The sequence below is a fragment of the Streptomyces sp. NPDC107559 genome, assembly GCF_055657365.1.
Map to the genome: position 1 here is coordinate 341120 of NZ_JBVKBD010000008.1, position 57155 is coordinate 398274.

Genomic DNA, 57155 nt, shown 5'->3' on the forward strand with positions numbered 1-57155 from the left:
GACCACGTTACGGGCGATGGAGACCGCGTGGCCGGCGAAGCGTTCGTAGTATCGGCCGACCAGTGCGACGTGGACGGCCGTTTCCACGCCGTGCTGCCACTGCTCGTCCAGCAGGTGCTGGAACAGCAGGCGGTGCAGTTCGTCCATCCGGTCGTCGTCCCGCTGCAGCCGCAGTGCGGCTTGCACGTCGTTGGTGATGAGTGCCTCGGCGGCCTGGGACACCAGCCGCTGAGCGAGCAGGCCCATCTCCTGCACCGTCCGGCGCAGGTCCTGCGGTACCGCGTGCTCGGGATACCGCCGACGGGCCACGGTGGCGACATCCTTGGCCAGCACGCCGCATCGCTCCAGATCCGCGCTCATGCGCAGGGAGGTGACCACCGTCCGCAGGTCGGTGGCGACGGGCTGCTGGCGGGCGAGCACCGCGATGGCCCTGTCCTCCAGGTCGCGGTGCATGTCCTTGACGTGCGCCTCGGCGGAGATCACGCTTTCGGCTGTTTGCAGGTCGCTGTCCAGCAGAGCGCTCGTGGCTCGGCCCATAGCGGAACCGACCAGATCGGCCATCGCCTTCAGCGCTTCGCCGATCGACTCCAGCTCCTGCTGGTAGGCCTTGCGCATCCGTCGCTCACCTCCATCGCCGGGCTGCTCCCACCGCAGCCGGGTTCCCGGCAGGCTCCAGCCGGGATCGGCTGACGGATTCCGGCGCGACCGCCCCGCTCAGGGCTTCCGCGCATGCCGTCCTGCGCCGATCCCCTCAAACCGATCATAGGTTGCGAGCTCGTTCCATCCAGGGTCCTCGTGATCCTGCGCGGTCACCGTCGCCAGGCGCTAGGTCGACAGTCCCCGGCCCGGTGGTCCGGCGACGCACGGGCCGCTGCCGCCGCCCGGCCCGGCCGGTGTCTCGGCCAGGCGCCGACACGTTCAGCCAACGGGTGGGCGGGGGCGTGCCGCGCGGCAGTCAGGATGCGTTCAGGCTCTTCGCGGCACGGTCGGCCGCCATGACCCTTGAACCCTGTGAGACGCCCGACTTTCCGGTAGCGGGTGGGCGGGCGGCCCCGTCGCCCGGTCGTCGGCCGGGCTGGAACAAAGTTCCCGAAGCCACCGTGCACTTCTGGATCACCAAGATCCTGTGCACGACGGTCGGCGGGACCGCGGCCGATCTGCTGAACGACAAGGCCGGTCTCGGCGTGACCGGGGTGTCGGTGCTGATGAGTGCGCTGCTGGCCGTGGTGCTGGCCGTGGTGCTGGTCGTCCAGTTCCGCACCACTGCGTACCGGGCCGGTGTGTACTGGCCGGCCGTCGCCCTGATCGGCGTCGTCGGCACCCTGATCAGCGACAGTCTCACCGACACCATGGGCATACCGCTCGGGACGACCACCACGGCCTTCGTGATCGCCCTCGCAGTCGTGTTCGTGGTCTGGTACCGGCGCGAGCGCACGCTGTCGATCCAGAGCATCGACACGACCGCCCGCGAGTCCTTCCACTGGCTGGCCGTGCTGCTCACCTTCGCCCTCGGCACTGCAGCCGGCGACCTCGTGTCGGAGCGGCTGAGCCTGGGCTACTGGCTGTCCGCGGTGCTGTTCGGCCTGGCCATCGCCGCACTGGGCATCGCGCACTTCCAGCTCGGCATGGACGCGGTGTGGAGCTTCTGGATCGCCTGCATCCTCACCCGCCCGCTCGGCGCCTGCATCGGCGACTACCTCTCCCGGCCGACCGGCGACGGCGGTCTGGAACTCGGCACGCTCGTGACCAGCGCATTGTTTTTGACGGTGATACTTGGACTGGTCGTGTACCTGGCTGCGACCCGCGCGGACGTCACCGAACAGCGCGCCGCAGACGGCACGCGGCCTGCCGGTCACACCGGGAGCCGGGATGCCGCCTGATCCGCCACCCAGCCGCCCGTACGCGACGTGAGGGAACGCATAGCCCGGACGAGCGTCTGATGTCTCAAAATATGTCTACAAGACTGTAGTCTCGCGGACCGCCAGTGCGCCGACCTGGGAGAGCGGGAGAACTCTGGCTGTGGAGTACCTAGGGGCAGGCTGTGGCTTTGATTATGGTGTGTGAGGACGACGCGGCGGTCCGTGACGTGCTCAAGCGCGCACTTGAGCACGACGGTCATACGATCGCAGTCGCCGCCACGGCGGACGGCCTGCTGCGGCACCTTGAGCCGGCCCCTCACCTGATCGTCCTGGATCTGGGGCTCCCCGACGCCGATGGCCGCGATGTCTGCTTGGCACTGCGGGCACGTGGCATCGACGTCCCGGTGCTGATGCTCACCGCCCTGGACGGCATGCATCACAAAGTGGGCGGCTTCGAGGCGGGAGCCGACGACTACATGACGAAACCGTTCGACATTCCGGAGCTGCTGGTGAGGGTCCGCGCCCTGCTGCGCAGAACAACCGCGACGACGTCGGCAAGGGGCGTCGTTCTCGATCCGGCGAAACATGTCGTGACCTATGGTTCGACGAGCGAGAGCCTGACTCCGACCGAGTTCCGCCTGCTGGGCAGGCTCATCGCCTCGCGGGGCGACGCTGTACGCCGCCACGCCCTCGTCGCCGCGGGTTGGCCGCATGGCGCGCACGTCAGCGACAACACCCTCGACTCCTTCGTTCGCCGGCTGCGGACCAAACTCGGTGCGCTGGGCGTGGCCGATCGCCTGGCGACGGTCCGCGGGGTGGGCTATCGATGGGAGTGACAGGCTTCCGCGGGAGGGTCGTCGCGCTCGCGGTTCTGATCGCGACAGCGGTGGTCGCGGTGCTGGTGGTGGTCTCGCACGTGCTGCTGAGCCAGGTGACCGCCGCCGACGCGAACGCTCTGGCGCACAGCCGTGCAGAGGCGGTGGCGGCGAACGTGGCCGTACGCGGTGGCCACGTCGTGCTGATCGAGAGCGGCAACGAAGCGCTGGACACGGTCTCATGGGTGTATGCCGATGGGCACCTCATCGACGGAATCGTGCCGGACAGCGTCCTCCACCGCGTCGATGCGCTCGTCGGCTCCGGGCAGTCCCAGACCACCACGGTCGGCAACCATCTTCTGTATGCCGAACCGATACGGCTCGAAGGCCACCACGTCATGGCGGTCGTACGGGTGGATCTGACGCCGTACGAGACGTCGGAGCAGCGCAGCCTGACGATGTCCCTCATGCTGGGCGGTATCGCGATCCTGCTCGCAGGCGTCGTCGCACACCTCGTGGTGGGCCGTGCGTTGCGAGTGGTCCACGAAATGGCCGCCCTCGCCGACGACTGGGGCCATCACGAACCCGGGCGCCGATTCGACCTCGGCGTTCCGCGCGATGAATTCGGGGAACTCGGGCGAACTCTGGACCGCCTGCTCGACCGTGTGGACAACGCGCTCGCGGACGAGCGCCGGCTCACCGACGAGATCGCCCACGAGTTGCGAACGCCCCTGACGGTTCTGCGAGGCGAGGCGCAGTTGGCGCAGCTCTCCGGTCATCACCTGCCACCGGGGTCCGTTCTGACCGAGGCCGACCGTCTGAACACGGCGATCACGACGATACTGAGTTCTGCCCGGACCCGGATCGACGGCGGTACCCGTTGCGACCTCAGGGCGGCGGCCCGACAGGCCATCGCCGGTCGCTCCATCGAACTCGCCGTCCCGGCCGACGTCGACGTCGCCGTGGCGACGGAACTCGTCGTGGCGGTGTTGTCACCCCTGCTGGAGAACGGCCTGCGGCATGCGCGTTCGCGCGTCTGGGTCACGGCGCGCATCGAGCCGCAGGGGGTCGTGATCGATGTCCTCGACGATGGCCCGGGCTTCGATCCCGCGGAGGTCGACCGGGTCTTCGAAGCGGGTGTGACCAGCGGCGACGGGCACGGGCTGGGGCTGGCCGTGGTAAGGCGTCTCGCCGCGTCCGCAGGAGTGGCAGTCCGTGCGATCGCGGATGGTCACGGTCGCGTCGAGGTGACCTTCCCCGCGCCGGAGGCGATCGCGTAGTCAGGTTGTGTGCAGGTTGGCCGAGCCAGCCTTGCCGCATGACAACGACGAGCGAAGCCCGCACGGACCGCAGCGGGCGGCTGATGCTGAACAAGGTTCCCGAGGTCACCGTCTGGTTCTGGGTGATCAAGATCCTGTGTACGACCGTCGGTGAGAGCTTCGCCGACTGGATCAACATGAAGCTGGGCGTCGGCCTGGTGAACACGGCATGGATCTTCACCGCGGTATTCGTGGTGGTCCTGGCCGTCCAGCTGCGGCTGAAGCGGTACGTTCCGTTCCCGTACTGGCTGACCGTGGTCGTTGTCAGCGTCACGGGCACGCTGTACACCGACATCCTGACCGACCAGCTCAACGTGCCGCTGTGGATCAGCTCAGCAGTGTTCTCGGTGCTGCTCGCCGTGGTCTTCGGCGTGTGGTGGCTGCGCGAGCGCACCCTGTCGATCCACTCGGTCACGACGCTGCCGCGTGAGTCGTTCTACTGGCTCGCTGTTCTCGTCACCTTCGCTCTCGGCACCGCGACCGGCGACTGGACCCTTGAGCTCACCGGCTGGAGCCCGGGAGTCTCGGTCCTGCTGCCGCTCGGCCTCATCGCGGCGATCACGCTGATGTGGAAGTTCGGCGCCAACCCGGTGCTGTCCTTCTGGCTCGCCTACATCCTGACCCGCCCGCTGGGCGCCAACATCGGCGACTGGCTCGCCTCCCCGAAGGTCGCCCAGCCGGGCGAGCCGACCGGCCTTGCGCTGGGTACCTTCACCACCAGCCTGATCTTCCTGGGCCTGATCCTGGCGACCGTCGTCTACCTGACGGTGACACGCTCCGACGTGACCGAGACCTACGACGCCACGCACACCCCGCAGCTCACCGGCAACCCGCAGAGGGAGCGCGCCGCACTGGCGGGCTTCGCCCTCCTCGCCGTGTTCACGGGGTCCCTGCTGGTCTGGGCGCACAGCCAGCCGCACGTCGGCCCGGCGCCGGAGGAGGACGCCACCTCCACCGTTCACCTCGCACCCGGCCAGGCCGTGAAGAACTTCCCGTCCACGAAGGTCGACGCTCTGAGGACACTGGCATCGACCTCGCTCAAGGACGCACAGTCGGGGAACGCGACCGGGGCCCACGCAGCTGCCCAGTCGCTGCGAGACCTCTGGGACGCCGACGAAGCCTCGCTGCATCCGCTGGACAACACCGGCTGGACGTTCCTCGACGCCCAGATGGACCAGGTCCTGAAGACCTTCGGCATCGACCACTCGAACCCGCCGATGCCGCCGGCACAGCAGGAGGCTGAACTCAACACTCTCCTCACAGACATGCGCTGACGGGCCCGATCGGCGGCGACTTCCTTGAAGCCGCCGCCGATCACGCGAGTTCCTCGGCCACTTCGAACGGCGCGGGGCCTCCGTCTGCACCTGCGGCCGCTCGTTCAGCACCGCCTGCATCCACGAACACGCCCCGTTGACTGAACGAAGCACGGAGATGGCGCAGTTCAGGGCACGTGTGCCGTTTTCGCGCTGTACGGTCTGCGATCGTGATGGAGGATCGTGTTCCCGGGCGGGAGCTATCGAGGCTGGCGGTTCCACGGCTGGGTCGACTCGTGGAGACCGGCGAGCGGTATGAGCCCTACCGGCTTGTTGACGGCGACGGTGTTGTGGTGGAGCCGGTCGCTGTCTTCTTCCAGGAGTTGCTGGCGGCTGGGAAGGCGGCGGCGACGGTTCGCTCCTACGGCATGGACCTGCTGCGGTGGTGGCGGTTCCTGCTGGCCGTCGACGTGCCGTGGGATCGGGCAACGCGGGTGGACGCGCGGGATTTCAGCTGCTGGATTCAGCTGACGGCCAAGCCGAGGGCGGCCTCGGCCAAGCGTCGGACGAGTCGGCCCGTGGGCGCTCTGAATCCGGTGACGGGGAAGCCGACTCCGGGACCGGGCTATGCCCCGTCTACCGTCGTCCACAGCGAGACGGTGTTGCGCCGGTTCTACGACATGCACCGCGACGCCGGAACTGGACCGCTGCTCAACCCATTCCCGCTGGACCTGGCGCGACGCTCCGGACGCGTGCACGCGCACCACAATCCCTTGGACACTTGGGCTCCGGAGCGGGTGGGCCGCTACCGGCCCAGCGTTCCGCGCCGGATCCCGCGCTCGATCCCGGACGAGTGGTTCAACACGCTGTTTGCCGCGCTGCCGTCGAACCGGGACCGGGCGCTGGTCGCGTTCTGGATCTCCAGCGGAGTCCGTGCATCGGAGCTGATCGGCATCCGCCAGTGCGACGTCGACCCAGGACAGCAGCTCATCAGCGTCGTGCGGAAGGGCTCTCGGGCACGACAGCAGGTGCCGGCCTCGTCGGACGCGTTCGTATGGCTTCGGCTCTACCAGCAGGAACTGCACGGGCTGGTGCCGCGTGGACGTGCACAGCCGGTGTGGTGGACGCTGCGACGTCCGTTCCGGCCGCTGACCTACCACGGCGCCCATCGCATGTTCGAGCGGATCAACGCCAACTTCGGCGCGGACTGGACGCTTCACGACCTTCGGCACAGCGCGGCCGCCCGCATGGTGCGCGATCCGCATCTGACGTTGACCGACGTGCAGTGGGTCCTGGGCCACGCGCATCTGACCACCACCGAGATCTACCTCGCCCCGCGCCAGGACGAGGTCGTCGCCCAGGTGCTGGCCCATCACGCGCGGCGGACCGACCAGCGCACCGAGCCGGTGCCCCCGCCTCCGGCCCCGGGTTACGACCCCGAGACCCTGGACGTCCTGTTCGGGCGGTCATCATGACTATCACCAAGAAGCACTCGACGCGCCCACCGCTGCAGGCCGCGAACGCGACCGCTGAGCAGGCACGAGCGCGGAACAGCGTGCTTCGGGAACGATTCCCACCGCGAGCCGCCGAAGTCCACTGGCCGACGACCGGCCGATCAGCCGAGGAGGTTGTGCGGCGGCTGACCGCGCCACCGTTCCTGCCAGCGGCCAAGGCGACCAGAGCAGGCCGTCGGCGCGGGGTGGCGAAGATGTTGGACTGGCTCTCAAGCCTCCCTGGAGATTCCTGGCAAGAGAGGTGGGCACGCAGCGGTGCCGAGGATTTCCCCGGCGCGGACTGGACAGAGCTCCCTCTGCGTTTCCTGAGCCAGCAGGCTGGGTCGCCGTCGTCGTACGTCCGCGCGGACCTGTCCACCGGGTTGCTGCTGCTGATCGCCGGTGATGTGCTCCGTCCCAGCCTGCCCTGGATGCTCACCCGCACCCACCGATACTTGGCCACCATCATGGCCGAGGTCCGTGACCCCGACGGGTTCGAGCAGTTGGTGCAGATGGCCGCCGCACAACCACACTCCAGCAAAGACGCCCAGATTGCGGCGACCCGGATCTCTGTCCTCCTGGCTTGCAAAGGCGGGCTCATCCGGGACATCACCGTCGGGGACTGCGTGGAGCTGTTCGACACCCAACGCCTGGTCCATGTCCGCGGCGGACAGCACAAGGTCGACTTCTACCTGCGGCTGCGGACCATGGGCGTCTTCCCTGAAGATGCCCCGGCAACGATCCGGGCGTTCGGCCAGGCCCTCGGCCAGCTGAGTATCGAGGAGCTTGTGGACCGCTACCCGATCCGGTGCCGCCCGATCCGGGATCTGCTCGTGGACTACCTTCGCGAACGGCAGCCGTCATTGGACTTCGCCAGCTTGGACGCGATTTCACGATCGTTGGCGGGGCTGTTCTGGACGCGGATCGAAGCACTGTCACCGGGCATCGACACTCTCTTGCTGCCGCCGATGCTGGCCCGTGCCTGGAAGGAAGACCTGAGCACCAAGCGGCGCACCATCACCGGCCCCGACGGGGCGCCGGTCGAGATCACCAGCCCCCGGCTCAACGCCAAGGACGAGCTGATGCGGGTCCGAGCCTTCTATCTCGACCTCGCCCACTGGGCCACGGAGGAACCGGCTCGCTGGGGACCGTGGGTCGTCCGCTGCCCGATCAGCGATGACGAGATCCGCAAGGCCAAGGAGCGCAAGCATCGCAAGGCACGGATGGATCAACGCACCCGCGAGCGCCTCCCCGTGCTCCCCGTCCTGGTCAGCACCGTCAACCGCCGCAGGCTCGCGGCCGTCGAGTTGCTCCGGACTGCGCGGGCCACCGAGCCCGGGACGGTGATCCCCGGCACCGAAGGATTGCTTCGCCGAGCCGTCACATCCAAGGCCGCGGGACACCTCACCTGGGCCGAGGAAGCCTCCACCGGGCGACGCCGGAACCTCTCCTTCGAGGAGGAGGAAGCATTCTGGGCGTTCGCTGCCGTCGAGGTCCTCCGCCTGACGGGCATCCGCAACGAAGAGCTCTTGGAGCTGACCCACCACAGCATCACCCAATACCGGCTCCCGGCCACGGGCGAGATCGTTCCGTTGCTCCAGATCGCCCCGTCCAAGACCGACAGCGAGCGCCTCCTGCTGGTCAGCCCGGAACTGGCGGACGTCCTGTCAGCCATCGTCCGCCGGCTACGCGGTCCCGCCGGGGCGATCCCGCTGGCGCCGTTCTACGACGTCCGTGAGAAGGTCTGGAACCCGGCAATGCCGCTGCTGTTCCAACGGCAGATCGGAACCGAGCATCGAGCCTTCACCCCCACGTTCCTGCGCACGTTGCTGATCGGCGCGATCGCGACCACCGGGCTCACCGACTCCGCCGGCGCACCGCTCACGATCTCCCCGCACGACTTCAGGAGGATCTTCGTCACCGACGCCATCATGAACGGCCTCCCACCGCACATCGCCCAAGTGATCTGCGGGCACAAGAACATCGATACAACGATGGGCTACAAGGCCGTCTACCCGGCCGAGACGATCGAGGCGCACAGGGCGTTCATCGCCCGCCGCCGGTCCACCCGGCCCAGCGAAGAATACCGAACTCCTACCGAGGAGGAGTGGGATGCCTTCCTCGCGCACTTCGAGAAGCGCAAGGTGTCCATTGGCACTTGCGGCCGCGCATTTTCCACCCCGTGTGTTCATGAGCACGCTTGTGGTCAGATGTGCACTCCTCAGGCCGGACCCGGCCCAACGCGCCCGCATCGAGGAGATTCGCGACAACCTCATCGCCCGCATCGCCGAAGCCGAACGCGAAGGCTGGCTCGGCGAGGTCGAAGGACTCAAGGTCAGCCTTGCCGGCGCCGAGGACAAGCTCGCCCAGGTCACCAGACGCACAGCCAGTGTGTTGGTCGCCCTCCCGACGCCGACTCTCCGAAAGGAGCCGTGAGCATGGCCGGGATGACCGCGTCTGCGCTAACGGGGCGAAGCGTTGGTGTTTCGCTATGCGCCGGAGGACAGTCGGCTTGCGGCCTGGTCCCATGGCTGAGGCTCGACCAGGTCGTCCCTGTCGCAGGCGTCCTCCTCGAACCAGCCCGTCCCCGCGAGCCATGTCTCCAGCCACGCTGCGAGGCTGGCGGTGTCGAGGAACCAACACTGATCCCACGATCCGCCGCAATACGGGTTCGGCTCGAAGAGTAGGACCTGACCGTCCTCACTGAGACAATCAACGCCTGCGTACATGGCGCAGCCCCAGGTCAGGATCGGTACGACGCCTTCGGGCCACTCTGGATGCTCCGCGCCAACGGATGCCTCACGACGCGTCAGGTATTCGCCAGCGACGCTGGAGCCCGGACCGAGCAGCGGCAGCAGTCGGTAGTCAGGGCCGAAGCCGCCGTCAGCAACTTCGCGATACAGGCGCGCAAGGAGGGGATGAAGCGCGAAGCCCAGTTGCCCCTCGGCCTCCGCAATCTGGGCATAGCCGACAGGCGCGGGAAGATCCTCGCTATCCGATGCGGCCCGGGAGGCGACGCGTTGCACGAGGTCATCAATCTCGGTCATGGCCGTGATGCTGTCAGAGCCCGCCGACATGTCGACGGCCAGGGCCGCTGGGCGGACGGGTGGGCGACAGAAGGTTCAGAGAAGCGGGCGAATCAAGCCTCGATCTACGGCTCAGTCCTCGCCAACTTGAAGCAAGATCGCGAAGTGCTCACCATTGCTTCCGGCAATCACACCATCGAACGTGCAGGCAGTCACGGGATCCCAGGCGCTGCCCTGTCGGTTCGTCCACCACGTCGCTCCGGGCCCGAGGCACTTCACGATGCGCGTGACAGTGTGGTGCGCGATCTCACGATTCATGAGCACATGGTGGGACCACACGAGGTCTTCGGCGGCGAGCGCGGTCATCACTTCGATGGCAGCCTCGGGGCTGAGCGATTCCAGGGAAGCTTCAATCTGCGAAACGCTTGGCGGAGCATCCCCGGCCTGGAGGTATTGCGCCCACAATGGATGGATTTCGGCGACGAGCTCGTGCACCTGACCAGCAAGGCCAATTGCCTCCTGGCCAGGAGCGACGCCATCCGGCAACTGGCCGTATCGCACGGACACAACGGGCCGGCTCGACAGCGACTTCAGCAGCTCGCCGAGTTCAGACAAGCTCTCTGCACGGTCTCTCTTGTTCACCCCCGCATCCTGGCAGCCCAGGAGCGAGACCAGACATGGCGGCCCCCTGTTCTGCTCGCGCCCGTCAGGCCTCCCCCAGCGGGAGCCCCCTGGCCCGGGGCTCAGGGATCTGCATGGACAGGTCATCAACCCGAGTAGTTCAGAGAAGCCTGTGCCCGTTGCCTTGTGCTCTGGCCCGACCCCGCCCAGCGCGACCGCCTCGTCGAGATCCGCGACAACCTCCGCCACCGCATCGCCGAAGCCGAGCGTGAGGGCTGGCTCGGCGAGGTCGAAGGACTCGATGTCAGCCTCGCAGGCACCGAGGATAAGCTCGCCCATATCGACCGGCGTTCCCGGCAACGAACCGTCGTCGGTCTCTGCATGCCCACGACCAGGATCGAAGGCCAGTGAGCACCGGTTCGGATCGAAGGGCACCAGAGCGTGATCTGAGTACTTGGCCGATCGAACGTCTCCAGGCGTTCACTGCGGACGCTCGCAACTGGGCGCAGCTCGAATCGGTCCGCGTTGTTTCCCAACAGCACGCCTACGACTCCGACCCGCCCCGCGAAGTGCGTCGACGCTGGGCTGAGTTGTCGCTGCTGGCGAACCGGCGCATGCTCGGCGACGGCGCAGAGCGATCAGAGCGCGAAGTCCAACAGGACTTCATGCTGCGAACGTGGGTGATCGAACACCTCGGTCCCGAGGACGAGAAATCCGACTGGAGTCCAGAGGCGTTGGGCGCCGAGACGCTCGCCGCCCTGGCGATGTCGCAATCGGAAGCGGCGACCCTCGCCGCCAACTGGCGCGAGCTTCCCGTCGCACAGATCCGCGAGCTGCGGCGGCACAAGAACCTGACAGCCCACCTGGAGTGGCTCATCGGCCACCTGCAGCCCGGCCCGACGCGCGACGGGCTTCTCCCCTGGATCGAGACACGCCGACTGCTGCCCTGACCCCCATCAAGCTGAACTTCGGCACGCCGAATCGGCGGAGTCGAGGGCCCGGTCGGCTAGTGGCGCGGCTACACCGGCGGCTACGGAGCCGTCCGCGCCTACCTTCAGCCGTTCCGTACATCCCCGACCGCACCAGCAGCCCGCCCGCCGTCCCCACGCACGGTCACCAGCTGGATCCTGACCCACCCCGATATCCTGCCGGAGAGCGAGCGCGTGAAGCCCAAGTCCGTCCTCGCTGGCTGCCCCGAACTGGATGCGCTCACCGGGCATGTCCGTGCGTTCGGGAAGATGCTCACCCAGCTCCAGGGCGACCAGCTCCCACAATGGATCAAGGCGGTCCGCGCCGACGACCTGCCCAGCCTCCACACCTTCGTCAATGGCATCGAACGCGATCTCGTAGCCGTCACCGCCGGCCTCACACTGCCGTGGAGCTCCGGCATCGTCGAAGGCCACGTCAACCGCATCAAAATGATCAAACGCCAGATGTACGGCCGGGCCGGCTTCGGCATCCTGACGGGCCCGTCACGACCTCTGCTGGAGTCGCTCCGCAGCCTGAGCAGGGGTGTCGTAGTAGCCAGGCCGGGCCAGCAGGACCGAGCTGAAGAAGTAGCCCTGCTCTTCCGCCGGATCATCGTCCGCTGCGAACGGACGCCAGAAGCTCAGCAGCAAGTCCGGGGCAATGAATGAAGCATCATCGTCAGGATCTACCTCGATCGAGGTGAACTCACCCATGCGCTGGACAACCTCGCAGGCCGGAAGCGCGAACACGTCCACGCCCTGAAACAACACTCGGTCCGTCTGGGACGACGGCCTTCCCAGCTCGATGGATTCAAGCATGTCTCGCATGCAGTGGATGCTGATCATCAGCCCGCTGGGACGGAACACGTGCTGCCCCGGCCGATCAGAATCCGAGATCGCAGAGAGAACACGGAGCGAGTCCAGCGCCGTGTTGGCCGCGTGCCGAGTCATACCGATCCGCAACGGGCCAACGCCGGTCGGCGGGGCGAGGTCGAAGTCCATGTGGGCATGATCCCAAATAGGTCTGTCAACGAGTCACGAAGGGCCATCCAGTCCCGGCAGGTTACAGAGCGTGAGAGTTCCACGGAAGTTGGACCAGAACCAACTCAGGCTCTGGCACGACTTGTGTGAAGTGGCTGCTCAGGGCCACGCATGCGCCTGCCCCCTACCAAGACCTGCGATCCCGCTGCGTGGTCAGGACACGACGTTGTCCCGCAGGAATCGGGGAGCCTCGGTGACGTTGGCCATGGGCAGGTCTTCGGCAGCGATCAGGCCGACCTGGGCTAGCAGAGCCGCTTGGTCCCAGTAGATCCGCTCGCTCGCCATCAGGTCGTCCCGGAATTTCACGACCACCACCAGCGGCAGTTCAACGCTACGGCCGGTCGCAGCCAGCCCAGGCAGCAGGAACGGGATCTCCTGGTCGTGAGACATCCGCATGATGATCTCCTCGACGATGAAGTCGCTTCCGACTGACCGGTCCGCTGTCTCCATGGTGGTGTTCTGCGGAATGCCGGGGATGAAGACGTCGCGGTAGTAGCCCCGTAGGTAGTTCTTGCCGAAACCACCGCTCATCGTCGGCAGATGCATCACACTGGCGTCCTCCGCCATGGTGGACACTGCCAGGTCGGCATCCTTGATGACGAACTCGTACGCCGTGTGATGCTCCCACAGCGTGACCATTTCCTCTTGGTTCACGATGTCTCCTCCGGAGATCCGGCCCGTCGGCCGGGGCTCCTCGTTGGTCACTCCCAGCAGATCAACGAGGACCGACATGGACGGGATGCGGCCAGACGTCCCCCGAACTACGCGAGCCGTCCTGGTGGATCGGGCTCCGCCCGCCTGCGCTTCTTCGAGTCCAGGGTCGACTGCGACTGCCAACCTGTCATCTCGTCATTCGCATCTCGGAGGTTGACCAGGACGGCGGTGGACCACTCAGTGTCACGGCACCACAGAAGTTGAGTCAGAATCGCTTGAAGTGAACGAAGCCAATCCGTGCGACGTGGAGCAGTTCACGAGCTCTCGGAGGACAGCCGGACCATCGACCGTGATCGCCGCGAGGAAGTCCAGGGCGGCGCCCTGATCCCATGCCACCGATCCTCCGGCCAGCGCGGCTCTGAGGGTCTCGGGCCGGTCCTGAGCGTGTTGGTAGAACTCGGCCTGGCGGCGGTGCATTTCCCGTTTGGCCTCGACGAACGCCTGCCAGAGGTCGTCATCGGTCGGCGGGATGTTCATCAGCTGAGTCTCCATCAGGTCTTCGAAGGCTGAGGCAATCGCTGCCCGTCGACGCGGTCGGCGAGGTAGATCATGACGCCCTCGGGGTCCGTCCCGACGGCTGCCCCGGGGGCGTGGGGGAGGGGGCAGTGGCGAAGGCATCCGGGGGATACTGCACGCTCTGCCGGCACATCCGGCGCAACCCCGGTACGAGGGTGAAGACGCCGAGCGGCTTCGACGACCGGCGCGCTGGCTGATCGCAGCGGTGTGGTGAGGGAAGCGGGGCCACCGGTTTCGGCGAGGCTGCTCCTGCGACGACCTGCACCCCTCGGCCCGCCGTGTCCGCGGGCACGGCTCCCGGTGGCGGCAGGCCGCGCATTGAGGCTGCGCACCTTCTCGCGGCGGGACCGGGCAGGTCGCTGCTGCCCGTCGAGGGGGCCTCACTTCCGAGTCCTGGAGCACTTTGTCCTAGATCGGGTATCGCTTCGCAGTACGCCATCGAATGAGTGGCTGTTGCCGCTCGTGGAGTCCGCAATGGCCCGCTCTGGCCGGTGGCAGGCACACCATGGTTGCAGGACGAGGAGGCGGTCATGCCGGTGTGGCGGTTGAGGGATTTCCATGATGACGACCTGGACCAGGCGATCCGGTTGTGGGACCAGGGCCGACAGGCTGATCTGTCCTTGGCCGTGTTCCCGGTGTCCGAGGTCGTGGCGGCCGCCCGTGCGGGCCAGGCGGCTGTGGTCGCGGTGGTGGAGGGAGAGCTGGTCGGGATGGCTGTGGCCCGCGCCGAGGGCGAGCGCGGGTGGATCTTGAGCACGGCACTGTCGGGTGCGTGGCGAAACCGCGGACTGGGCAGTGCGCTGATCGCCCAGGTCGAGCAGCGGCTGCGCGAGCGCGGGGTGCGCCGGATCAGTGCGGTCCTGCCCCCCGGTTCGACCGGGACCGCTGCATTGGAGAACTCCGGTTACCGCCGCCTGGACAATCTGGTCTACTACGAGAAGCTGGAGCATGCCGGGGCGCAGGATGCGGGACTGCTGGCCCAGCTCGGCGGACGGGTCCTGCCACGCGGCCTGTGGGAGCAGCTGGCGGGCATGTTCGAGGCCAAGGACACCATCGACAAGCGCATCGTTCTGCCACTCGCCGAGCCGGAGGTCGCCGAGCGTTACGGGGTCCATCCCCCGAAAGCCGTCATCTTGTTCGGGCCGCCCGGCACCGGCAAGACCACCTTCGCCAAGGCGATCGCCTCCCGCCTGGGCTGGCCGTTCGTGGAACTCTTCCCCTCACGCCTGGCCGCCGACTCCGACGCAGGACTGGCCGCCTCGCTGCGCGACGCGTTCGCGGACCTGGCCGAGCTGGACAGCGTCCTGTTGTTCATCGACGAGGTCGAGGAGATCGCAGCCGCACGCTCCGGTCACGCCGTCGACCCCGGACACGGTGTCACCAACGAGCTCCTCAAGCTCATCCCCGCGTTCCGCGACCACGACAACCGGCTGCTCGTCTGCGCCACCAACTCCCTGCGCACCCTGGACCCGGCATTCCTGCGCCCCGGCAGGTTCGACTACATCATCCCGGTCGGCCCGCCCGATGCCGCCGCCCGCGAGGCGATCTGGCGCCGCTACCTCGGCCCCGCCGCCCCGGTGATCGAGATCGACCAACTGGTCACCGCCAGCGAGATGTTCACCCCCGCCGACATCGAATACGCCGCGCGCAAGGGCGCCCAACACGCCTTCGAACACGAGATCAGCCACCGCACCGGAACCCCGGCCGCCACCGCCGACTTCCTCGCCGCGATCGCCGATACCCGTCCCACCCTCACCGAGCAGGCCCTGCACGACTTCCACGAGGACATCGAGCACCACACCCGGACCTGACACCCACCCAACCTGTCCCGCCGTCCCCTCTCCGCACTCGCCGACGAAAGGGCACGGTCAGCGCATGAGCGCGCAGCCGAGGGTCAGGAAGGCGTCGTGGACGTCGTCGCGGATACCCAGGGGATCCGCAGTTGACGCAACCGGTGCGGGTGGGCGAGGGCACGCGCTGAGTGACGGCGAGTCGGTACCGGCTGTAGGGCTGGCGGCCCCCGCAGGAAGGCCCACCACCCATCGATGACTTGAGAGCGCGGGCCCGCCGCACCTGGCGTCCGCCCCGGCGGAGGCATGCGCCAGGCCGCCGACCGGGATGCCCCACAGGCCCGTTGCTCCGTCCCTCGACACGCCGAATTCATGGGGCGGTTCGCCGCCGTCCCCCCGGACGCGCGGTGGCCGACGACCCCGTCTGCTCGCGGCGTAACAGTGACATGGCGCAAGAGCGACATGTGCGACCCCTTGAACGACGGCGGGGGAGGCCAGAGGATCCAGTGATCTTTCGCTCTTCGCCGCGTCTCAGGAGTCTTCCTTGCCCAAGGTTCCCATCCCCCGGCCCGGGCCGATCGCCCTCGCCGTGGCGGCCGCGCTCACACTCGGCGTCATACCCGCGACTGCCGCTGTGTCCGCGCACTCCGCCGGTGAGGTGTCGCACAACGACGCCGGACACCAAACCCCCGGCGATGCCGGCACGCACACCGTCACCCTGATCACGGGTGACAAGGTCACCATCGGGACCGCCGCCGACGGCACCGTCGTGCGCTCATTCCAGGCCGCGAGCGGAGCCACCACCGGCTTCCACCGCGTTGTCGTGGACGGCGCCACCTATGTCTACCCCGACGCCGCCCTGCCGTACGTGAGCGCCGGCAAACTCGACAAGCAGCTCTTCAACGTGACGCGGCTGATCACCGAGGGCTATGACGACGCGCACAGCTCCCGGCTTCCGCTGATCGTGCGCTACACCGGAGCCGCCGCCAAGGCCCGCACCCGGACGAAGATGGCCGGCTCGACCGACATCCGCCGCCTGGACAGCATCCAGGGCGCGGCCCTCGCGCAGAACCACAAGCAGGCGCCGGAGTTCTGGTCATCGCTCACCGGGGGTTCCGGCGCGGCGGCCCGGTCTGCGAAGCCGTCCTTCGCGGGCGGCGTCGCCAAGGTGTGGCTCGACGGCAAGGTGAAGGCCGACCTGGCCGACTCCACTGCCCAGATCGGCGCGCAGAAGGTATGGGCGGAGGGCGACACCGGCCAGGGCGTGAAGGTCGCGATGCTCGACAGCGGCGCGGACACCGAACACCCGGACCTGGCCGGGCAGGTGTCCGACAGCTCCAGCTTCGTCCCCGGCGAGGACGACATCGCCGACTACAACGGCCACGGCACGCACGTCGCCTCGACCATCGTCGGCACGGGCAGTGCCTCCGACGGCAAGGAGCGGGGTGTCGCCTCCGGCGCCCGGCTGGCCGTCGGCAAGGTGCTCAACTCCGAGGGCAGCGGCCAGGAATCCTGGATCATCGCGGGCATGGAGTGGGCCGCCCGCGACCAGAAGGCCAGGATCATCAGCATGAGTCTGGGCGGCGGCGGTGACAAGACCGACCCGATGAGCCAGGCCGTCGACGAACTCAGCCACGACACGGGCGCGTTGTTCGTGATCGCGGCGGGCAACGGCGGCCCGCACTCCATCAGCAGCCCCGGCGCCGCGGACTCCGCGCTGACCGTCGGCGCCGTCGACTCCACCGACACGCTCGCCGACTTCTCCAGCCAGGGCCCGCGTGACGGCGACGGCGGACTGAAGCCGGAGATCACCGCGCCCGGCGTCGACATCGTCGCGGCGCGCTCGCACTACAGGCGCGGCTCCGGCTACTACACGACGATGAGCGGCACGTCGATGGCGACGCCGCACGTCGCCGGTGCCGCCGCGCTCCTCGCCTCGGAGCACCCCGACTGGACGGGCACCCAGCTCAAGGAGGCGCTGGTCAGCAGCGCCAAGGCAACCCCGGCGTACACCCCGTACCAGGCGGGCGCCGGCCGGCTCGACGCGCTGGCGGCCGTGCACACCACGGTCTTCGCCACCACGAGCGCCTACTCCGGCTTCCACACGTGGCCCCCGAAGCCGGGGGAGACCGACGTACAGACGGTGACGTACTCCAACGTCGGCGACGCCCCGGTCAGCCTCGACCTGGCGGTCAACGGCACCGTCCCGGCCGGGTTGTTCAGCCTCTCCGAGGACCATGTCACCGTGCCCGCGCACGGCACCGCCACGGTCACGCTGACCACGGCTCTGGACAAGCTGGCGGGCGACCAGTCGGTCAGCGCCATGATCACCGGTACGGACGGCGCCGGGACGGTCCGCGCCCGGACCCTGATCGGCGCGGCCCGCGAGGGCCAGCGGCAGAACCTGACCGTGGTCGCCAAGGACCGTTCGGGCAAGCCGCTGGAGGGCCGGGTCGTCCTGACCGCCGACCACCTCTTCACGGTGATGGACCTCGACGCGTCCGGCACCGGCACGGCGCGGCTGCCCGTCGGCAGCTACAGCGGCTGGCTCACCGGTGACGTGCAGGGCGCCGAAGGCCCGCACTCGCGCGGCATGGTGCTGCTCGCCTTCAACGACGTGAAGCTGGACCAGGACCGTACCGTCACCCTGGACGGCCGCAACGCACGCCGGATCCTGGCGCGCGTGCCGCAGCAGACCACCGCCGTCGCGCCGCGCCTGGACGCCCACCGGTCCTTCACCGACAGCCTGGTGGAGACGTCGATGCTGCCGGACCCGTCGTACGACAGCATCTGGGCGCTCCCGACCGGCAAGAAGGTCACCGACGGCGAGTTCGAGACCGGCGCCCGCTTCCGCCTCGAGCAGCCCGCGCTGACCGTGAGCACGAAGTCGACGACCTTCAACGACCCGCTGGTCAAGCGCGCTGCCACGCCGCTGCCCGCCGGTACCCGGAACCTGACGGCGGTCTTCGCCGGCACCGGCACGGCCGAGGAGCTCGCGCGGCAGAACGTGCGCGGCAAGGCCGTCGTGGTGCGCGGCGCAGGCACGGCAGGGATCAAGGCCCAGGCGGAGGCCGCCGCGGCCGCCGGCGCCCGGCTGCTGCTGGTCGTCAACGACGGCGCCGGCCGCCTGCAGCCCTGGGACGAGAACCCCTGGAGCCCGCAGAGCCCGGCCCCGGTGACGGTGGCGACGCTCAACGCCGACCAGGGCGCCGACCTGCTCGGCCAGCTTCGGCACGGGGCGGTCACGTTGAAGGTCACCTCGCACCCCACGACCGACTACGTCTACGACGTCGTGCACCACTGGACGGGCGCCGTTCCGGCGGACCCGACCTGGCGTGAGGAGTCCAAGGACCTCGCCCGAGTGAACGTCTCCTTCCGGAACTACCGGCAAGGCAAGGCGATGGAGTTCCGTCCGGACGTCTGGCGCGGCTGGGCCGTCGGCAACCAGCTCACCGCGCCCGCCCAGGGCGAGCGCACCGACTGGGTCACCGCCGGCACCACGTGGCTTGACGACGCCTTCATCCAGGGCGAGACCGGGCAGCACTCGATCGACCCGCTGAACTACCCGGCGCGCAAGACCGGCAAGGTCAGCTGGTTCGGCCCGATCCAGCGGCCCCGCATGGGCCCGTTCAACTACCAGCCGGTGCGCTACCTCGACACGATGGACATCATCGCGCCCGGCTGGGGTGACTCGGGGTCCGGCCACGTCGGCGAGGCCGGCGCGAACTTCGACGTCAAGGACTGGATGTCGCTCTACCAGGGCGACCAGCAGCTCGACTGGGGCAACGCCGAGTACCTGCAGGTTCCCGGCCTCGGCGCCGAGCGCCTGCCCTACCGGCTGGTCCTCGACAACGACCGCGGCACCTGGGCGAACCCGTACTCGACGCACACGCTGACCGAGTGGGACTTCACCTCCGCGGTCACCGGCAGCGATGCGGTGGTGTCCCTGCCGCTCATCCAGCTCGACTACGGCGTGGACACCGACAAGTCCGGCCGTGCCGACCGGCACGCCGGCTTGACGGTGACCGCCTCGCACCTGCCGGGCACCACCGCCACCATCGGGAAGCCGACCGTCGAGGTGTCGTACGACGACGGTGCGACCTGGCAGCGGACCGACCTGAGCCGGTGCGACGACGGATGGCGGACGAACCTGCGCGCGCCGCGGTCCGCCGACTTCGTCACCCTCCGGGTCGGCGCACGGGACAGCGCGGGCAACACCGTCTCGCAGACGATCAACCGGGCCTTCGGCCTGCGCTGACGTCACACCCCGGGAGGTCACCCGGGACAGCACCGCGTGGGTGGGACCGCAGCCGGCGGCCCCGCCCACGCGGCGTTCCCAGGTGTCAGAGGCACGACCCGTCGTTACGCACCAGGAGCTTGCGCACGCCCTGGACCATGTACGTCATAGGGAACCGCCGGCCGATCACCGCCTTGATCCGGCCCAGCGTCCATCGCTGCACCGACCGGACGCTGACCCGCAACTCCTCGGCGACCACCGCGTTCGTCTCACCACGCGCGAACCGCTCAGCCGCTTCCAGTCGTCACCGTTCCCGGAACTCCCGGCACTGGGCGGTCAGTCCGCCCCCTTGCGGACACCGCATCCCACGGTGCTACCGCACAGAGCCAGCCCCGGTCAGCCACGCACGACATCACGAATTCAGCAGTGGGGGCTGGGCCGGCGCAGTGTTCCGCTGGGCCGTTCGCAGACACGGGCGTCTCGGCCGGCCTCACGGCTGGGTCAGCCAGGCTTGATGGCCAGCGTCGCGAAATAGTGCGACATGTAGGTGGCGGATGCGTTGGATTGGTGCGGTGCTTCCGTGAAGCCGGTGAGGGCGAATCCCGCGGCGAGTTGCCCGCCGATCTGGCCGGTGAGGGTGTGGCTGTATTCGAGAGCGGCGTCCGCGCCGAACTTCGTGGCGCGTTCTTCGGCGGAGTACTGCGTGAGATCGCTGTAGGGCAGCTGGTGCACGACGGTCAGCTCGCCGCGCTCGTCGAGCGCCTCGTGGTCGAACAAGTACACATCAGGGTTGAGGAAGCCCGCGAGCAGGGTTCCGCCCGGTCGCAGGACGCGGAAGCACTCACGCCACACCGGTGCCAGGTCTGGTACGAACAGGTTGGAGACCGGGTGGAATACGACGTCGAATGCTGCGTCGCCGAAGGCACTGAGGTCGCGCATGTCGCCCAGGACGGTGCGCAGCTCGAGTCCGTCGCGGGCCGCCACCATCTGGTCCTGGCCGAGCTGGCGGGGTGAGTTGTCGAATACGGTGACCCGCGCGCCTGCGGCGGCGAGGATCGGACCCTGCTGGCCGCCGCCGGAGGCCAGGCACAGCACGTCCTTGCCGGTCAGGTCCGTCGGCAGCCAGGAGCGGTCGACCGGCGCATGCCCGATGAGGACGATCGACCAGTCGCCCCTGCGGGCGCGCTCGACTTCCGCGGTACTGACCGGCCTCGACCACTCGTTGCCCTCTTGAACGTACTTGTCCCAGGCTGCCCGATTGTGGGCGACGGGGTCGACGACAATGTCCTGCACGTTTGACTCCCTGCTGCAGCCGGGCGGACACCGGCGGTACTGACAGTGTGGTGCCGCCAGCCAACACGATTGCACGGTGCGGGATCAACGAAATTTGGCGGGCATCGAGGTGTCCACGGACTCGACGGATAGTCGCGCAGCGGATGCGTAAGTGCTGGCTGCCGGGGATGTGCCGGCCGTGGGCGTGGCGGGTGATGGTCTTGGTGACCCGGTTGGTGTCTTCGGAGCCGGAGTTGGTGATCTTGGTGTGCAGGAACGCAAGGATCTCTGGCCGCCCTGTCTCGACGGTTGTGGCTGGGCACCGCAGTTCGGGAAGGCCGGCGTCGGCGCATCGGCGGTGGAACCGGTAGAGCAGATCGCTGACCTGTTCCCGGTCCGGTCCGGGCGGGTCCGGGCGGAGGCAGGCCCAGGAGGTCTTTCCTGGCGTTTTACGCGACGGTGGTCGGCGCGCCGGTCACCCTGAGCAGGCTGGACAGCTCGTCGAGGACAGTGTCGACGTGCTCGCCGTGCATCCGGGCGGCGGAGCGGGCGAGCCGACGCCGACCAGGAAGGCCGCCACGCACTCGCTCGGAAGATCTGCCGGTGCGGCAGAATCGCGGGTTCAGCTCAGTTCCAGCACGCCCACCGTTTGATCTCCGCTGGTCTCACCGGTTGGGTGGAAGCCGAGTGCCCGATAGAAGCCTGTTGGGCCGTCCACTCCGGGATGCCAGGTGGTCGTCAGGCGCATGCCTCCTCGGCGCCGGATCTCGCTGGCCACGGACTGCACTGCGAAGCGTCCGTAGCCCTGGCCCTGCTTTCCAGCTGCGATGTTGAGACGCCAGAGTCCTGAGCGGAAGTCGGTGCCCTTGCCCGTCCAGTCGATGTCGAAGAACGCCATGAGGAACCCGACGACTTCGTCGTCGTCGCAGATGAGCCGAGGCCATGCGACTCCGGGGTGGACGTATGCCTCGGCGAGCGACTTCACCACGGGTGCCACTAGGTGTTCCTGGTCGTGGCGGACTCTCAGGTTGATAGCGCTCTCGAAGTTGTCAGGGGTGATCTCTTGCAGGTGCAGCGAAATCGGCATGTCCGCACTCTAGGGAGGTGCTGCAAGTGATTTTCGGAGCGTGTTGGCCATGCTCAGCCGAGAGGCCGGTGCTTCTTGGTCCAGTCCTCGCTGCGGGGCCCCTTCGGGGTCTCCAGGGGCTGTGGGTCAGAGGCGCGTGTTGCCCGGTGCGAGCAGGCTGGCCGGTTCCGGGCACACGTCGCGCGAGCCGACGACCTTCCCCTGGCCGGGACGGCGGTGGGTGACGAACACCGGCCCACGGGCGCGGCCGCGTAGCAGGCGGGGCAGGAGCCGAGCGGTGCCGGCGTCCCAGTAGACGGTCTCTGGCACGAAGTCCGCGACCGACCCCAGCGGGCGAGCCTCGCCGATCCGCTCGGCGGTCCTGCCGACGCCGACCCCGTAGCTGCGGACCGTGTTCGGGTTGCTGAGCGCGTCGAGGAACGCATCGGCCGCCGCGCGGACGGTCAACACCTTCCCGGCTGGCAGTTGCATGACGGTGCGCACCGCTCTCGCCTTGCCACGGATAACAGGGCCGCTTCACGTACGGCCCGGTGAACGTCACCGCAGGTGACGAATCAATCTCCCGCAGATGATGGGACGTTATCCGTGGAACAACTTCAGACCAGCCCCACGACCGACGTTCCGTCAGCCGCCCACCAGGGCTGACGAACGCATGGCGCACGATCCGACACGGATGTTCCTCAGACTTCGTGTGCCGTGTGCCGTGTGGCTGAAGGTTGGGCGGTCTCATCGACGTGTGTGTGCCGGATGCTGCTGAAAGTTGCAGGTGGGGGTGGGTGAGGGTGCGGGGCCCTCGGCGTTGGCGGGGATTTGGGCTGTCGTAGCCTCGCGGTTTGTGAGATCGATACGCATGTGGTGGGACCGCGCGCGGCACCGGCGTGACGGGGTGGAGGTGGCCCCATCGCAGTGGGCGGTTTTCGACCGGATTTCGGATCTGTACGAGGCAGGCGAGTTCGTGGAGGCCGAGGCCGGGGCGAGGGCTCTTGCGGCCGCGCCGCGCGTGCGGGGCGGTGACCCGTGGCTCGTGCCGTGGCTGGCGATGTTCTCCGCCTGCGCGGCAGCCATCGCTCACGGGCGGGGGGCGCAGGTGCTGCCCGAGCTGGAAGGCATGATCGCGGCGGCGGCGCACATGGACGGCGGGCTGCATCTGCGGGGCAAACTGCTGGAGCTCCGGTCGGACCGTGTCCTGGTCCTCGTCCAGCAAGGCCGGTGTGCCGAGGCTGAGGCCGAGGCGCTGGACATCCTGCGCGCCATCACCCGTCTCGCGTATTTCACCGAGGTGTGGCAGAGCGAACTGGAGGCATTGGCCTACCTGGCCGGCGCCGTGAACGGGCAGGGTCGCTACGAAGAGGCGGAAGCCATCGCCCGCGGGAACCTGCCGCGAGCGGACGAGCCCACCGCTGCGGTCCTGCAGCGTGTCCTGGTGGACAGCCTGAATGGGCAGGGCCGGTACGCGGAGGCGCTGGCCGAGGTCCGCCGGCTTGCACCGGTGGGCCGTGCCGGCAGTGGAGCTGCAGATCTTGCCACGGCTGCAGCCCTGCATGGCCTGGGCCGCCGTAGTGAGGCGGAAGCCGCCGCCCGCGAGGCGCTGGCCGCCTGTGAGAAGTACCTCCATCCGGACCACCCTCGCATCCGGGATGCCCGCATGCTGCTGACCCGCATCACTGCCAAGGACCCGGACTCTGCGTGAGAAGCCGCACGATCGGGGGCGGTGACGGGCCGTACGCAGGGCAGTACCAGCTGTTTGCGCCGCCCTGCGCAACTTGCGGTTCGATCCTCGGCGAGTGGTGGGAAGTCGTGACCACGGGAGATGGCCGGCGATCGTGTTGGAGTCGTAATAAGCGCCGGGTTCCGCATCGGCGGTTTCGCAACATAACCTCCTCACCACTGCGGCCCTGCACCCCGGTGCGGGGCCACTCTTGTATCCCCCTGCGACGGATATCCCGTGGCCGCTTCGGTGGCTGCGGCGGCTTGCGGCTCTTAGGTGCCGATCGAGCACGTTGCTCTGCGACCGGCCGGACGTTTTTGTGCCGGACGCACCTCACTGCATTGGAGGGCAGCGGCCATGACCACGCTCGACACCACCATGACCGCCGAGCATGACTCCTACGCAGCCGGCACCTGCCTGAGCCGGGAAGCCAGCGGCAGCTTCTTCCCGGGAGAAGACATGCCGGTGCGGATCACAGACGCCATGAGCGCAGGACGTCGCGTGCCCGTGCTGGCAGTCGCAGGCGGCACCGCCTCGGGCAAGTCGACCCTCGCGGAAGCGTTCGTGCTCCACCGGCCCGGGGCTGTGGCCCTTGTTCACCTCGACGATTTCTACGTGCCCGCGCACGATCCACAGCGCGGGATGCGCACGCTGAGCGCCACGGGTGCCGAAACGCTGGACTGGAACCATCCCGGCTCCATCGACGAGGACGCAGCGGCTGCCGCGGTCGACGCAGCGGCTGCCAGCGGCCGGTACCGCCTGGTTGTGGTCGAGGGCTTGTTCGCCCTCACTCTTCCCAAAATCGCTGGTCAGGCCACCTGGCGGATTTACGTCGATGCGCCCGATGACGTGCGCCTGGCCAGGAAACTGTTGCGCAAGATCGAGATTCAGTGCCAGGACCCGGCGATCTCTCTGCGTAACTACCTGAACAGCGGCCGCGAACGTCATACGGACTTCGTCGCCCCCTCCCGGGCCCGGGCGGATCTCGTACTCGACGGGATGATGCCGACGGCGGACCTGCTGACTGCGGTCGACAACCTGGTCGGCCCGCATCTTGCGGCCGCCCGCTGAACCACGGGACAGATGTGGGGCTCGGCAGCTTTTCCCTGTTGCTGATCCCGGGGCGTGCTGCGTGGTCGGGTCATGGTGCCGGCCCAGAGTGCGAACGCCTGCTTCGACAAGGGTCGTCGCTTTGGCCGACCCGTACTTCGCGCGGCTGCCGGCCCGTCCCCTGCATCAGGGGACGGGCCGCCGTACGTTCCGGCATTGCGCCCTCTGGGTCCAGGTCGGCCGGCGTTGCTGCCCGGCACTGCGGGAGCTTTCCGGCGTAGGAGACGGTTTCGCCCTTCTCCCGCCGATGAGCCCGATACCTCTCGGCGTCGGTCGCGCTTCGGTGATCCAGTCCATGTAGGCCGGGTCACGCCTCGACGGTGTCCCGCCCAGGGATGCAGCCGGTTGTCGGTGCATCCCCGGGCTGGATGTTGCAGCACTGGCTGGTGAAGGGTGGTCGCACCGGTGCCGCGGTGTATCCGTGGCTTCTGGGCGGGGGTCTGGCCGTTTGTGTCATGGGCATTGCATCGGCGTGCTGTGGTTCTTGAGCCGGTGGCGGGGGAGTGGCCGTCAGTGCCGTCCGCGGGTTGCGGGAATGACGGCGGGCATCCTCATGTTCCAAAGCGCAGGTCCAAGCGCAGGTCCTGATGAACCGGGTCATCGGGGACATGGATGTGCCCGGGAGTGCGCCTGGCGTCGCGTCGGCGGTGAAGGGACCGGTCGGAAGGCCGGTCCGCTCTCGGTGACCAGTGACCGGTGACCGGTGACCGGTGACCGGTGGCGCTTGCGGCGGGGCCGCCGGAGGGCTGCCGGTCAGGTCTGGAACCGTACGGAGCTGGTGATGCAGCTCACCTCGGTCGGGTCTTGCTTCGTGTGAATGAAATCGATTCCAATCTTTCCTGTGTAGTCGGTGTAATCGATTACAGAAAATCCACGAGGAGGTGGAGCGGCGATGGCGAGCATCAAGGATGTGGCTGTTGCGGCGGGAGTGTCCGTGGCGACGGTCTCCCGGGTCCTGAACGATCATCCGTCGGTCAGCCCGGCGGCACGCGAGCGCGTGCTGGCCGCCGTCGGGGAGCTGGGCTACCGCCCGAACGCCGTCGCGCGGTCTCTGCGCACCGACCGGACCCGCACCCTGGGCCTGGTCATCAGCGACGTGCTGAACCCCTACTTCACCGAGCTGGCCCGCTTCGTCGAGGAAGAAGCCCGTGCGCTCGGCTACAGCGTGATCATCGGCAATGCCGACGAGCGGCCCGGCCTGCAGGACCATCACGTGCGGACCCTGCTGGACCGGCGCATCGACGGGCTGCTGGTCTCGCCCACCGACGGCTGCTCCCCGCTGATGCTGGAGGTGGCGCGGGCGGGCACGCCGATGGTCTTCGTGGACCGGTGGATCCCGGGCGTCGACGTGCCGGTGGTGCGCTCCGACGGACAGGCCGCCATCGAAGCCCTGGTCGCGCATCTGTACGGACTCGGGCATCGCCGGCTCGCGATCATCGCGGGGCCTGCCGCGACCACGACGGGCCGCGAGCGGATCGGCGCCTTCCGTGATGCGCTCGCCGCCTACGACCTTCCCCTGCCCGACGCCTACATCGGGCAGGGCGACTTCCAGGCCGAGAGCGGACGACGGGCGACCGAGGGCTTCCTCGATCTGCCCGAACCGCCGGAGGTCGTCTTCGCCGCCGACAATCTGATGGCGCTCGGCGCGCTGGACGCCATCCGGGCCCGTGGTCTGCGTGTTCCGCACGACATCGCGCTCGCCGCGTTCGACGACATCCCGTGGTTCGTGCACACCGATCCGCCGATCACCGCCATTGCCCAGCCCACGGGCGAGCTGGGGCGCGCCGCGGTGCGGGCGCTGATCGACCGCACCGAGGGACGGACCCCTGAGTCCGTCACTCTGCCCGCCCGTCTCGTCGTACGCCGCTCGTGTGGCGAGTCCCCCGCAACGAACAGGAGCCAGCCGTGAGCGACCGGGAAGAGTTGCTGCGCATCGAGGGCATACGGAAGTCTTTTCCCGGGGTGGTCGCGCTCGACGGTGTCGACTTCGACCTGCGCCGGGGCGAGGTGCACGTGCTGCTCGGCGAGAACGGTGCCGGCAAGAGCACGCTCATCAAGATGCTGTCGGGTGCGAACACACCCGATGCCGGCCGCGTTCTGGTCGACGGCGTAGAGGTACGTATCCACGGGGCGCAGGACGCCGAGCGTCTCGGAATCGCGACGATCTACCAGGAGTTCAACCTTGTTCCCGACCTGACGGTCGCGGAGAACATCTTCCTGGGCCGTCAGCCGCGCCGTTTCGGGATGGTCGACCGCAAGGCCATGGAGGCCGAGGCCGCCACGCTGCTGGAGCGCGTGGGAGTGCAGGTCTCGCCCCGCGCCCGGGTGCGCGAACTGGGCATCGCCCGCCTGCAGATGGTGGAGATCGCCAAGGCCCTCAGCCTGAACGCGCGGGTGCTCATCATGGACGAGCCGACCGCCGTCCTGACCTCCGAGGAGGTCGAGAAGCTCTTCGCGATCGTGCGCAGCCTGCGCGAGGACGGCGTGGGCATCGTCTTCATCACTCATCACCTGGACGAGATCGCCGCGTTGGGCGACCGCGTGACGGTGATCCGTGACGGCCGGAGCGTCGGGCAGGTTCCGGCGAGCACGCCCGAGGAGGAACTCGTACGGCTGATGGTGGGCCGCTCCATCGAGCAGCAGTACCCGCGTGAACGTGTTGCCGCCGGCCCTGCCCTGCTCACGGTGGAGGGACTGGCACGTGACGGTGTCTTCCACGACATCGGATTCGAGGTGCACGCCGGCGAAGTCGTCGGCATCGCGGGCCTGGTCGGCGCGGGCCGTACCGAGGTGGTGCGCGCCGTGTTCGGGGCGGATCCCTACGACCGGGGGAGCGTGAAGGTCTCCGGCAGTGTGCTGCGCCGGCATGACGTCAGTGCGGCCATGGCGGCCGGGATCGGGCTCGTGCCCGAGGACCGTAAGGGCCAGGGGCTGGTGCTGGACGCGTCGGTGGAGGAGAACCTCGGCCTGGTGACCATGCGTGCCGCCACGCACGCGGGTCTCGTCGACCGCAGGAGCCAGCATCAGGCGGCCGCGCGGATCGCCGGGCAGCTGGGCGTACGGATGGCCGGACTCGGCCAGCACGTGAGGACGTTGTCGGGTGGCAACCAGCAGAAGGTCGTCATCGGCAAGTGGCTGCTCGCCGACACCAAGGTATTGATCCTCGACGAGCCGACGCGCGGGATCGACGTCGGCGCGAAGGTCGAGATCTACCAGCTCATCAACGAACTGACCGCCGCGGGCGCGGCCGTCCTGATGATCTCCAGCGACCTGCCCGAGGTGCTCGGCATGAGCGACCGGGTGCTGGTCATGGCCCAGGGCCGGATTGCGGGCGAACTCGCGGCCGACGAGGCCACCCAGGACGCCGTGATGGCGCTCGCCGTCAGCAACCCCACAACCGAAACGGAGGCCCGTCGTGGCCACTGAAACGCTCAAGCGCAAGGCGGGCGCTTCCGGCGCCACGAGCGGCCTGCGCCGCGTCCTGCTCGACAACGGTGCGCTCACCGCGCTCATCGTCCTCGTCATCGTCCTGTCGGCACTGTCCGGCGACTTCCTGACCACGGACAACCTGCTCAACGTAGGTGTCCAGGCGGCTGTGACGGCGATTCTCGCCTTCGGCGTCACCTTCGTGATCGTCGCGGCCGGCATCGACCTGTCGGTCGGCTCGGTGGCGGCCCTGTCGTCGACCGTGCTCGCCTGGAGTGCCACCTCGCACGGCGTACCCGTCGTCCTGGCTCTCCTGCTCTCCATCGCCACCGGTATCGTGGCCGGTCTGGTCAACGGCTTCCTCATCGCCTACGGCAAGCTGCCCCCGTTCATCGCGACACTCGCCATGCTGTCGGTGGCCCGCGGCCTGTCGCTGGTGATCTCCGGCGGTGTGCCCATCCCCTTCCCGTCCTCCGTCTCCCACCTCGGCGACACCCTCGGCAACTGGCTTCCGGTGCCGGTGCTGGTCATGGTCGTGATGGGGCTGGTGGCCGCCTTCATCCTCGGCCGCACCTATATCGGCCGCTCCATGTACGCCATCGGCGGCAACGAGGAGGCCGCGCGACTGTCGGGCCTGCGGGTGAACAAGCAGAAGCTCGCCATCTACGCGCTGTCCGGACTCTTCGCGGCGGCTGCAGGCATCGTGCTGGCCTCCCGGCTGTCCTCCGCCCAGCCGCAGGCCGCCAACGGCTACGAACTCGACGCGATCGCCGCGGTCGTCATCGGCGGCGCCTCGCTCGCGGGCGGCACCGGCAAGGCGTCCGGCACCCTGATCGGCGCGCTGATCCTCGCCGTGCTGCGCAACGGCCTCAACCTCCTGTCGGTGTCCGCCTTCTGGCAGCAGGTCGTCATCGGCGTCGTCATCGCGCTCGCGGTGCTCCTGGACACGGTGCGCCGCAAGGCCGGTGCGAGTCCCGTCGCCGCCGGCACGGGCGGTGGCAAGGGCCGTCAGGCGGGCACCTACGCGCTGGCTGCTGCGGTCACCGTCGCGCTGGTGGGCGCCACCAGCTTCCTGCACAGCGGCTCCTCCGGCAGCACCCCGAAGGTCGGCCTGTCGCTGTCGACCCTCAACAACCCCTTCTTCGTGCAGATCCGCTCGGGTGCGCAGGCCGAGGCGAAGAAGCTCGGTGTGGACCTGACGGTCACCGACGCCCAGAACGACGCCTCCCAGCAGGCCAACCAGCTGCAGAACTTCACCAGCTCGGGCTTCAGCGCGATCATCGTCAACCCGGTGGACTCCGACGCCGCGAGCAACTCCGTGAAGGCCGCTGGCAAGGCGAAGATCCCCGTTGTCGCCGTCGACCGGGGCGTCAACAAGGCGTTTGTGGACACACTCGTGGCCTCTGACAACGTCGCGGGCGGCGAGCTGTCCGCCAAGGCGCTCGCCGACAAGCTCGGCGGCAAGGGCAAGATCGTGATCCTCCAGGGCCAGGCCGGTACCTCCGCCGCCCGTGAGCGTGCGGCCGGCTTCGCCAAGGGCCTGAAGGCCTACCCGGGCATCGAGGTCGTCGCCCAGCAGCCGGCCGACTTCGACCGCACCAAGGGCCTGGACGTGATGTCCAACCTGCTCCAGGCTCACCCCGACGTCCAGGGTGTGATCGCCGCCAACGACGAGATGGCCCTCGGCGCCATCAAGGCGCTCGGTTCCAAGGCCGGCACGTCGGTCCAGGTCCTGGGCTTCGACGGGACCCCGGACGGACTGAACGCGGTCAAGAACGGCACGCTCTACGCCTCCGTCGCCCAGCAGCCCAGCCAGCTCGGCCGGATCGCGGTCGACAACGCGCTCAAGGCCGTGCAGGACCAGAAGGTCCAGGACGCGGTGAAGGTGCCGGTCAAGGTCGTCACCCAGCAGAACGTCGCCGGCTTCCACGGCTGACACGGCGCTTTGGCCGGGGCGGGTGTCACCGCACTCACACGGTGGCATCCGCCCCGGCCTCCTAGCGAGAAGGTCTCTTTCATGTACGACTTCGACCTCACGGTCGTGGGATCCGCCAACGCCGACCTCGTGATCGACGTCGAGCGCCGGCCGGCCGCCGGAGAGACGGTGCTCGGCTCCGACCTGGCCGTCCACCCCGGCGGCAAAGGCGCCAACCAGGCGGTTGCCGCCGCTCGTCTGGGCGCCCGCACCGCCCTGCTGGCCCGCGTCGGTGACGACGCCTACGGCCGCCTGCTGCTGGACTCCCAGCGAGCCGCAGGCGTCGACACCGCGCAGGTGCTGGTGGGCAAAGCCCCGACCGGCGTCGCGCTGATCACCGTGGACCCGTCCGGCGACAACAGCATCGTGGTCTCGCCGGGAGCCAACGCACACCTCACACCCGAGGACGTCAGGGCCGCAGCCGCTCTGCTCGGCGCCTCCAAAGTGGTCTCCACCCAGCTGGAGATCCCGCTGCAGACGGTGGTGGAGGTGGTGCGCCATCTGGCACCCGGAACCCGTTTCGTGCTCAATCCCTCGCCCCCGGTGCCCCTGCCCGACGAAGTCCTCGCGGCATCCGATCCACTGATCGTCAACGAACACGAGGCCGGAGTCATTCTCGGCGACGGCGCCGCAGGCGACACCCCCGAGGAGTGGGCACAGGCACTTCTCGAGCGCGGCCCGCGTTCGGTCGTCGTCACCCTGGGCGCAGAGGGAGCCCTGGTGGCGACCCGGGACGCCACCACCCGCATCCCCGCGGTGAACGTCGACGCGGTGGACACGACCGGGGCCGGCGACGCCTTCACCGCGGCGCTGGGTTACGGGCTCGGCGCCGGAGCGACGCTGGAGGCAGCTGCCGCCTATGCGGCACGCGTCGGCGCACTGGCCGTCACCCGCCGTGGAGCCCAGGACTCCTACCCCACCGCCGCGGAGGTCGACACGCTGTGAAGAGGACAGGAATTCTCAACCGTCATCTCGCAGGCGAACTGGCCGCGTTGGGTCACACCCATCAGGTGCTGGTGTGCGATGCGGGCATGCCGATACCCAAGGGCCCACGCGTGGTGGACCTGGCGTTCCGGGCCGGAGTCCCGTCCTTCGCCGACGTGCTGGACGGCCTGCTGGCCGAGCTTGTCATCGAGGGAGCGACGGCGGCAGAGGAGATCCGGACCGCCAATCCCGCGGCGGCCGCGCTGCTCGACGGGCACTTTCCTGACCTGGCACTCGTCACGCACGAGCGCCTGAAGGAACTGTCGGCACAGGCGCAGCTGATCGTCCGTACGGGCGAGGCCCGCCCGTACGCCAACGTCCTGCTGCGCTGCGGGGTCTTCTTCTGACCCAGGTGCGTACGTCGCGCTCCGGGCAAAGACCGGGAAGCCCAGCAAGCCGTCACGCAGCAAGAGGCGTCCGTCTGCCTGGCAGGCAGCGACAACTGCCCGCCTCTCGAGGAGCCGACCGCCCGACGGGTTGTCGACCACGTGCTCAACGGACGGCCGCCGCCTGAGCCGTGGTACGGATTCGACCTCGCACCTGCCGTGGCACCCCGTCTCCGGGCCCGGCGCCGACGGTGGTCACGGCGGATGTGCGTCTTCATCCTGTGCGCAAGCACCGGCGGGCGGTGAGAGGCCAGAGCGGCGGACAGTTGCGGCCGCCGCTCCGGTCTGCACGCCGACGCTGGCCCGGCTGACGACGTGCACTTCACGGTAAGGCAGCCGGAGCCGGCCGTGCGCGATGGCTGCGCGATCGACGCGCAGTTTCTTGCGCAGGCCTATGACCTGGCCGGCGGGGCTCCTGGTCGGGGTCCGGGCAGCGGTGGACGACACCGTCCATGGCCGCTGTGGCGGGGTTGCTGCGCAGTCCTGTTGCGGGGTGGTGCGCAATCGGATGCGGGGCGGGCAGCCGGCCTGCGTACCAGGACCCGTTCCGGGTCCGGATCACGGAGGCGGTGGGCAGTCGCCGGTGTACCCGACCTCTTGTCGGACACCGTTGATACGTTGACGCGAGGATCTTGATTCGACCTCTGGAGAGGGCATATGTACGACGAACGGCTCGCCGAGTTCTCCCGCGAGCGCTTGGACGGCCGTCCCGTACCCGACGATCTGCGCGTGCTGTTGGTGGCGCAGTGGGAAGGCCGCACCGACTTCGCCCGCCTTCTCGACCTCGACTTCTTCGAGGCGGGAGAGGTCCATCCGCTTCTGGACACCAGCTATCTGAGCGAAAAGGAACTCGCGGACCCGGAGATGCAGGCCATCAACGCCGCAGCCGCGCAGATGGCCCGGTACGTCAAGCTCGTGGCGAAGGGCGGAAGCGGGTGGATCGGCTACTGGCTGCACCCGGGCGAACCCGCAGACCCTGTCTGGCACCTCCTTGAGTTGGACACCGAGTTCACCTTCTGGCGCCTGGCCGGCCGTACCCTGGCCGAGGGGTCCGCCGCCGAGCGGGCCAGGTACCAGGACGAGCCCGACAAGCGAATCGCGTTCACACATCTGGCCGCCGAACTCGCCGAGCTCGGCCTACCGCTCAGCACCCAGGACTATGACGCCCTCGACGACGCCGGGTACACGGTGGAGCCGGAGGAACTCATGAAGGAGTTGATCGAAGCCGAACGCGAGAAGCTCGGTCTTCGCTGAGCGGGGGACTCCAGCGCCCCGGGTGCCGCAACGGGAGATGGTTGCCGTATTGGCCGCCGGACGCGACTGCTGGCTGGGTGTCCGGGGCAGGGTCGGTGGCCTGGTTGTCTTCTTCGATCGTGCGGCGCAAGCTGATGAGGTCGGGGGTCAGGTCGTCCTGGGCTTCGGTGAGCTGGGTTTCCAGCAGTCGGACAAGTTCTCGGGCTTGGGGCAGTTCTCGGTCGAGCTGCAGGTTGTGCGCGGCCGCAGTCCATCAGCATGGCGAACTGCCGCAGCAGCTGCGCCTTCACCGAGAATCCCATCGGATCCCCATGCCAGCGAGGGCGGGACTTGATGGTTTGTCTGCACACTTTCATGATCCCCGGAAGCGATTTCGCAGGGTCGTGGGTCACTCCCCTGAGGCGAGTCGCGTCCGACCGTATCCGCTGTTCACAACTGCGTGTTCAGCTTGCTGGCGGCCAGTTCGGAGCGGACCAGCTCAAGCAGCCGTCCCATCCAGTTGCGCCCCTCCAGTCCGTGCTGGCCCCAGAACGTCGAGCCCATCTCGGTGTAGATCAGCCGCGATGTACATGTGCTCGTCAGCGTTTCGGCAAGGTCGGGGTGCTGATTGAACTTCGCACGCAGTAGCTCCGCCATGATCGCCGTCCGGGCCTGGGGCCAGCCGTCGCGCAAAGTGGAGCCCTCGGCAAGCTTCTGCGCGGCATAAGGGGTGTCAGCGCGGCGGATCTCAGCCTGGCGATGCTCATCGGCAACCGCCAGCGCCCAGTAGGCGTGCGTGACGGTCGGGTAGGTCAGACCGCCGACGGTGGTGGGCGCAGGGAACTCGTTGCGCAGCACCAGGATGCCTGAATCCTGCGGCCAGCTGCGCGGAAAGACCGTCTGGTTGATGAGGACGCTGGTCTCGACGGGTTCTGTCACGCCGTCCGCGGGCGCCTTGCCGACGTAACGCTGGTGCCGCTGCTCCCGGTCGGTGAAGTAATGCAGTGCGGCGGCATGCATGTCCTCGGTGACAACTGCGTCCTCGCCGTGCCTTTCGAGCCGATGCCCGGAACCTGTCACCAGCACCCGCAGCGGCCAGTCCTTGGAGTCCTGGTCGCCTTGGGCATAGATCTGCAGATGTTCGGGGACGGCCTCGTAGGCTTCGCGAAGCGCCGCCCGGTTGTCCTCGGTCGGCTGGCTGCGGAAGGCGTCCAGGGCGGCCAGACAGCGTGCCGTGGAGTCCGGCCGGCCGTTGAGCTGGTCGATGTCGTCGCGGACCTCGCCGAGCAGCATCTCGGGGGTCAGCCACATGCGCGGCTCGGCGAACTTCCAGGATGCGAGGTGATGGGCCGATGCCTGGGCGCCCTCGGCCAAGTCGGTGGCCACCCAGCCGGATGCGAGCTTGCCGGCGAACTCCTCCAGGGTCACGAGCCCCGAGCAGTCGACCATCTCGTCGGCGTAGATCAGCAAATCGGTGAGGAAGAACGTCGCCCCGTCACGGATGAAGGCGGGCCGCCAAGTACCCTCGATGCGCTCGCCATCCACGTTCCGCCATGTCCGCCGTCGTATCGCCACGACCGACAGGTTAGTGGTTTCCGCGATCAAGTGATCTGCCTGGCGACGCTGTGCGGTCGGCTCGTCGCGGGGTTCGCCGAGGTCATCCAGGAGGCTGGTGATGCGGCCGGCGACGCGCTGGTGGCGTTCGATCTCACGGTCCCTGTCGGCGTGCAGGTCTGTTTCCTCGACCCGGGAGTGACGGGCCCCTCATCAGCAGGATGGCGTGTCGTTGAGCCAGAGCCCGAGTTTCGAAGGCACCCTGCCTTCGTCGTGGGCTGGGGTGTTCGACCAGGAAGGGCCTCTCCGGTGGGACCCGGCCGATATCGCCTGGCGGGTCAGGGGCCGTTCAGGCAGGGTGCCAGGTGATGAGCGATGAGTACGAGATGCGATACGCCCACCCCGGCTCTGTCGAGGGTCTGCTGCAACGGGGGCGTGGCCTGGGAGCGGTGCGAGCGCTTCAGGACCCGCGGGGATCTGCTGCGTTCGTGTATGACGGGATTCGGCATGACTGGCGGTGGGACGGGACCGACGACCGGTCTCTGTACCTGGCACGGCTGGTCCAGGACCTCAAGTTGTCTCCCATGCCGGTCGTGGACCAGTTGGCGGGGGACGAAGAGGCTTGCTTGCGGGCCTGCGAGGTGCTGGAACTGCTGGCACTTGCCGGATCGGGCGCGGCCAGGGAGGGGCTGCGGGCGTTTATCCGGGAGGGCGAGCACTGGATCGGCGTGCTGGAGTCGGTGTCGGACAGCTGGCCGGTGGACTGGTGGGAAGACCTTGGTGATGTGGCACGCGCTCGGATCAGCGCAGAAGCGGAGCTTCCGTGGCTTCGTGAGCCGTGGACGCGGTTCGGGATCGAGGTGCAGAGCCCTCCGTTCGTTCCGAGGCCGTCGCTGGCCCAGCTCAGCACCGCAGCGCTCCTCGCCCTGCTCGCCGACGACCGTACGGAGGATGACACGAGGTTCGACGCGCTGCGTGCACTGAACGGCCGAGAGCCTGCTGACGGGTTGATCCCGCTGGTCCCCTCGTTGGGCACCCGGGACGGCCGTCGGCCCTTGCCGTTGCTCAGGCGGGCCGTTGAGCGCCTGGGCGAGCTCGCCGTACCAGCAGCGCGCGGCTGGGCACAGGACGACCGCCCCTGGCTGGCTGAGCTGGGGACGGACGTCGTGGCCGACCATCCCGGACCAGAGGCTTTGCCGGGACTCGTGGAAGAACTCGCCGAACAGTGGGCGGCGCGGATCTGGTGCGGTCCTGATCGGACGGCCCGGCGCCTGGCCCGGTTCGGTCCAGGCGCCGTCGATGCGGTGCCCTACCTGCGGTGTTTCTGGCTGAGCACCCCGCACTCGTACGAAAGGGCCAATTACCTGGAGGCACTGGCCGCCATCGACCGAGACTGCCTGGACCACGTGTACACCGAGTCCCTCTGGGACTGCGAGGAAACGGCGCGGCTCATCGGGATCGACTCGTCACCCGCCTGCCCGGAGACCTTGGCACGGATCACAGTACTGCGCGATGACCCGATGGAAACGTCCGAGATACGCGCCGCAGCCCGAGCACGGCTGGCGGCCCCCGCCGGCCCGCGTCTGTCCTGACTCTGTTCAAACGAGCAACTCCGGCCACCGGATGCCTCCCGCTCTCGGATTCTGGCTCACTTTCCGGGTTCTGGCTCACATCCGGTGGTAACCATGTGTCAGGTTCGTCCAGACCCTGAATGCGCAGCTCGCATGAGCGCACCGGCGATGCATTCAGGGCGAAAATCCAGCTGGCCCCCTGTTAAGCCCCTCCCACCTACGCACCTTGCCGTCAGTGACCATTGGCACGGTCCGTCACCACCGGGTGTGAGACAGGGCCATTGGCTGGACAGACGCCCTCGCTTCACCTTCGCGTCGGTGAGATGGAGGTGGACGTGGTGGCTGCTGCGCCAGCTGCGTCTCCTGTCTCGCCCCGCCAGCGGGTGGAGTTCGGGTCAGCAGCCGCTGCCCGTGGGGGTGAAGTCCATGCGGGTGTGTTCGTCCGTGGCGATCGCCGTGTTGTAGGTGGTTCTGCTGACCTGGTACCAGACATCGTCCTGTGTCGTGTCGCCGCCGACGTCGTCCAGGCTGACGCACCACTGCTCCGGCCGGACGATGCGCGTGTAGGTCTCGGTCCCGCTGCGGACCTGCTTGCAGGTCTTGGCCTGCTCGGTCGAGTACCAGGTGCGGGTATGCCGCTTGGTGCCCGAGCCGGTGCTGGTCGTGTGCTTGACCCGTCGCGTGGTCGTGGTGCACTTCTTCGTCATGTGCGGCCGTGTGGCCCGGGTGGTCCTGGCGGCGCGGTGACGGATCTCGTCCCGGAGGCCGAAGACGCTGGCGTCGGCCGTGGTGGCCGCGTCCGGCTGGGGCTCCTCGGCAACGCTCCCGCTGTCCTGACCGACGTCGACCGAGTGGTCCGTGCCCCCGTCGTGGACGTCACTCCCGCGGCTGCACGCGCCGAGCCCGGCTATCAGCACCGCTGTCACGGCGGCCGCCGCAAGTCGCTTGAACATGTCTTCCTTCACGATCGACGGCCCGCAGCGTATCCGATCATGTGTTCACCTCGTCGAAGGGCTCGTCGTGCCAGCGCCAGCCGGCGGTGCAGCCCCGAGCCACCACGGTCAAGGTGCCCGGATCACCCTGTTCGCTGGTGTTCAGCCCGAATCCGCCGCTGCTCGCCGTAGGTTGCGAGAAATGGCACGCCGTGGTCGTCGATCGCTCAGGCCTTCGTCTGTGTCAGGTGCGGAGCGGCGGACGCCTGGTCGACGCGGTAGACGCGTTCCCGTCCGCCGGGGCCCCGGGCCGTTGGAGTGGCTGGTCCTCGCCGCCCTGCCGCTGCAGGCGTTCCTCGGCGGCCTCGGCAGCAAGCTCGCCGACGAGACGTACCGCAAACTCCGCGAGGCCGTCCGGCGCACGCCCGCCGCCCCGGTCCAGCGCCCCGTCATCCTCCAGGACGTGGACACCGGGGTCCGCGTCCTGCTCACCCCGGAGCTCGACGAGGCGGCGTACCGCCAACTCCAGGAGCTGAACCTCTCCTTGGTGCGCGGCACCCTCCGCTACGACACCCCCGAGCGCGCCTGGCGCCTGATCGAGGACGCCGCCGGGTCCGCCTGAAGGCGTGCGCGGGGCCAGGACCGCGCAGGGCCAGACCCCCCGGTCACTCCGGACAGGATGAAGCGGCAGTCCACCCTGATGGTCAGGAGCAGCGGCCCCTTGCACAAGCGAGTGGAGGCCGCGGCGAAGCTGATGGCCGCGCCCACCGTCCAGGCTGCGGTGGCCTGCGGATTCCAGTCCGCGCGGTATCAGTAGATGCGGCCTCGAGAGCGGTGGTCTGCCGATCCACGTCAGGAGGAGTTCGGCGAACGGCGCGGCGCGGGCACCGGCGAGGCGGGTTCGCCCAGACGCAGCAGGATCTGGTCGTTGTCGGGGACTGATCCCGATCAGTGCCTCTTCGAGCGACTGGGATCCGTGCCGCAGGCACGCGGGTCGGTCGGTGTGCAGGATGCGGGTCTTCATACGGTAGGTCGCGCCGCCGTAACGCATGGTGATGTTCTGGTCTGCCCGTCGGGCGGGCATCGGTGGGCGGGTGGCCGAGCGGAGGGGCTGGTGTCTGCGGTGATGGTGACCGGCTGCCTGTGGTGGTGCGGTGCGGCCCGTCGTCGCCGGGCAGGGCGACGGTCGCTCGTCTGGGGTTGATGCATCCGGCTTGGCCTGTGCCGGCGCCTGAACGGTATTTGCCTCCTTAATCGAACGTACTAGTCTGTTTGATTAAGGAGGTGGAGTCAGTCATGGTGACGCGGTTCAGGAAGACGAAGTCCGAGGAGAGGATCCTTGCTGCGGCGGCCGAGCTGTTCTATACGAACGGGTTGCGCGGTGTGGGCATCGATCAGGTCATCGCGGCGTCGGGCGTCGCGAAATCGACGCTGTATGTGCACTTTCGCACCAAGGAGGAGCTGGTCGCGGCGTACCTGCGCAGAACCGACGACTCCTGGATGGCGCAGTTGCAGGCCGCGGCCGCACGTACCGGGGGCGGTGCTCGCGAGCAGCTCGTCGGACTGTTCGACGCGCTGGCGGACGCTTTCGACCGGCACGGTTTCTTCGGATGTCCGTTCGTCAGTGCGGCGGTCGAAGCCGATCTGGACTCGCAGGCCCGGGCGATCACCGTGCAGCACACCCAGCGGCGTCAGGCGTGGCTGGCCGAGCTGAGCGAGAAGGCCGGCGCGGCTGCCCCCGGCGCGCTCGCCCGGCAGATCGGACTCTTGATCGACGGCGCCCTGGCCTCCGGGCGTCTCCTTCAAGACCGCACCGTCGTGGACGAGGCGAAATCCGCAGCACGCCTGCTGATAGCCAGCTACACCTGATCGCACTCGAGCGCCCCCGGCCACCGCAACCGGCACACGCGGACCCGGCCCTCCCGGCTGTCCCGATGCCCGGCCCGCACCCGTCTGACACAACAGGAAAGAGGCGCAGTCATGCGCGCGATGGTTCTGCAAGAGTTCAACACCCCACTGGTCCTCAGCGACATCAAGAAGCCCAGCCCGGGCCCGGGCCAGGTGCTGGTCAGGGTCAAGGCCAGCGGCGTCAACCCGCTGGACAGCAAGATCCGGGCCGGCAAAGCTGCCCATGCCAAGCGCACGCTGCCCGCCGTCCTTGGCCTGGATCTGGCCGGCGTGGTCGAGGAGGTCGGCCCCGGCGTCAACGGCTTCGCGCCCGGCGACGAGGTTTTCGGCATGACCGGCGGCGTAGGTGATTTGCAGGGTTCGCTCGCAGAATACGCGGCCGTCGACGCCCGTCTGCTGGCCCGCAAGCCGGCCTCACTCACCATGCGCGAGGCCGCGGCCCTGCCTCTGGTCGTCATCACGGCCTGGGAGGGCCTGGTCGACCGGGCGCAGGTCCGTGCAGGGCAGAAGATCCTTATCCACGGCGGAGCCGGCGGTATCGGCCACGTGGCCGTGCAGATCGCCGGTGCCCGCGGTGCTGAAGTCTTCGCAACCGGGTCGCCCGCGCGCCTCGAGGTCATCGAGCGCCTGGGGGCCACTGCGATCGACTACACCACCACCGCCGTGGACGAGTACGTCGCCAAGCACACCGGCGGTGAGGGCTTCGATGTCATCTTCGACACCGTCGGCGGCGGCGTGCTCGACGCCTCCTTCACGGCAGTACGCACCTACACAGGTCACGTCGTGAGCGCCCTGGGGTGGGGAACCCACAGCATCGCGTCCCTCAGCTTCCGTGGGGCGACCTACTCCGGCGTCTTCACCCTGCTGCCCCTGCTGACTGGGCACGGGCGGGAGCATCACGGAGAGATCATGCGCGAGGCAGCCGCCCTCGCCGACGCGGGGCTACTCAAACCGCTGGTCGACCCCAGGCGCTTCACACTTGCCGAAGCCGCCGCCGCCCACGCGGCCGTGGAGAGCGGCACCGCCCACAGCAAGATCGTGATCGACGTCGACTGACACCCTCCACTGCCGCTCGACAGCCGTCCATCGACGCCCGACCGGATCACGAGCGCACCTCACCATGTCGCGACCTGCAGAACGGAGATGTGACACAGCTTCGGAGGATGCCGACAAGGTCTGCGCCGGGCCAGTCGTCCGTGCGCTCCTCCAGATCGGTCAGCTGATGGTGCAGCGCGATGACGGCGTTGCCGACGCGGGGGTGTTCGGATCGACGGGAGTCTTCGGCTCGGGGGTGATCGCGGTGCTTCCTCTCTGGTGGGTGGATGGTGGGGCTGTGCGCCTGCCTCGGGCTCAGAACTCGCCAAGAATGCGCAGGCTGACGTGCCAGCGGTGAGGGTCGGCCTGGTGCTCGGCGGTGGCGGCTTGGCGGAGGTCGTCTGCGTAGCTGTGGCTGATCCACGTCAGGACGCGCAATTCCGCCTCGGCCGGGCTGGAGGCGTTGACAGCGAACAGGGCCGTGGCGCAGGACCACCCTTCGTCCGGCCGCGCGAAGACCGTGTCGCTGACGCGCTGGGCGTGCCAGTCGGTCTCCGGGCCGTCGGGAACGAGCGGCAGGGTCACGGGGCACGCGGTGGGCGTGCAACTCCCCTTCGGGGTCACGCAGAGGGGGCGGGCGAACCGGGCTTGGGCCCGGGACGCGGGGACTAGGGGGTTTCCAGTCCCACATGCTCATCGCCCTGGGGACCGGGGCCGCGATGCAGGGCTACCGCGTCCGCCAACCCTCGCCACCAAGCTGGTGGAAGCCGCCGTCCGACGACCTCGTCCACCAGCTCGTGGTCGACCGGCTCGACGGCCGGGTTCTCGGAGTCACTCATGTCCGTCTGATCCGGGAGGCCAGACACCTGCAGAGATCCCTCGCCACCCAGTCACGTCACGGACTTACGCGATCTTTCGGATGCGCCCGACTCAGGCCCTTCCGGGGTGCGGTGTCGTCAGCGCCGAAGGCAGGGCGCCCGGATGCGTCGGCGCCGCAAACAGACCTAACGGGCGTGGAGGTGGGTCCGGAAGAAACGGATGGCGGCAGAGGTGCTCGCGTCGAAGCCGGCGAGGTAGGGATCGAAGTGGCCGCCGGGTATGACGACGAGTTCCTTGGGTTCGAGGGCACGTTCATAGGCCCGAAATGCCAGGTCGGTGGGGGCGACGGTGTCGTGGGTGGCGACCAGCATCATCAGGGGAGTTGGGGAGATCTGGTCGATCCAGTAGCCGGGGTCGTACGACCTGAAGCGGCGGTTGGACTGGACCGTGACGCTGTTCTCCCACACCCCCTCGGGAGCACTGTGTCCCAGGTAGAAGTCGATGGCGTCGGTGGCGCGGTACGACGCGGTCGTGGAGACGTTGTCGCTGACGAATGCCTGGGTGGCCGGCGGCTCGCCCTGGGCCTGGGCGAGTTCGTCGGCGGCGAAGGACTTGTCGAGTTGCCGCGTCAGGTGCGGCGGTACGCGCCGGCGGCTGGTCTCGGAGCCGCTGATGGTGGGGACCTGGGAGTAGACGGCCTTGATCCTCCGGTCGGTGGCTCCCAGGACGAGGGCGTGTCCGCCGGAATAGCTGGATCCCCATAGGCCGATGCGGTCGGCGTCGACGCTGTCGAGGGTCTGGAGGTGCGAGATGACGCGTCGCCAGTCCTCGATCTGCTGATGGGGATCGATGTCGTGGCGGGGTGTGCCGGTGCTGTCGCCGAAGCCGCGGTGGTCGTGGAGCGAGATCGCGAATCCGGCTTCTGCGAGCTCTCGGGCAATGGGCTCGATGTTGTGGTACTTCGTGCCACCGAAGCCGTGCGACATCGTGATGGTGGGGTGGGGTCCGGGTCCGTCCGGCAGGAACAGCCATGCGTGCAGCACGGTTCCGTCAGGCAGATGAATGAGCTCGTCACTGCGCTCGGCCATGGTGGTTCTCCTTGTCTGGTGGGGTTCTTGGGGGAGCGACGACGGCAGCCCGTCGGTCCGTATGACCCGTTGAGCTACGCCGTGTGGCGCCCCGGCCCTTCGGGCGTCGGTCCGGTCGGACGCGCCGATGCCGTCGACAGGGCACCTCCGTCGGGAACGCCGGTCGATCGTTCGCTGAACGCCGGCCGATCACCGGCCGATCACCGGTGGCGGATTGGTCGCCCCGGCCACGAAGGGCTCGACGCGAGCGGTGCGAGACGGTCCCAAGCGGCTTCAACCGGATGGCTGCGGCTGTCGCGACCTGGGTGAATGGCGTGATCGTGGCCCCGGTCGCCTTCGAGTGGGCCGGTCAGCCTCTCCCTCATTCTGGTTGCATTTTTAAACCGATGATGTCAGCCTAGAGCACATCGTTCGCATATCGCAAACAGGAAGCGCATGAGGAAGTAGTGACAATGCGGGACTACGAGACCATCAAGACGAATCAGGACGGCGGCGTGCTGTGGGCCACGATCGACAATCCGCCGCTCAACCTGATCGACGAGCGGTTCGTCAGGGATCTGATCGCACTCCTCGACGACGCGGAGGCCGACGGCGGCGCGCGGGTGGTGGTGTTCCGGAGCGCCGACCCCGACTTCTTCATCCCGCATGTGGACGTCCGCCGGATCGCCGAGTACACGGCGGTGGCGGCGACCTCCGGCGGCCCGGACGACATCAGCCTCGGCGCGCTGTACCGCCGCCTCAGCGAGGCACGGCCCGTCACCATCGCGCTCCTCGAGGGCCGGGCGCGCGGCGCGGGTGCGGAACTCCTCTATGCGTGCGACATGCGGTTCGCGTCCCTGGAACGCGCCGTGATCGGCCAGATCGAAGTCGGCACCGGGCTCTTCCCGGGGGCAGGTGCGGTCCAGCAGATCGTCCGTCTCGCCGGACGAGGCCAGGCGATGCAGGTGATCCTCGGGTCCGAAGACCTCGACGGCCGTGAGGCCGAGCGCATCGGACTGGTCAACAAGGCACTGCCGGATGCGCAGTTGATGCCCTACGTCGAGCGGCTGGCCAAGCGGATCGCGGGATTCCCGGAAGCCGCGGTGCGGCTCGCCAAGCGCCGGATCAACGCGGCCGGCCTCCCCGCCAAGGAAGACGTACAGGTGGACTCGGGCTTCTTCCAGATCCTGGCACGTGACACATCGAGCGCCGCCCGGCTCGGCACCCTCATGCAGCGCGGAATGCAGGAACGCTCCCGCACCGAACTCGACTTCGGCGCGGCACTCGGCGAGCTGTGAGCAGCTCAGACCGAAGGGACCCGGAAGATCCGACCACGCGCCCGTCCCGAACCGCACGCCCGCCCCGGACCGGATCACCTCGTGGCCGCGGACACCTCACGCCGTCCACCGGCCCGGGGGGCCACGACCCGCATCAAGGCGGCCGGGGCGGGGCATCGCCGTCCTTCCGGCGCCCCGGTCCGGCCGATCCCTCACAAACGGAAACACCCACACCCCACTCCCGTAGGAGCCCGTCATGCCCGTTTTCAACGCTCACGTACCAGCCGGCCGCTACTCGCCGGACCAGAAGCGCGCACTCGCCGACGCGCTCAACCAGTCGCTGGTGCAGGCACTCGGTATCCCCGAGGGTGACCGATTCATCATGATCAGCGAGCACGGCGAGAACGAGCTGTACCTCGATCCGACCTTCATGGGGATGCAGCGCAGCCACGACGCCATGATCATCATCCTTCACCTGGGTGCCCATCGGCCTCTCGAGAACAAGCGGGCCGTGGCCGCAGCCATCAACCGACTGGTGGTCGAGGCCCTGCACATCTCACCCGACGACGTGTTCATCGCGCTGATCCCGGTCCCGAACGAAAACTTCTCGTTCGGGAGGGGTGAGCTTCAGCTCGCCGAGGATGAGCCGCGCTGGTGACCCCGCCGCCCCGGCATGCGGCGGGCACCCTGTCCGTACGCCGTTGCCGGGGCGGCGCATCCCGGCGCTCCGCAGTCGCGACACGGGATCGCCGCGCCGAGGTGCCATCCGGGTCGGGCGGGGGCGGGAAGCGTGCCTGCCTCAGGCGGGAGACGCGCCGACCTGGACGTCGTCGGGCCCCAGGGGCCGCCCGTCCTGGGCGCGCAGTTCGAGGACGGCCACCGGCAGGCCGTCGCGCTTGTCGACGAGACCGAGCCGCTCCTCGTCGCGTTCGAACAGGAACTCTTCGCCCCACTGCCGCAGCGCTACGAGCGGGACCCGCAGGGCCTTGCCCTTCTCGGTGAGCCGATACTCGCTGTAGGCGCTGCCGTCGGACGCCGGCGCGAGGGTCAGTACCCCGCGTTCGACGAGCTTGGCCAGGCGCGCGCTGAGGATGTTCTTCGCGCAGCCGAGGCTGCGCTGGAACTCGCCGAAGCGGGTCATGCCGGCCAGGGCGTCCCGGACGATGAGCAGCGACCACCAGTCACCTATGTCACTGAGTGAGCGAGCGATGGGGCACGTGGCCCCGCTGAGGTCCGTCTTGCGCACGTATGCCACCTCCCGAAAACGCTGGTTTTACAATTAAACCATATACTCGGTGCACCTGTCCTGGATCACTTCGATCGATTACCGAGAGAGCCAACATGTTCCACGGCCTCAGCGCCTTCCCCCTGACACCCACCGACGAGCAGGGCATCGACTACACCGCGTACGCATCGCTCGTGGCCCGCCTCGCGGCTGCCGGAGTGGACTCCATCGGGGCCCTCGGATCCACCGGCGGCTACGCCTACCTCACCCGCGAACAGCGCGCCCGCACCGCGAAAGTCGCGGTCGAGGCGGCCGACGGCGTTCCCGTCATGGTCTCCATCGGCGCGCCGCGCACCTCTCACGTCCTGGCTCTGGCCGAGGACGCCCAGAAAGCCGGCGCGCAGGCGGTGCTGCTCGCACCGGTGACGTACCAACCGCTCACGGACGACGAGGTGTTCGGCCTGTACGAGGACGTCACGCGCGAGCTGTCCGTGCCGCTGTGCGTGTACGACAACCTCCGCACCACCCAGGTGCACTTCGCCGACGAACTGCACGGCCGCATCTCCCGGCTGCCGAACGTCCGCTCGATCAAGATCCCCGCTGTTCCGGACGACTTCGGCCAGGCAAAGGCCCGGATCGACGCGCTGCGAGCGGCGATCCCGGAGACGGTCACCATCGGTGTGAGCGGCGACTGGGCGGGCGTGCACGGTCTGAATGCCGGGTGCGACGTCTGGTACTCGGCCGTGGGCGGTCTGTTCCCCCGTGCCGCGCTCGCCCTCGCCCGCGCAGCCCTGGCCGGTGACGCGGGCCGCGCCGCGGAGGCGTCCGACGCGCTCGAACCGTTGTGGACCCTGCTCCGTCAGTACGGTGGTCTGCGCGTCCTGTCTGCCGCAGCGTCCCACCTCGGCCTGACGTCGGAGCCGAACCTGCCGCGTCCCCTGCGCGGCCTGGACGAGGCCGCGCTCCGGGACGTCACCGCCGTACTGGATGCCCTCCAGCTCACGACCTGAGCCGGCTCAGCGCATCCACATCCGCATCGGGGCTTCGGCAGGGGTTCGGGTGAGGTGATCGTTCGGTGATCCTGGTGTCATGCGTGCCGACCGCCTGATCCGTATGGCTCTCCTCGCCCAGTCGAGTCCCGGTCTGACCGCCACTGCCCCTTACGAGCTGTCCGGATCGCGCAGTGAATGGGTTCCCGATATCAGCGTGGCCCGTCATCCGGGCCCGCCGGCGACGGTCCCGACACAGTCAGTCGCTCGCCATACGGTCGGCTTCGAGGACCGCCTGGGCGAATGCCGCGGGCGCCTCCTGCGGAACGTTGTGACCGATGCCCTTGAGCGTGCGGTGGACGTACGGGCCGGTGTACTTGTCGCGGTAGGAGGAGTCGCCGCCGGACGGGGTGAAGGGGTCCAGCTCGCCGTCGAGCCCGACGGTGGGCACACGGATGGCCGGTCCCTCGGCCAGCCGTGCCTCCAAGTCGGCGTACCGCGGGTCGGTAGGGGCCAGTTCGAGCCGCCAGCGGTAGTTGCTGATCACGACGGGCACGTAGTCGGGGTTGTCGAACGCCTTGGCGGTCCGGTCGAAGGTGGCGTCGCTGAAGTGCCAGGTCGGCGAGGCGGTGTGCCAGACGAGTTTGGCGAGGTCGTGCCGGTACTCCTTGAGGCCCAGCTCGCCCCGGTCGGTGCAGAAGTAGTACGCGTACCAGAACGGGTACTCCTTGGCCGGCGGCGCCGGCTGGCGCAGCGCCTTCTGGTTGAGGATGAGGTAACCGCCCATGGAGACGAGGGCCTTGCAGCGTTCCGGCCACTGCGCGGCGATGATGTCGGCGGTGCGGCCGCCCCAGTCGAAGCCGCCGATGACCGCCCGGTCGATGTGCAGCGCGTCCATCAGCGCGATGATGTCCACCGCGACGGCCGCCTGCTCGCCGTTGCGGGACGTCTTCGGGGACACGAAGGTGGTCGTCCCGTAGCCGCGCAGGTAGGGGACGATGACGCGGTAGCCGTGCGCGGTGAGCAGCGGCGTCGCCGCCTCGAAGCTGTGGATGTCGTACGGCCAGCCGTGCAGCAGAAGCACCACCGGACCGTGGGCGGGGCCTGCCTCGGCATAGCCGACGTTCAGCTCGCCGGCACGGATCTGCTTCAGCGGGCCGAAGGAGGACCCGACACCTGCCTCCGTCTCCTCCGCGGCCACATCCCCGCCGGTAGGGGCGCCCCTACCGGCGGTCGCCCAGGCCTCGGAAATACTGTGTGCTCCAGCTGTCGAAGCCGCCGCCGCGCCGGTCACGCCCACGCCGAAGAGCTTGCCGAAAGATCGTCTGTCCATCGTTCGGGAACCTCCTGTCACGTCCGAGCAAAGCTGATGGAAATCGTAGGTACGAGTCAGCGAACCCGCCCGTCCGGCCGGCACGCCGCCGACGCGCGCCCGACCCGCCGGGCCTGCCCGGGACGGCTGGGACGTGGGTGTCACCGTGGTCGGCGGCCCGCCGATAGAGGCTTTCCGCGTCGTACCGGGCGGTCACATCGGAGCATGGCGGCCAGGCAGGAACCGGCGGGACCTGTGGCACCACAGACGCGGCGAGCTGGGGCCGTCCCTGGGCCCTCCCACCAGATGCGGCGGTGCAGTGTTGGGAGCGGCCAAGCCTGTCGCACATCTCGTCACCAACGTCGTCGTGATGCTGTCGGCGGATGGCCGGGGGAGGCCGGTCCGCTCCAAGGGGCCGGGGATCGACCTGCGCTGCACCCCCACAACACCGAGGAAGGCCACGTCGAGCTCAAGGGCACCACAGGCGCTGCCACCAGGTGTCGAACTCACGATCAACGAAGTCGCGCACGCTCAGGACAAGGACAACACCGTCGACCTCTACGTCGTCAGCGACATGAAGATCGACACCGTCACCGACCCCTGCACTCCCAGCGGTGGCACGATCGCGCACTGTCCCGACTGGGATCCGGCCGAGGAAGGCCTCCGGCCCCGTAAGTACGAATACCGCCTCCCAGACCTCCCCGCCTGATCACAGCTCCCGGAGGTGGGACTGCAAGACGTTGTCTCAGTTGGCTCGGTGATGTGTCATGTGACGTCGGAAGCCTGAGTTCCGGCGTAGTCGTACGACCATCTCGTGGTCGTGTGGGGTGCAGGCGTGAGGTCGTAGACGTGCCGCACGTCAGTCGGCGGGTGCTTGTGCGAGCCACGTGCACGTTGCTGCGGTGGCGGCTGATGGCGCTTGTCCAGCGCCACGATCCTGGTGCGTCCGTGGAACGGACCTTCCCGAACCTTGATGCTCATCGTGTTGTGTACGACGTTCCCGCGCACCCATCGTGCGATCAGATCAAGGTGTCCGCCGCCTCCACCGCTCATGTCGCCGGCGGACCACTGCCGGTGGTCCTTGGGGAGGCGGCTGTTTCGGCGTGGAGCGAACAGGTTCAGCTGGGCCTGCGGTAGCAGACGAGGGCGCTGGGGATGCCGACGAAGGCGAGGAGGTGCTCGGCCTTGCGCTCGTAGCGGCGGTGCGGGCGCCGGCAGCCGTTCAGCCAGGACATCGTCCGCTCGACCACCCAGCGGTGCCGGCCCAGGCGGACCGAGGGCTCGATGCCGTGGAGGGCGATGCGCGGCACGATCTGCCGGCGGCGCAACCATCTGCGCGAGTGGTCGGAGTCATAACCCTTGTCCGCGTGCAGCTTGGCTGCACGACGGTGCCGGGGTCCGTAGCGGGAGCGGATCGGCGGGATGCCACGTATCAGCGGGATCGGCGCCTGGCTGTCGTGGAGGTTGGCGCCGGAGATGCCCACCGAGATCGGCAGCCCGTTGCGGTCACAGATGACGTGGATCTTCGACCCGAGCTTGCCGCGATCGGTGGGATTCGGTCCGGTCAGGCCCCCCCTTGACCGCGCGGACGCTGACCGAGTCGATCGCGCACCGCGACAAGTCCAGGTCGCCGTTGGTCGAGCATTATGGCCCGGCACACCCCCTGAACAGGGAAGGTCCCAGGATCGGGCGAGGTTCGCCGTGAGCTGCGTCTCCCCGCACTCGCGCCCGATTCGGCGCGGCCGCGCGCCCGGAAGCCGCGGCCGTGCGGCGCCTTCGCGCCTCAGCCCTCTGCGGGCTCAGTCGGCATCGGCCGCGTTGTAGCTGCGCAGGTAGGCGGCCAGCTGTGACAGGTCGGCGTCGTCCCAGTCGGTGAAGCGGGACTCGAAGGACGCGCGACGCCGTTGGTTCGCCCATTGGAGCAGTTCGAGCCCTTTGCTGGATGCCTTCAGGGTCTGTCTCCTGTTGTCCTTCGGATCGGGCTCACGCACGATCATTCCTTCCGCCTCCAGCATGGCGATCTGACGGCTGACCGTCGACTTGTCCAGCAGGAAGTGTCCGGCGAGGTCGGAGGCATGGCAGCTGCCGTGCTTGTCGATGTGGTCGAGCATGCTGTGGGCGACCAGCGAGAGCTCAGGGTGGAGCTGGGCCGCCTTCTGCCGGGCACGACGGGCGAACGAGACGAGTTCGCGCTGGATGACGTCCATCGACGCCTCGCGGTCGGACATGGCGGGCACCCTTTCGCTGACTGTTGTAGCATACAACCATATTTCTGTGTACTTTACAACCATCCACCGAAGGAGAACCCGTTCATGAGTACCCACCGTCTGGCCGAAGAGCGACCGACAGCGAGCGTCACCCGCCACACCGTCCGCCACGTGGTGATCCTCCTGATCACCCCGCTGCTCATGTGCCTCGGCATGGGCATGGCCTACCTCGGCGCGTTTCACGCACCGCACGCGCACGGACTGAAGGTCGCCGTCGTCGGCTCCACGCCGCGCTACCAGGTGCTGGCCCAGACGATCAAGGACAAGGCCGGTGACGCCCTGGACGTGACCACCGTGCCCGACCGGGCCGCCGCGCAGCGCCAGATCATGGACCGGAACCTGGTCGGCGCCTATGTGTCGAGCGCCAAACACCCCGAACTGCTGGTCGCCAAGGCCAACTCCGACACCTCCGCGACCGCCGCGGAGCTGGTGTTCGAAAACGTCGCCGCCAAGCAAGGTGCGCCCTTGACCGTCACCAACCTGTCCCCGCTCTCCAGCGGTGACCCCACCGGCCAGGGCCTGTTCTTCCTCCTGGTGGCGCTGAGCATCGGCTCCTACGCCAGCGTCGCCGCCATCAGCGCCGGCGGCGCGACGCTCGGCATCGGCATCCGCTCCGCCCTGGGTCTCGGCACCGCGGTGGTCGTCAGCGTCATCGGAGCGGTGCTGGCCGGACCGGTCTTCCACCTCGCCGACCACCACCTGCTCGGACTGTGGGGCATGTCAGTGCTCTACGCGGCGGGAATCCTCACCATCGGCATCGGCCTGCACACCTTCCTCAAGCGCTGGACGACCCTGGCCATGATGGTGCTGTTCGTGATGCTCAACTTCACCACCTCCGGCGGCATCTTCGAGCCCGCCCTGCAGAACGGCTTCTTCGGCTCGCTGCACGCCTTCTGGAACGGCGCCGGCTTCATCGAAGGCGCACGCAGCCTGCTCTACTTCGACTCGACGGGCTTCGGCGGCCATATCCTCGCCCTGGTTCTCTGGCTGGCCGCCGGACTGCTGCTGCTCGGCGCGGCTGCGGTCACCGAACGCCGCAACGCCCCCGCCCCCTCCGCGGCCGTGATCCCGCCGACGGTGCACGAGCAGCACGTCGACGAGGACGAGGCGGCCGAGGAGGAGATGGGCGAAGCCGTCGCGGTCTGAGAGGTCGTTGTCACCTAGTTTGCCCGTATATCAGGCGATTCTGCAGATGGTGGATGGCGGTACAGGCGAGGTCATGGAGATCGTCGATGTCGGCGCGTCGTGGGAGGTTGCGGATGGGGCGGAAAGGGACGTCATCCTGTCTCATCCCAGGATGCCCGGTCTTCGAGGTTGTGTGCTTCGACCGCCGTTGCCGTGCGACTGGGCGCACTCGGTTCGCGGCAGTACGTCGGAAGCATGCCGAAGCGACGCCCGTATCCGAGTGATCTGTCCGATGCTCGCTGGGAGTTGATCGAGCCGGTCCTGGCAGCCTGGCGTTTCGAGCGCCGCGGCCGAGCCCTGGAGTTCGGTCGGCCGCCCGAGCACGGCTTGCGCCACATTTTGGACGCGATCTTGTACGTGGACCGTACCGGGGTCCAGTGGCGCTACCTGCCGCACGACTTCCCGCACTGGAACACGGTCTACGGCTACTTCGCCAGATGGCAGCAGGAAGGCGTGTTCGCCCATCTCAACGGCCTGCTCTGGCAGCTCTTGCGGCAGAAGGAAGCTCGGGAGGCCGAACCGTCGGCCTGCGTGATCGACGCACAGAGCGTGAAAACCTCGACCAGCGTGCTCGCGCCTCCAGTCAGGGGGTCGATGCCGGGAAGGAGATCGTCGTGCGGAAGCGGAGCATCGTCACCGACACGATCGGGCTCCTCGTCGCCGTGCTGGTCACCGCGGCAAGTGTGCAGGACTCCATCGCCGGCACCCAGCTCCTGGACCGGGTCGCCGCCGAAGATCCCCGCATCCGCAAGGCATGGCTCGACGGTGGCTACCGCCACCACCTCGTCGAGCACGCCGCCACCCTCGGCATCGACATGGAACACTCAACGCAAGCCGGGGACCATGGGATTCACCCCGATCCCGAAGCGGTGGGTGCTTGAGCGGACCTACGGCTGGCTCATGCTCCACCGCCGCCTGGCCCGCGACTTCGAAACCCTGCCCGTCCGCTCCGAAGTCATGATCCACATCGCCATGGCAGACCTCATGGCCCGCCGCCTCACCAGCGAGAACACCATCTCCTGACGCGATCCGACACCACGGAATCAAAGCTGCATCCCGGGATGAAACAACGGGAGAAAACGACCTCTAGGAGGATCCGGCAAAGGCGCTGCATTACAGGTCAGCGTGCCCTCGTGGTTCGGTCGTCTCCATGACTTGTCACGGACTCGGATGCTGCGATGAAGGCTTGCACAAGGGGATGGTTGTCTCCTCGGCGGATGGCCATGAAGATCTGGCTCGTTGCGGGAGGTCCGTCGAGTTCAAGACGCTGGGCGCCTGCGGGGAGCGGTGCCGTGACGCTGTAGGGGGCGATGGTGACGCCAAGACCCGCAGCGACGAGCATGATGATGGTGTGCCAGTTTGAGCACTCCTGTGTGACTTGGACGTCGATGCCGGCGTCCCGCAACGGCCGTGTGTTCACGTCGAACGCCTGGGCTCCTGCTGTACGCGGATACAGGATCAGCGGGTCGGTCGCCAGCGCAACCGGTTCCACACGATCACCCTTTGCGGCGGGGTGGCCGGTGGGGATGACGGCGACGAACCGTTCAGTTGCCAGCAGGGAGAGGTCGATGTCCTCTCGCTCCTCGGCATCCCGCACGATCCCGATGTCGGCCGTCCCCCGCTCCAAGGCTGCCAGGACATCGACGGTAAAGCCTTCGTGCAGTTTGACCTGAACATCTGGGCGGCAGCGGGAGAATGCACGAATCCGTTCGCTGACGATCGCGGTCGCGGAAGTGATGAAGGCGATATCCAGGCGACCGGCCTCACCGCGCCCGACACGGCCGGCCTCGTCGAGGTCGGCCGCCAGACGACCCAGTAGGTCCCTCGCCCGTGGCTGGAACGTCGCTCCCGCGTCTGTCAGGCGGACGCTTCGGGACGTCCGCCGGAACAGCTCAATACCGACGATCTTCTCGAGTTGCCTGATCTGCTGGGACAGGGCGGGCTGAGCGATGTTCAGCCGCTGGGCGGCGCGGCCGAAGTGGAGTTCCTCGGCCACCGCCAGAAAGTACCGCAGGTGCCGGAGCTCGATCCGCTGATCCATAGTTCAAGTTTATCGATGTGGGCTACCGATTGTATTGGACATATGGGTGATCGGGACCGGAGGCTAGCGGGGAGCCGCACCCGAAGGGAAACCCGCCCCATGCCGCACATCACTGCCCCTACCGTGGTCTCCTCGATCGCCTCACAGAGCGAGGCCCACGCGTTCCGCACGTTGAACGAGGAGTGGATCTCCCGCCTGTTCACCCTGCAGGACGAGGACCGAGCAGTTCTCGGAGATCCGTTCGGCCGCATCGTGCGCCCGGGCGGCGACGTACTCCTGGCCTGCCAGCAAGGCAGCGGCGCCGTTGTCGGATGCATCGCGCTCTTGGCGCATCCGAACGCCGTATTCGAACTGGCAAAGATGGCCGTGGCCCCCGCCGCACAAGGACGCGGCATCGGCCGCCAACTCATATCTGCAGCGATCGACCGTGCCCGGACACTTGGTGCGGTCCGGCTGTTCCTCGGCACGAACAGCAAGCTGGCGCCCGCCATCCGCCTGTACGAGGAAGCCGGGTTCGTCAGGATCAGCCGCAACCGTCTCCCCGTGGCCAACTACTACGCCCGCGCCGACATCCTCATGGAACTGAAGGGACGCCCCGCGACTGCCCCCATACTGGCCGACTGCACTGAAGGCAGGCTTGATGAGGAGGAGTGAGCCGATACACCGGGACTGTTCACTTGTCGACCAGGTCACCCGCGCGGCCGGCACCCGCAGTGTCGACGTGGCTCCGTTCACGTCGCAGAGCAGGGTTTCGAGGGCGTGTCGGAGATCTTTCAGACACGCTCCTGCGCGGTGTCCGGATCCCGGCAGGTGCTACCCGCACTGCTGCCGAAGCTGCGGGGTGTGTCTGAAGGATTCCAGACACACCCCGCCCCGCTGTCAGCAGCGTGGGGCCCATGGGTCGTCGTAGCCCGCTGGATCGGGTTGTTCGGGGTGGAGCATCTTGCGGATGCAGCGTCGTAGTCCGGTCTCGTCGGAGTGGGCGGCAACGGCCATCCAGGGCAGGGCGTTCATTGTGTGGGCGCGGTCGTCGGTGGTGAGGTCGTCGATGGCGGCGCGCAGGTCGTCGGGGGCGGGTTCGTCGGTGAGGCAGAGCCAGCCGATCGCGGCGGCCAGCCGGTCCTCGGGGGACTGCGTCGGGTCCCGCCACTGCTCGCGCATCCACGCGGTGGTCGGCGGGTGGGGGTGAGCGCGGGTGGCTTCGGCGATGGCGAGAACCAGGGCGGCGCGGACGATCGGGTCCTGCTCGGCGGCGAGGCGGGTGCGGAAGGCGGCACGGACCGTGCGATCGGAGTCGGTGGCGGTGGCCAGGGCGTAGGCGGCGTCGATCCGGATTGCGGGGTCGGGGTCGTCGAGGAGGGGTTGCAGGAGGGCGGTGTCGGCGGTGATCGCGGCCCGGGCGGCGGCGACCGACCAGCCCGCCGGGTAGCCCGTCACCTCGACGCCGTAGTCGTCGTAATGGTCGCCGTACTGGATGTCGGCGCGGTGGAGCAGCAGGGCGTCGCGGGAGGCGACGCCGAAGTAGCAGGCGCGGGCGGGGGCGGAGACTTCGGCGAGTGCGTCGGCCCGGTGAGGGTAGCGGGTGTCGGCGGCGATCCGGATCAGGAACGGTACGGCGAGCACGGCGGCGGCCCGCATGTCGTTGGCGCTCATGCCGTTCACCACGCCCGCTCCGGTGCGAACGGGCGAGTTGCCGGTGTGCAGCAGCTGAACGGCCTCCCTGACATGATCTCCCTGGGGGAAGTGCTCCCAGGGGACTTCGTCGAGCAGGAATCCGTCCTTGGCCTCGGGCCTGATGGCGGCCACCACTGCCCGCACGTCGTACGGACCGCCCACGAACGAGGACAGGTCTGCCCCGTCCACCAGAGCCTGGCACATCGCGAACGTCGGATCGGTTCGCCACTCGCCCACGTCATACCACCCCACGCCGAGTCTGATCGGAAGAGATCATGCCCGGGCGGCCCGAGACACCGCGCGCTGCGGGGCGAACACGAGGCCAGCCACCCGGGGCAGGCCACGCGGATGGATGATCGTCAGGCCTATTCTTGACGTGCTCCCTGGCCTAAAGTCCAGGGATTCCGGCCTGGGTCGTCTGACCCTTCCAGGGGCTTCCTGCTGGGGTTGTCCTGGTACGCGGGCGCCTCCTGCGTGCCTTGCGGGGTGCGGAGTACGGCCAGGGCGGTTTCGGGATCGATACTCCTGACCGACCGGCGTGCTGCTGATGTCCTGCTGGGTCGGCACGATCACCACGTTTGCCACCGTGGCGGTCATCGTCGTGACCGCCTACGCCGCACCCGGCCCGCCCGCCGCCTGGCCCTGCGCCGCGCGGTCCGCCAGCTCCGCGTTCTCGTCGCCCTGGGCGAATCGCTCGGCCGCCTCCATCCTCAACTTCTCGCGGAAGGCCCGCCGCTCGACGGTCAGCCCACCCCCTTGCGCCTACCTCATGCAGTGGGCATGCCGCAGGGATCACCGGCCGTCAGCCCCTGCCGACACCACGCTTTGATCGGGAGTGGGAGGGCTCGTTCGGGACTGAACGGACCGTGCGTCGCCGGGGGTTGAGTGCTTCCAAGCGTTCATGCAGCCTGTGGGTGGCTCCGGTGCCATCCACTCGCATCAGGATTTTTGCAGCCGAGGAGCTGGGGATCTGGGCGAGTGCATCGGTGAGCACGGCGATGTGGTCGGTCACCGTGTTGGCTTCGGCGTTGGCGGGGCGCAGGAGTATGGCCAGGGACTCAGCGGTGTTCGCACACCACGCGGCCAGCGGATGAAACCCGAACGTCTTCTTGGAGGTGGCCGCGGCCCCGGCCTTCTTCGAGGCCGAGGTGATAACAGTGGCGTCGAGATCGATGACGATTCAGCCGGTCAGCCGTTTGCCGGCCGCGGTCAGCCATGGGACACCGTCCGGCCGCAGAAGCAGGAGGCTCCATAAGTGCCGACGCACCCGGGCCCGCACCCTGGCGATCTTCGCCAGGGTCTCCTCGTCGAGTGCGGCCAATGCGCGGCGGGCAGTGGATTCCGAGGCCATAGGGCCGAATAACGGCCGGTGAGTAACTGGAGTTGCTCGCCTCCGACAGGTTCGCCGCCCCCAGTGCGATTGCGACCGCCAGTTGAACCAGTGCTGCCGCCCGCTCCCGTCAGCCTGTTGCCGTGCTGGACGGCAGTACCTGCGCCAGAGCGATCGTCAGCCCTGTGCGGTCCGCGTACCGGCGCAGCAACACCGCTCCGGCATGCCCGACCAGCGTCTTCCCATCCGCCACCGCCGACAGCCGACGGCCCCACCCTGTACTCTCGACCACCAGAAAAGTGCCCTGACTCGCGCACCAGATCCGACTTCAGCAATGAAGTCTTCACTACCGGTTGACGCTTTCTTTCGGGGGGTAAGAATTTTGAGTGTCTGGGCCTACGTGGTGATTGCTGCCGCCTGTGTCGCCCTCATCCTGCTGGACATACGCGGGATTCGTATCTACCGCGCACTTCGTGGCCGCGGCATTCCGGTGAAGGCAAGATGCATGGGCGTGAACCGGGAGGAGAAAGGGTTGTACACCATCCTGCTGAACTATACGCACGCTGACGGAAACGTCCACCAGTTCAAGGAAGGGAGCTTCCGGACCCCCGTGCGTTTGGGTGAGGAGTTCGATGCACTGTATGACCCTGCCGGATATGCACCACCGACGATCACTTCGAGGGTAACCAGAAAGGGAGCCTTCCCGTACTTCATGGTGGTGTGCCTCCCACTGCTCGTAACGGCAACGAGCAACCTCGTCAATGGCCTGTGATCCCTTGAACACCCATCCCAGCTGCTCGATCACCGGCAAGGTGCTCCGGCTCCTTCACCAAAGCCGCACGCGACATCCGCGTCATTGCAGGTCAGCCACACCATCCTGCTGTCAACCCGCCACCTGACGCGATTACGCTCAATGTCAGGGCTAAGACCGTGTCCTACGTGGTGAGGCGGACGAGCCTGCTTGTAGCAGCAGAGGGCGGCGGCGAGGCCGATAAAGGCGAGGTAGTTGCGGGGGTTGCGTTCGTAGCGAGGGCTTATTAGGCCAGGGAGCACGTCAATGCGTGTGACCCCGTGACTGTCCGTGCGCTTTCCTGCGTTCTAGACGAAGCGTTTCGCGAATCAGCCTCGCCAGAACAGCGACGAGCAAAGCGGCCGCTACAGCGATTGCGGCAGTGCCGAAGGTCCGAGTGCAGATGGCACCTATGGCCGCGCCCACAGCGAATGCACCAACAATGACGCCATACCGGCCGGCGTGTTGCGCACATGCAGGCTCTCTGGTGGTGAACCACTGATAGGCGGCGACGATACTCGTGCGGAGATTCCCGCTTGTCATCAAGGTCGCGTAGGGGGCGTCGCGCAGTGTCGTGAAGGTCGAAAACTGCAGGGCGGCAACGAAAGAAACCGTCACCGTTGTCACTGCCACGGGAGTCCGATCGGGCAACGACGCGATGGCTGATAGCAGCAGAATCTGAAGGGTCAGCACCAGTCGCAGAGGCCGACGCACGAACTTTTTAACAGCGGAAATACCGAGCACTTCTACGGCAAGCACACCGACGATGAAAGCGCCAATCGGGATGAGTGACAGCGCTGCTGTGCTCCACTGCCATTTTGTGGCATGCAGGCAGAATAGGACCATATTACCTGACTGCAAATTCGCGAATACACCGAAGCGAATCAAGGTGTAGGCGTCCAGAAATCCGCCTACTGAGGCGAGCAACGCCCCAACGAGCAGGCTATCGGTTCGGCGATGGATCGTCGCCATAAAATGAAGCCTCCACAAACGCCCGGTCGGGGACCTCCGTGACGCTCCTTTTTGTTCTCGCGTGCGGCTTCCCGCCCGTCCTCGGCAGCGCGAAATTCTCACTCCAGCGCTCAATAGGCAGACTCGATTACCCTCATCTCGGGCCGTGACTGCTAGCGAGGCGGGGTATCCGGGTTGAAGCTTGGGGGCCGCTGGGGCAGAAACGTGGGTTTGCTGGAACCAGCATAGATCGAGTCCCGTGGAGTGCAACATCATTGCGTTTAGCCGTGCCGACCTGCCGTTTCTCCAGTGCGGTGCGCAGGTGCGGGTTGGCTCCGTAGACCTCGTCCCCGGCCACCCAGGATACGGAGACGCCGACGTCCAGCGCGCGGGTG

At 68.1% G+C, this 57155-nt stretch carries 49 protein-coding genes and 9 pseudogenes (2 of these 58 running past the window's edge); 31 read left to right on the plus strand and 27 right to left on the minus strand.

Features of this window, described 5'->3' with window-relative positions; translation table 11 throughout:
• Positions 1 to 615: the 5' portion of a phosphate signaling complex protein PhoU gene (gene phoU / locus ACZ7OY_RS24925; protein WP_471913411.1), read on the minus strand. The gene continues 48 nt to the left of window position 1, outside the view; the window shows 615 of its 663 coding nt (coding positions 1-615); the start codon lies at positions 613 to 615; its stop codon lies off the left edge, out of view.
• A gap of 380 nt (positions 616 to 995) precedes the next feature.
• Between phoU and ACZ7OY_RS24930 the strand changes: the two genes are divergently transcribed.
• From ACZ7OY_RS24930 to ACZ7OY_RS24955, 6 genes and pseudogenes are all read left to right on the plus strand, one after another.
• A complete protein-coding gene (locus ACZ7OY_RS24930; RefSeq protein WP_471913412.1) occupies positions 996 to 1880 on the plus strand; it encodes a COG4705 family protein in 885 nt (294 codons plus the stop codon).
• Positions 1881 to 2041: 161 nt separating this feature from the next.
• Positions 2042 to 2695 carry a response regulator transcription factor gene (locus tag ACZ7OY_RS24935; protein WP_471913413.1) on the plus strand — a complete coding sequence of 218 codons (654 nt, stop codon included), beginning with the start codon at positions 2042 to 2044 and terminating at the stop codon, positions 2693 to 2695.
• Positions 2686 to 3954: a sensor histidine kinase gene (locus tag ACZ7OY_RS24940; protein ID WP_471913414.1), complete on the plus strand. Its 1269-nt coding sequence runs from the start codon at positions 2686 to 2688 to the stop codon at positions 3952 to 3954. The genes ACZ7OY_RS24935 and ACZ7OY_RS24940 overlap by 10 nt, the downstream gene beginning before the upstream one ends.
• A gap of 38 nt (positions 3955 to 3992) precedes the next feature.
• The gene (locus ACZ7OY_RS24945; RefSeq protein ID WP_471913415.1) at positions 3993 to 5267 is read left to right on the plus strand and encodes a COG4705 family protein; all 1275 of its coding nucleotides are present in this window, start codon (positions 3993 to 3995) and stop codon (positions 5265 to 5267) included.
• A gap of 275 nt (positions 5268 to 5542) precedes the next feature.
• Positions 5543 to 6721 (plus strand): tyrosine-type recombinase/integrase, encoded by a 1179-nt coding sequence (locus ACZ7OY_RS24950; protein ID WP_471913416.1) that lies wholly within the window; start codon positions 5543 to 5545, stop codon positions 6719 to 6721.
• A 1241-nt stretch (positions 6722 to 7962) separates the two neighbouring features.
• Positions 7963 to 8697, plus strand: a pseudogene (locus ACZ7OY_RS24955) (site-specific integrase); the annotation flags it as partial.
• A gap of 531 nt (positions 8698 to 9228) precedes the next feature.
• Here ACZ7OY_RS24955 and ACZ7OY_RS24960 read toward each other — a convergent pair.
• On the minus strand, positions 9229 to 9816 hold the full coding sequence (locus tag ACZ7OY_RS24960) for an SMI1/KNR4 family protein (RefSeq protein ID WP_471913417.1): 588 nt from the start codon (positions 9814 to 9816) through the stop codon (positions 9229 to 9231).
• An 81-nt stretch (positions 9817 to 9897) separates the two neighbouring features.
• Positions 9898 to 10407 (minus strand): hypothetical protein, encoded by a 510-nt coding sequence (locus tag ACZ7OY_RS24965; protein WP_471913418.1) that lies wholly within the window; start codon positions 10405 to 10407, stop codon positions 9898 to 9900.
• Between the two features lie 165 nt (positions 10408 to 10572).
• Here ACZ7OY_RS24965 and ACZ7OY_RS24970 point away from each other — a divergent pair, with 165 nt between their 5' ends.
• The 3 genes and pseudogenes from ACZ7OY_RS24970 to ACZ7OY_RS24980 all read left to right on the plus strand — a co-directional run.
• A complete protein-coding gene (locus ACZ7OY_RS24970; RefSeq protein WP_471913419.1) occupies positions 10573 to 10797 on the plus strand; it encodes a hypothetical protein in 225 nt (74 codons plus the stop codon).
• Positions 10794 to 11336, plus strand: coding sequence for a hypothetical protein (locus ACZ7OY_RS24975; protein ID WP_471913420.1), 543 nt, complete (start codon positions 10794 to 10796; stop codon positions 11334 to 11336). The genes ACZ7OY_RS24970 and ACZ7OY_RS24975 overlap by 4 nt, the downstream gene beginning before the upstream one ends.
• Positions 11337 to 11624: 288 nt before the next feature.
• Positions 11625 to 11816, plus strand: a pseudogene (locus ACZ7OY_RS24980) (transposase); the annotation flags it as partial.
• Positions 11817 to 11858: 42 nt separating this feature from the next.
• On the opposite strand, the gene ACZ7OY_RS24985 reads toward ACZ7OY_RS24980, so the two are convergent.
• The 3 genes from ACZ7OY_RS24985 to ACZ7OY_RS24995 form a co-directional block, all read right to left on the minus strand.
• Positions 11859 to 12356, minus strand: coding sequence for a hypothetical protein (locus ACZ7OY_RS24985; protein ID WP_471913421.1), 498 nt, complete (start codon positions 12354 to 12356; stop codon positions 11859 to 11861).
• A gap of 192 nt (positions 12357 to 12548) precedes the next feature.
• On the minus strand, positions 12549 to 13049 hold the full coding sequence (locus ACZ7OY_RS24990) for a nuclear transport factor 2 family protein (protein WP_471913422.1): 501 nt from the start codon (positions 13047 to 13049) through the stop codon (positions 12549 to 12551).
• A 243-nt stretch (positions 13050 to 13292) separates the two neighbouring features.
• Entirely contained in the window at positions 13293 to 13586 is a 294-nt protein-coding gene (locus ACZ7OY_RS24995; RefSeq protein WP_471913423.1) for a hypothetical protein, read from the minus strand.
• A 569-nt stretch (positions 13587 to 14155) separates the two neighbouring features.
• On the opposite strand from ACZ7OY_RS24995, the gene ACZ7OY_RS25000 reads away from it, so the two are divergent.
• Positions 14156 to 15436: an ATP-binding protein gene (locus tag ACZ7OY_RS25000; RefSeq protein WP_471913476.1), complete on the plus strand. Its 1281-nt coding sequence runs from the start codon at positions 14156 to 14158 to the stop codon at positions 15434 to 15436.
• 523 nt (positions 15437 to 15959) lie between these two features.
• Entirely contained in the window at positions 15960 to 19673 is a 3714-nt protein-coding gene (locus ACZ7OY_RS25005) for a S8 family peptidase (RefSeq protein WP_471913424.1), read from the plus strand.
• 91 nt (positions 19674 to 19764) lie between these two features.
• Here the strand turns inward: ACZ7OY_RS25005 and ACZ7OY_RS25010 are convergent.
• The 6 genes and pseudogenes from ACZ7OY_RS25010 to ACZ7OY_RS25035 form a co-directional block, all read right to left on the minus strand.
• Positions 19765 to 20016 (minus strand): annotated as a pseudogene (locus ACZ7OY_RS25010) (helix-turn-helix domain-containing protein); the annotation flags it as partial.
• 137 nt (positions 20017 to 20153) lie between these two features.
• Positions 20154 to 20945 carry a class I SAM-dependent methyltransferase gene (locus ACZ7OY_RS25015; RefSeq protein WP_471913425.1) on the minus strand — a complete coding sequence of 264 codons (792 nt, stop codon included), beginning with the start codon at positions 20943 to 20945 and terminating at the stop codon, positions 20154 to 20156.
• A 187-nt stretch (positions 20946 to 21132) separates the two neighbouring features.
• Positions 21133 to 21309, minus strand: a pseudogene (locus tag ACZ7OY_RS25020) (hypothetical protein); the annotation flags it as partial.
• Positions 21310 to 21373: 64 nt separating this feature from the next.
• Entirely contained in the window at positions 21374 to 21508 is a 135-nt protein-coding gene (locus ACZ7OY_RS25025) for a hypothetical protein (protein ID WP_471913426.1), read from the minus strand.
• Positions 21509 to 21546: 38 nt separating this feature from the next.
• Positions 21547 to 22011, minus strand: a complete 465-nt coding sequence (locus tag ACZ7OY_RS25030; RefSeq protein WP_471913427.1) for a GNAT family N-acetyltransferase — start codon at positions 22009 to 22011, stop codon at positions 21547 to 21549.
• Positions 22012 to 22176: 165 nt separating this feature from the next.
• A pseudogene (locus ACZ7OY_RS25035) lies at positions 22177 to 22482 on the minus strand (hypothetical protein); the annotation flags it as partial.
• 364 nt (positions 22483 to 22846) lie between these two features.
• On the opposite strand from ACZ7OY_RS25035, the gene ACZ7OY_RS25040 reads away from it, so the two are divergent.
• The 8 genes from ACZ7OY_RS25040 to ACZ7OY_RS25075 all read left to right on the plus strand — a co-directional run bounded on the left by ACZ7OY_RS25040 (position 22847) and on the right by ACZ7OY_RS25075 (position 32854).
• Positions 22847 to 23701, plus strand: coding sequence for a tetratricopeptide repeat protein (locus ACZ7OY_RS25040; RefSeq protein WP_471913428.1), 855 nt, complete (start codon positions 22847 to 22849; stop codon positions 23699 to 23701).
• A gap of 375 nt (positions 23702 to 24076) precedes the next feature.
• Positions 24077 to 24790: a uridine kinase family protein gene (locus ACZ7OY_RS25045; protein ID WP_471913429.1), complete on the plus strand. Its 714-nt coding sequence runs from the start codon at positions 24077 to 24079 to the stop codon at positions 24788 to 24790.
• Between the two features lie 931 nt (positions 24791 to 25721).
• Positions 25722 to 26738, plus strand: coding sequence for a LacI family DNA-binding transcriptional regulator (locus ACZ7OY_RS25050; RefSeq protein WP_471913430.1), 1017 nt, complete (start codon positions 25722 to 25724; stop codon positions 26736 to 26738).
• Positions 26735 to 28255 carry a sugar ABC transporter ATP-binding protein gene (locus tag ACZ7OY_RS25055; protein ID WP_471913431.1) on the plus strand — a complete coding sequence of 507 codons (1521 nt, stop codon included), beginning with the start codon at positions 26735 to 26737 and terminating at the stop codon, positions 28253 to 28255. Before ACZ7OY_RS25050 ends, ACZ7OY_RS25055 begins: the two co-directional genes overlap by 4 nt.
• Positions 28245 to 30191, plus strand: a complete 1947-nt coding sequence (locus ACZ7OY_RS25060; RefSeq protein ID WP_471913432.1) for an ABC transporter permease/substrate-binding protein — start codon at positions 28245 to 28247, stop codon at positions 30189 to 30191. The genes ACZ7OY_RS25055 and ACZ7OY_RS25060 overlap by 11 nt, the downstream gene beginning before the upstream one ends.
• An 81-nt stretch (positions 30192 to 30272) precedes the next feature.
• The gene (locus ACZ7OY_RS25065) at positions 30273 to 31175 is read left to right on the plus strand and encodes a ribokinase (protein ID WP_471913433.1); all 903 of its coding nucleotides are present in this window, start codon (positions 30273 to 30275) and stop codon (positions 31173 to 31175) included.
• Entirely contained in the window at positions 31172 to 31561 is a 390-nt protein-coding gene (gene rbsD, locus ACZ7OY_RS25070) for a D-ribose pyranase (protein WP_471913434.1), read from the plus strand. Before ACZ7OY_RS25065 ends, rbsD begins: the two co-directional genes overlap by 4 nt.
• 696 nt (positions 31562 to 32257) lie before the next feature.
• Complete coding sequence (locus tag ACZ7OY_RS25075; RefSeq protein ID WP_471913435.1) at positions 32258 to 32854, plus strand: hypothetical protein; 597 nt, start codon at positions 32258 to 32260, stop codon at positions 32852 to 32854.
• Positions 32855 to 33283: 429 nt separating this feature from the next.
• Here the strand turns inward: ACZ7OY_RS25075 and ACZ7OY_RS25080 are convergent, their stop codons facing one another.
• On the minus strand, positions 33284 to 34408 hold the full coding sequence (locus ACZ7OY_RS25080; RefSeq protein WP_471913436.1) for an NADAR family protein: 1125 nt from the start codon (positions 34406 to 34408) through the stop codon (positions 33284 to 33286).
• A gap of 347 nt (positions 34409 to 34755) precedes the next feature.
• Between ACZ7OY_RS25080 and ACZ7OY_RS25085 the strand changes: the two genes are divergently transcribed.
• Entirely contained in the window at positions 34756 to 35979 is a 1224-nt protein-coding gene (locus ACZ7OY_RS25085; RefSeq protein WP_471913437.1) for a hypothetical protein, read from the plus strand.
• 374 nt (positions 35980 to 36353) lie between these two features.
• Here ACZ7OY_RS25085 and ACZ7OY_RS25090 read toward each other — a convergent pair whose 3' ends face one another.
• A complete protein-coding gene (locus ACZ7OY_RS25090; RefSeq protein ID WP_471913438.1) occupies positions 36354 to 36911 on the minus strand; it encodes a hypothetical protein in 558 nt (185 codons plus the stop codon).
• Between the two features lie 292 nt (positions 36912 to 37203).
• Here ACZ7OY_RS25090 and ACZ7OY_RS25095 point away from each other — a divergent pair, with 292 nt between their 5' ends.
• From ACZ7OY_RS25095 to ACZ7OY_RS25105, 3 genes are all read left to right on the plus strand, one after another.
• Entirely contained in the window at positions 37204 to 37512 is a 309-nt protein-coding gene (locus ACZ7OY_RS25095) for a hypothetical protein (protein WP_471913439.1), read from the plus strand.
• Positions 37513 to 38186: 674 nt separating this feature from the next.
• On the plus strand, positions 38187 to 38759 hold the full coding sequence (locus ACZ7OY_RS25100) for a TetR/AcrR family transcriptional regulator (protein WP_471913440.1): 573 nt from the start codon (positions 38187 to 38189) through the stop codon (positions 38757 to 38759).
• Between the two features lie 111 nt (positions 38760 to 38870).
• On the plus strand, positions 38871 to 39854 hold the full coding sequence (locus ACZ7OY_RS25105; RefSeq protein WP_471913441.1) for a zinc-dependent alcohol dehydrogenase family protein: 984 nt from the start codon (positions 38871 to 38873) through the stop codon (positions 39852 to 39854).
• 294 nt (positions 39855 to 40148) lie between these two features.
• On the opposite strand, the gene ACZ7OY_RS25110 is transcribed toward ACZ7OY_RS25105, so the two are convergent.
• From ACZ7OY_RS25110 to ACZ7OY_RS25120, 3 genes are all read right to left on the minus strand, one after another.
• Positions 40149 to 40418, minus strand: coding sequence for a hypothetical protein (locus ACZ7OY_RS25110; protein ID WP_471913442.1), 270 nt, complete (start codon positions 40416 to 40418; stop codon positions 40149 to 40151).
• Between the two features lie 83 nt (positions 40419 to 40501).
• A complete protein-coding gene (locus ACZ7OY_RS25115) occupies positions 40502 to 40672 on the minus strand; it encodes a hypothetical protein (protein WP_471913443.1) in 171 nt (56 codons plus the stop codon).
• A gap of 165 nt (positions 40673 to 40837) precedes the next feature.
• Positions 40838 to 41740 carry an alpha/beta hydrolase gene (locus ACZ7OY_RS25120; RefSeq protein ID WP_471913444.1) on the minus strand — a complete coding sequence of 301 codons (903 nt, stop codon included), beginning with the start codon at positions 41738 to 41740 and terminating at the stop codon, positions 40838 to 40840.
• 452 nt (positions 41741 to 42192) lie between these two features.
• Between ACZ7OY_RS25120 and ACZ7OY_RS25125 the strand changes: the two genes are divergently transcribed.
• Together ACZ7OY_RS25125 and ACZ7OY_RS25130 are read left to right on the plus strand one after the other, a co-directional pair.
• A complete protein-coding gene (locus ACZ7OY_RS25125) occupies positions 42193 to 43017 on the plus strand; it encodes an enoyl-CoA hydratase/isomerase family protein (RefSeq protein ID WP_471913445.1) in 825 nt (274 codons plus the stop codon).
• Positions 43018 to 43252: 235 nt separating this feature from the next.
• Positions 43253 to 43654, plus strand: a complete 402-nt coding sequence (locus ACZ7OY_RS25130) for a tautomerase family protein (protein ID WP_471913446.1) — start codon at positions 43253 to 43255, stop codon at positions 43652 to 43654.
• Between the two features lie 141 nt (positions 43655 to 43795).
• Here ACZ7OY_RS25130 and ACZ7OY_RS25135 read toward each other — a convergent pair whose 3' ends face one another.
• The gene (locus ACZ7OY_RS25135) at positions 43796 to 44242 is read right to left on the minus strand and encodes a winged helix-turn-helix transcriptional regulator (RefSeq protein ID WP_471913447.1); all 447 of its coding nucleotides are present in this window, start codon (positions 44240 to 44242) and stop codon (positions 43796 to 43798) included.
• 95 nt (positions 44243 to 44337) lie between these two features.
• On the opposite strand from ACZ7OY_RS25135, the gene ACZ7OY_RS25140 reads away from it, so the two are divergent.
• Entirely contained in the window at positions 44338 to 45231 is an 894-nt protein-coding gene (locus tag ACZ7OY_RS25140; protein WP_471913448.1) for a dihydrodipicolinate synthase family protein, read from the plus strand.
• Positions 45232 to 45469: 238 nt separating this feature from the next.
• Here ACZ7OY_RS25140 and ACZ7OY_RS25145 read toward each other — a convergent pair whose 3' ends face one another.
• The gene (locus ACZ7OY_RS25145; RefSeq protein WP_471913449.1) at positions 45470 to 46543 is read right to left on the minus strand and encodes an alpha/beta fold hydrolase; all 1074 of its coding nucleotides are present in this window, start codon (positions 46541 to 46543) and stop codon (positions 45470 to 45472) included.
• A 346-nt stretch (positions 46544 to 46889) separates the two neighbouring features.
• Here ACZ7OY_RS25145 and ACZ7OY_RS25150 point away from each other — a divergent pair, with 346 nt between their 5' ends.
• Positions 46890 to 47231 (plus strand): hypothetical protein, encoded by a 342-nt coding sequence (locus ACZ7OY_RS25150; protein ID WP_471913450.1) that lies wholly within the window; start codon positions 46890 to 46892, stop codon positions 47229 to 47231.
• A gap of 409 nt (positions 47232 to 47640) precedes the next feature.
• Here the strand turns inward: ACZ7OY_RS25150 and ACZ7OY_RS25155 are convergent.
• Together ACZ7OY_RS25155 and ACZ7OY_RS25160 are read right to left on the minus strand one after the other, a co-directional pair.
• A pseudogene (locus ACZ7OY_RS25155) lies at positions 47641 to 48154 on the minus strand (IS5 family transposase); the annotation flags it as partial.
• Between the two features lie 167 nt (positions 48155 to 48321).
• Positions 48322 to 48750 (minus strand): MarR family winged helix-turn-helix transcriptional regulator, encoded by a 429-nt coding sequence (locus tag ACZ7OY_RS25160; protein ID WP_471913451.1) that lies wholly within the window; start codon positions 48748 to 48750, stop codon positions 48322 to 48324.
• An 84-nt stretch (positions 48751 to 48834) separates the two neighbouring features.
• On the opposite strand from ACZ7OY_RS25160, the gene ACZ7OY_RS25165 reads away from it, so the two are divergent.
• Both ACZ7OY_RS25165 and ACZ7OY_RS25170 read left to right on the plus strand, forming a co-directional pair.
• Positions 48835 to 49935, plus strand: a complete 1101-nt coding sequence (locus ACZ7OY_RS25165; RefSeq protein WP_471913452.1) for an ABC-2 transporter permease — start codon at positions 48835 to 48837, stop codon at positions 49933 to 49935.
• A gap of 234 nt (positions 49936 to 50169) precedes the next feature.
• A pseudogene (locus ACZ7OY_RS25170) lies at positions 50170 to 50997 on the plus strand (IS5 family transposase).
• Between the two features lie 97 nt (positions 50998 to 51094).
• On the opposite strand, the gene ACZ7OY_RS25175 reads toward ACZ7OY_RS25170, so the two are convergent.
• The gene (locus ACZ7OY_RS25175; RefSeq protein WP_471913453.1) at positions 51095 to 52015 is read right to left on the minus strand and encodes a LysR family transcriptional regulator; all 921 of its coding nucleotides are present in this window, start codon (positions 52013 to 52015) and stop codon (positions 51095 to 51097) included.
• Between the two features lie 99 nt (positions 52016 to 52114).
• Between ACZ7OY_RS25175 and ACZ7OY_RS25180 the strand changes: the two genes are divergently transcribed.
• The gene (locus tag ACZ7OY_RS25180) at positions 52115 to 52669 is read left to right on the plus strand and encodes a GNAT family N-acetyltransferase (protein WP_471913454.1); all 555 of its coding nucleotides are present in this window, start codon (positions 52115 to 52117) and stop codon (positions 52667 to 52669) included.
• Positions 52670 to 52894: 225 nt separating this feature from the next.
• On the opposite strand, the gene ACZ7OY_RS25185 is transcribed toward ACZ7OY_RS25180, so the two are convergent.
• A complete protein-coding gene (locus ACZ7OY_RS25185; RefSeq protein WP_471913455.1) occupies positions 52895 to 53926 on the minus strand; it encodes a HEAT repeat domain-containing protein in 1032 nt (343 codons plus the stop codon).
• Positions 53927 to 54491: 565 nt separating this feature from the next.
• The gene (locus ACZ7OY_RS25190) at positions 54492 to 54869 is read right to left on the minus strand and encodes a transposase (RefSeq protein ID WP_471913477.1); all 378 of its coding nucleotides are present in this window, start codon (positions 54867 to 54869) and stop codon (positions 54492 to 54494) included.
• Between the two features lie 484 nt (positions 54870 to 55353).
• On the opposite strand from ACZ7OY_RS25190, the gene ACZ7OY_RS25195 reads away from it, so the two are divergent.
• Positions 55354 to 55791 (plus strand): hypothetical protein, encoded by a 438-nt coding sequence (locus ACZ7OY_RS25195; RefSeq protein WP_471913456.1) that lies wholly within the window; start codon positions 55354 to 55356, stop codon positions 55789 to 55791.
• A 163-nt stretch (positions 55792 to 55954) separates the two neighbouring features.
• Here the strand turns inward: ACZ7OY_RS25195 and ACZ7OY_RS25200 are convergent.
• From ACZ7OY_RS25200 to ACZ7OY_RS25210, 3 genes and pseudogenes are all read right to left on the minus strand, one after another.
• Positions 55955 to 56057, minus strand: a pseudogene (locus tag ACZ7OY_RS25200) (IS5/IS1182 family transposase); the annotation flags it as partial.
• 16 nt (positions 56058 to 56073) lie between these two features.
• Complete coding sequence (locus tag ACZ7OY_RS25205; protein WP_471913457.1) at positions 56074 to 56781, minus strand: YoaK family protein; 708 nt, start codon at positions 56779 to 56781, stop codon at positions 56074 to 56076.
• A 268-nt stretch (positions 56782 to 57049) separates the two neighbouring features.
• Positions 57050 to 57155 (minus strand): annotated as a pseudogene (locus ACZ7OY_RS25210) (IS701 family transposase); its annotated part runs 504 nt beyond the window's last position; the annotation flags it as partial.

Bases quoted from the DNA above. Each gene is read 5' to 3' on its own strand.
- ACZ7OY_RS24930 (WP_471913412.1), top strand. From the start codon at position 996: ATGACCCTTGAACCCTGTGAGACGCCCGACTTTCCGGTAGCGGGTGGG.
- ACZ7OY_RS24940 (WP_471913414.1), top strand. From the start codon at position 2,686: ATGGGAGTGACAGGCTTCCGCGGGAGGGTCGTCGCGCTCGCGGTTCTG.
- ACZ7OY_RS24945 (WP_471913415.1), top strand. From the start codon at position 3,993: ATGACAACGACGAGCGAAGCCCGCACGGACCGCAGCGGGCGGCTGATG.
- ACZ7OY_RS24960 (WP_471913417.1), bottom strand. From the start codon at position 9,816: ATGTCGGCGGGCTCTGACAGCATCACGGCCATGACCGAGATTGATGAC.
- ACZ7OY_RS24985 (WP_471913421.1), bottom strand. From the start codon at position 12,356: ATGGACTTCGACCTCGCCCCGCCGACCGGCGTTGGCCCGTTGCGGATC.
- ACZ7OY_RS24995 (WP_471913423.1), bottom strand. From the start codon at position 13,586: ATGAACATCCCGCCGACCGATGACGACCTCTGGCAGGCGTTCGTCGAG.
- ACZ7OY_RS25000 (WP_471913476.1), top strand. From the start codon at position 14,156: ATGCCGGTGTGGCGGTTGAGGGATTTCCATGATGACGACCTGGACCAG.
- ACZ7OY_RS25030 (WP_471913427.1), bottom strand. From the start codon at position 22,011: ATGCCGATTTCGCTGCACCTGCAAGAGATCACCCCTGACAACTTCGAG.
- ACZ7OY_RS25045 (WP_471913429.1), top strand. From the start codon at position 24,077: ATGACCACGCTCGACACCACCATGACCGCCGAGCATGACTCCTACGCA.
- ACZ7OY_RS25050 (WP_471913430.1), top strand. From the start codon at position 25,722: ATGGCGAGCATCAAGGATGTGGCTGTTGCGGCGGGAGTGTCCGTGGCG.
- ACZ7OY_RS25065 (WP_471913433.1), top strand. From the start codon at position 30,273: ATGTACGACTTCGACCTCACGGTCGTGGGATCCGCCAACGCCGACCTC.
- ACZ7OY_RS25075 (WP_471913435.1), top strand. From the start codon at position 32,258: ATGTACGACGAACGGCTCGCCGAGTTCTCCCGCGAGCGCTTGGACGGC.
- ACZ7OY_RS25085 (WP_471913437.1), top strand. From the start codon at position 34,756: ATGAGCGATGAGTACGAGATGCGATACGCCCACCCCGGCTCTGTCGAG.
- ACZ7OY_RS25090 (WP_471913438.1), bottom strand. From the start codon at position 36,911: ATGTTCAAGCGACTTGCGGCGGCCGCCGTGACAGCGGTGCTGATAGCC.
- ACZ7OY_RS25100 (WP_471913440.1), top strand. From the start codon at position 38,187: ATGGTGACGCGGTTCAGGAAGACGAAGTCCGAGGAGAGGATCCTTGCT.
- ACZ7OY_RS25105 (WP_471913441.1), top strand. From the start codon at position 38,871: ATGCGCGCGATGGTTCTGCAAGAGTTCAACACCCCACTGGTCCTCAGC.
- ACZ7OY_RS25115 (WP_471913443.1), bottom strand. From the start codon at position 40,672: ATGAGTGACTCCGAGAACCCGGCCGTCGAGCCGGTCGACCACGAGCTG.
- ACZ7OY_RS25120 (WP_471913444.1), bottom strand. From the start codon at position 41,740: ATGGCCGAGCGCAGTGACGAGCTCATTCATCTGCCTGACGGAACCGTG.
- ACZ7OY_RS25125 (WP_471913445.1), top strand. From the start codon at position 42,193: ATGCGGGACTACGAGACCATCAAGACGAATCAGGACGGCGGCGTGCTG.
- ACZ7OY_RS25130 (WP_471913446.1), top strand. From the start codon at position 43,253: ATGCCCGTTTTCAACGCTCACGTACCAGCCGGCCGCTACTCGCCGGAC.
- ACZ7OY_RS25140 (WP_471913448.1), top strand. From the start codon at position 44,338: ATGTTCCACGGCCTCAGCGCCTTCCCCCTGACACCCACCGACGAGCAG.
- ACZ7OY_RS25145 (WP_471913449.1), bottom strand. From the start codon at position 46,543: ATGGACAGACGATCTTTCGGCAAGCTCTTCGGCGTGGGCGTGACCGGC.
- ACZ7OY_RS25160 (WP_471913451.1), bottom strand. From the start codon at position 48,750: ATGTCCGACCGCGAGGCGTCGATGGACGTCATCCAGCGCGAACTCGTC.
- ACZ7OY_RS25165 (WP_471913452.1), top strand. From the start codon at position 48,835: ATGAGTACCCACCGTCTGGCCGAAGAGCGACCGACAGCGAGCGTCACC.
- ACZ7OY_RS25175 (WP_471913453.1), bottom strand. From the start codon at position 52,015: ATGGATCAGCGGATCGAGCTCCGGCACCTGCGGTACTTTCTGGCGGTG.
- ACZ7OY_RS25180 (WP_471913454.1), top strand. From the start codon at position 52,115: ATGCCGCACATCACTGCCCCTACCGTGGTCTCCTCGATCGCCTCACAG.
- ACZ7OY_RS25195 (WP_471913456.1), top strand. From the start codon at position 55,354: ATGAAGTCTTCACTACCGGTTGACGCTTTCTTTCGGGGGGTAAGAATT.
- ACZ7OY_RS25205 (WP_471913457.1), bottom strand. From the start codon at position 56,781: ATGGCGACGATCCATCGCCGAACCGATAGCCTGCTCGTTGGGGCGTTG.